We start from the raw sequence: 57,671 nt of genomic DNA, 5'->3' as shown, positions 1-57,671 counted from the left end.
GCATTTTATCCATGAACCTGGCGGAAATTCAAATTCGGTTTCATTCAGGAAGGAGAAACCCAGCTTCCGGCAGATGGCATTGGATGCTGGATTGTCGAAGGATGGAAAGGTATGTACGACTGCCTTGGGATCATCTGTACGGAGGATATCTAGCATCTCCGAAGTTGCAAGCGTTGCAATGCCTTGACCTTGAAAGTCAGGCAGCACACCCCAACCTGCTTCATAGACATCCTGTTCCTTCCATCGCCGTTGCCAATACCCCACGTTGCCCGCAGGCTCAGAACCGAATAGGATAACAAACATGCGAACCTTACCGGGAACAGCACGGAGGTATCTCTGGTGCCGAGCTATCACCGCTACATCTGATTCGGGACCACCCAAGTGCGCCCACATTTCTTCAGTGTTCATGCGCTGCAATAGCAACAGATCACCCTCGGTCCACGGACGAATGCTAACCTTAGGCGGCATCGGCTGAGCGGGTTGAATATCGTTATTCATGATATGTCCTCCTGTTTTTCGTACCTATTTTAATATAGATATTGTAGAACGAATGTTCCCTATTTTCAATCGAAAGGAGCTAGAGATCTTGAAACTGTCCGGTCATGAACAAGTAGTCGAGTATATGAACAATCTCGAACACCCCCTTAAGAACGAAATAGAGGAAGTTCGACAAATCATCTTAAGCGCGAATAATCAAATTACCGAACACATTAAATGGAATGCGCCGAGTTTCTGTTTTAATAATGAAGATAAGGTGACGTTTAATCTGCAAGGTGAAGGATTTATCCGACTTATCTTTCATCGCGGAGCCAAGGCTAAAGAGAACGTGGGGAAGGATCCTTTGTTTGTTGACAACACGGGGCTTTTGGATTGGGTTTCCGGTGACAGAGCTATAGTAAAGCTTACGGATATGAACGATGTGAAAGCAAAGAAAGATAAGCTTGCGGAATTGACAGCAAAGTGGATTGAAGCTACGAGTTAATAGAAACCGTTTAGATGATAGTTTTCCCTTATGACCTTTGCCATTGCGCATGGGTCTATTTATTTTATAAACATATCTTGCCGTTTGTTTTACAGACGTCAACCAACCGATAAAAAAACCTTTTCAAAATGCAAAGCTGGTGATAGTATAGGAACTAAATTCGAAACGTTTCGAATTTATGATGTTTTGGAAGCGCTTAATTACTTTCATAACATAATTTGAAACGTTTCGTATTATCAATGAGATAAGGAAGTGATCCTCATCACAGAAGAAGAGTTATTGGAGCTGGAAAGCCGGTTGTCATTTCAATTTTTCTGGGAAGAAGCGAACCAGGATCCGAACAGTCCCGGCTACGGACTGATTCGTGACCGTGCTCCCGGCCAGAAGGAGATGGCAAGCATCGCATCAATGGGATACGGTCTCACCGCCTATGCGATCGGAGTAGAACGCGGATGGGTCGGACGAAAGGAAGCCGAAGAACGTACCATCGGAATGCTTGGGACAATGCTGAACAACGTCGAACATAATCACGGATTCTTTCATCATTTTTTGGATATGCAGACGGCAAAGCAATACCGCGGATGCGAGATCTCGGTCATCGATACGGCGATTCTGATCTGTGGAGCGATCGCGTCGGGCGAGTATTTCGGCGGCGAAGTGAAAGCGCTTGCCGACCGGCTATATCGGCAGGTCGATTGGAACTGGTACCGTAATCCTGCAACCAACCAGTTTTACATGGGTTATCTCGAAAATAAGGGAGGCCATTTCGGTACTTGGGACCATTACGCCGAGCAGTTCATGATGTATTTCCTCGGAGCGGGTTCGCCGACCCATCCGGCAGATCCGGAAATGTTCTACGATTTCGACCGTTATGTCGGTTCCTATAATGGTATCGAACCGATCATACACAGTACGCAGGGCGCTTTGTTCGTCTATCAATTCTCGCATGCTTGGTTCGACTTGCGAGGCAAGATAGACCGCGATGGAAGAGATTGGTTCGAGAACTCGGTCCTTGCTTCGAAAGCTGCGCGTCAATTCTGTATCGATAGGGCCGGCCAGTACAGAACCTTCGGTCCGAATTCCTGGGGACTGACTGCTTGCGACGGACCCAAAGGATACAGCGGGGGCTACGGAGCAGACCCGAACACGACCGACCGCGATTTCGTCGACAGCACCATCCCGCCTTGCGGGGCCGCCGGTTCCATCGTGTTCACGCCTCGGGAGTCGATCGATGCTTTGATGCATTTCTACCACGAAGTGCCGCAGCTTTGGGGCAAGTACGGCTTCCGGGATGCTTATAACCTCGATGTTACGCCGACGTGGGTGGCGGAAGACGTGATCGGCATCGATAAAGGCATAACCTTGCTCATGATCGAGAACTACAGAAGCGAATTCGTATGGAATATTTTCATGAAGAACAAGCATGTTCAAGAAGGAATGAAGAAAACCGGTGTCGTTAGCCGGGAGGCCAATACACTCGCGTAATCGCGGCCAGGAGGAAGTAAATGAACATATCTATCGCGTCTTACTCGTTTCACGGACTGTTTAACGAGGGAAAAATCGACCTCTTCGGTTATCTCGAGAGCCTTAAGTACCGCTATCATGTCTCCGGGGCGGATATCTGGAACATCATGCTCACTTCCTACGAGGAAGACTATCTGCTGAAGATTCGCGCAGCGATGGATGAAAGAGAGCTGCATCTGGCCAACTTGTGCGTGGATGGCGCTCATGTTTGGGAAGCAGATGAGGTGCAGCGCAAGCAAAACTACGAGAATGCGCTGAAAAACTTACGCGCAGCGGAAATTCTGGGCGCGCAGACGGTCAGAATCGATATGGGCGGCCATGATCTAGCGATGAGCGACGAACAATTCGATTACACGGTGAAAACATACAAGGAATTTGCCCATCGCGCGGAAAACAACGGATACAAGGTCGGTCCCGAAAATCATTGGGGCACGTCGCGCGATCCGGCAAACATCAAGCGCCTGGTGGAAGCGGTGGACAGTCCGGCTTTCGGAATCCTGCTGCATTTGGAGAACTGGGATGCCGACAAGGAGAACGGGGACCGTCTCTGTTCTCAATACGCTTTCCACACTCATTTTGCCGCATGGGTACTGCCGCGTTACGAGGAAAAAATCAAGCATCTGATGGATGCGGGCTATACCGGACATTACAGCGTGGAGCACCATTCCAGCAAAAACGAGTATGTGGAAGTCGAGTGGCAGCTGGCCAACATCCGCAGGCAGCTCGCGCATTTAAAATCAAACTAATCCGAGGAGGCGGCAATTTTGGAAAAGATCAGAGTGGGCATTATCGGCGTCGGATTGATCGGCAAGATGCATTTGGATACCTATGCCGAAATCAACGGGGTTGAAGTGGTTGCGGCATCCGACATCAACGAAGCCGAACTGAAGAACGTTGCCGAGAAATACAAGATCCCGAACATCTACACCGACTACAAAGAAATGCTGAAACGGGACGACCTTGATGCGATCGACATCTGCTTGCATAACAATTTCCATGCGCCGGTCACGATCGAGGTCTTGAAATCCGGCAAGCATGCTTATTGCGAAAAGCCGATCGCAGGCTCCTACAAGGACGGCTTGTCCATGGTGGAAGCCGCCAAGCAGTACGGCAAACATTTGCATATACAGCTCAGCTTCCTGTACAGCAAGGAAACGAAAGCGGCGAAGACGCTGATCGACGCCGGGAAGCTAGGTAAAATCTTCCATGCCCGGTCCACCGGATACCGACGCCGCGGCCGTCCTTATGTCGACGGATACGGCACGCCGTACTTTACTAGGAAGGAGACAGCCGGAGGCGGGGCCTTGTTCGACATGGGCGTGTATCGGATCTCGCAGCTGCTCTATCTGATGGACCGCCCGGAAGTCCTCACCATTTCCGGCAAAACCTATCAGGAAATGGAAATCGACGAGCGCCGGAAAAACATTTCGCGGTTTGATGTCGAGGAATTGGGCGTAGGTTTCGTCCGCTTCAAGGATGGGTTGACGATGGATATCATCGAATCTTGGGCGATCCATATGAACGACTTCGAAGGAAGCAGCGTCGTCGGTTCCGAAGGCGGCATCCGGCTTCCGGGATATGCCGCGGGCAAATGGCAGCCTCTTAGCTATCACACCAACATGTGCGATATGGAGATGGACAGCACCTTCAATCTCGACGCCATGAATTACAGGTGGCATAATCTCAGGGACAATCCCGATGCCTATGATTCCTCCCAGCATCATTGGATCGCGGCGCTTCAAGGTCGGGTTGAGCTTGAACCGACGGCTAACCTCGCTCTCCAAACGATGCTGATCAGCGAAGGAATCTACATTTCGAACCGACTCGGCAGGGAAGTGACGGCAGAGGAAGTCTTATCGTTGTCCGAATCGCTTGCCGTATCGCCGTAGTAAAAATGGTTGTTGATTCCGTCTTGAGTCTATGGTAAATTCTTGGTGAAAAGCGAAACGTTTCGAATCAGATTCAAGCAGAAATGAAAAGGCTTACAAAAAGTGTAAGTGAATTAAAATAGGGCAAATCAAACATATTCAATCGATTATGTGGGTTTTGTCCTTGTTATATCGTAAATAAGAAAGCGCTTTATTTGTATGGATTGAAACGTTTCGTCTTGACCCGAGATTTGGGAGGTGGTGAGCCAGGCGAGAACGGCAAGGTAAAACCAAAGGCGGGGTTCTCTAAAACTGTTAACTGTTTTGAATGAGGTCAAAACGAAAAATAGAAGGAGCTTGATGGGGAAATGAAAAAAATTCTCGCATTGTCACTGACTTTGATTATGTGCCTCACGCTTGTTTTGGCAGGCTGCAGCAAGAAGAACAACGGTGCGGCCAGTGAAAGCCCATCGGCGAGCAGCGCATCGCCAAGCGAAACGACTCCTGCGGCAACCGAAACGGCAAGCCCTTCGGAATCCAGCGGGCCTGTTACGATCAAATGGGCCACTTGGATGGGGCAAGAAGATGTTGAACGCGTGATCAAAGCATTCGAAGCGACGCATCCGAACATCAAGGTCGAAAAGGATACTTCCGTTGATTGGCCGTGGAACGAGAAGCTGTCCGCGGTTGCTGCAGCAGGTCAGCTCCCTGACGTTATGTGGACCTTCGGCGTACCGTTCGCAGCAGCCAACGGTTGGCTCGAAGACCTGACTCCGTTCCTTGAGAAAGATATAGAATATCAGGAAGGCAAAACGTTCAAAAACCTGGACGCTACAGCCAACTATAACGGCAAGCAATACGCACTCGTGCATTCCCTTTTCATGTTCGCAATCAACCTGAATCTCGACTTGTTCGAGAAAGAGAACGTACCCGTGCCTCCGGTGACCTGGACGGTCGACGATATGCGCGACGCGGCCATCAAGCTGACGAAGTTCAACGAGCACCAGTTCGGGATGTCCGGAATCGGCGGACTCCGCGAGACTCTGCCAGCCCAATTCGACCCGAATCTGCAATGGAACACGTGGGACGGGGAGAAATTCAACTTTACCAGCCCGGCATTCAAAGAAGCAGTTGATTATGTTGACGGACTAATGTATTCAGACAAAGTTACTTACGACATCTACAAGCCGGAAGAAATCGAGCAATGGTTTGGCAAAGACCAATGGCCTTGGATGCTCGGTAAAGTCGCTATGCAGTATGACGGCACTTGGAGTATCGGCGGCAATTCCAAGAACGCTAAGTTCAAATGGGACATTCGTCCGATCCCATCGGCCGTAGGACAAAAAGTACCGCTGATCACCGATTATCTCGGCATGTCGAAGAGCTCCAAGAACAAGGAAGCGGCATTTGAGTTTATCAAATGGGTTACTTACTCCAAAGAAGGCTGGATGGAAAGATTGAAGCCGGAGTGGCCGCTTGGAAGCGTCCCGCTCATCAACGACCAGGAAGTGTGGGATCTCTACCTTAATCGCAAGGATATGCCGCCGGGAATGAAAGATCTCGTCAAAATGATTCCTGATGGTTTTGTCGACCTGATTAAATACCTGCCCGGCTACCAAGTCGGTCTGGATACGGTCTACGGCCCGACTTTCAAGGACATCAAGGAGAAGAAAGCGAAATTGGAAGACGTGGCGGCAGACCTGGAAAAACGCATGAACACCACTTATAAAGAAGCCAACGAACAACTGATGAACGCTGCCCAATAATTGCCCTGTTCTCTCCCTCTTCCAGAGGGAGAGAACACTTCTTTTACTCGCTGCCGACGACTCATGAATCTATCCCTGTAAGAGGAGTGAAAACCTTGAAATACAAAGCTCCCGTTATCATGCTTGTCCTTTTTTTAGTATTCTCACTCCTGACTCCAAACGCTTCGCACGCGGTCGATGACAAACCGAAAGACAACACCAAAAACCTGCTGGACGATTTGTTCGGCGGAGGCGGTTCCAAGGACGATAGCGAGAAGGATGGCAAAACGGAGCAAACCGATAACAAGCAAAGCGCGCTCGGTCAACAGGTTGTCGAGGACGACTACGCCAAAGTATTGGCCGAATGGGAAAAGAATAATTACCAAACCGATCGGTTCAAGGCGGTCATCCATCCGAATCTATTCCATCCCGGCACTGCCAAAGCTGCGTTGACACCCGCTTCCAAATCGAAGGGTTATGACGAAGACGTGTTCACCTGGAATGACCAGACACCTGAAATTAATTTCTCGGTAAACGTCCCTCAAGAAGGGCTGTACCGGATTCAAATAGACTATTTTGCGCTCCCGGGAAAAATTGCGCCTCCGGAACGGGGAATCAAGATCAACGGTAATTTTCCGTATTTCGAAGCGCGTAGGTTCGTTCTGCCAAGGCTTTGGCAAAACGAATCCGACCATTTCGAGAAAGACCAGTTGGGCAATGACGTTTATGCCAAACAAGTCGAACGATCCGCTTGGCAGACAGCTTACCTGACCGACGCCAGCTACCTTATCGACGAGCCGCTGCTCGTTCAGCTCAAGAAGGGCAGTAACACTATTTCTTTGACCTATCTTCGCGAAGCGATGCATGTTGGGCGAATTACGGTGGAGTCGCCTGAACAATTGGATACTTACGAACAATATTTGACAAAGAACGGAGCCGGCGGGAAGGAACCGGACATTCTTCTAGCTTATGAAGCGGAAATGCCTTATGTGAAGTCGGATTCCTACATTCAGGCAGTGGCCAGCGGCGACGTCAACGTAACGCCGCAAAGCAAATCCCTGATTGCCTTGAACACGATCGGGGCTGACAGCTGGAAACAGGGCGGACAAAGCGTCACTTGGAAAATCAAAGCTGAGCAAAGCGGATATTACCATATTGCCTTTAAATATACCCAGTATTTTAAGACGAACATGCCGGTTTTCCGGAAAGTCATGATCGACGGAAAGATTCCTTTCCGGGAACTTTCCCGATATCCGTTCCCCTATTCGGCGGATTGGAGCAACGAAGTTCTCGGAATATCGGAGGGAAATCCGTATAAATTTTATTTGTCCCAAGGAGAACATGAGTTAACCCTGATCGCCAACCCGTCTCCCTATCAGCGGGTTATCCAAACGGTCAGACGAGCGATGGACGAATTGGGCGTGCTCAACCTGGAGATCAAGATGGCGACAGGCAATACGCAGGACGTTAACCGGGATTGGGATATTATCGAGCAGATTCCGGATATTGTGGACAGGCTGAACGGCATCGCACGGCAGCTTCGCGAGGAGTATGAGTACCTGAGCACACTGAGCGAATCCAGTCCGGATGAAGCCAGAAACCTCCTCATTGGCGCGAAACAACTGGAAAGATTGGCCCGCGATCCGTCCACGATCCCCGTCCGGTTCGAAAGGATCTCGGAAGGCTCGGGATCGGTCAACCAGAAGCTGGGCGATCTGTTGCTCCTTCTGCCGCAGCAGCAGCTGCAGATAGATAAATTTTACGTATATGCCAACGAGAAGCTGCCTAAGGCCAAAGCCGGATGGTGGAAGAAGGTCATGTCCATGAACAAATCCTTCTTCGCATCGTTTACGACGGACTATTCGCAAATCAATCCTGCCGAAGAAGATTCGCTGCAAATCTGGGTAAATCGTCCAAGACAATACGTCATGCTAATGCAGCAGATCGCCAACCAAGAGTTCACTGCGAAGACCGGCATTAAAGTCTCGCTCTCTCTGATGCCGAATGAGCAGAAGCTGATTCTGGCGAACGCATCCGGGGATTCGCCTGACGTGGCGCTCGGAGTAACCGAGAAACTTCCCTATGAGCTTGCCTTGCGGGGGGCGTTGTCCGACGTTAGCCAGTTCCCGGATTATCAGGAGGTCTTGAGAAGGTTCGCTCCTGGCGCCATGCTTCCCTTTATCTTCGATAACGGCACTTACGCCATGCCGGAGACGCAAAACTTCTGGGTGATGTATTACCGAAAAGATATCCTTGACGCTTTGAAAATCAAGGTTCCAGATACGTGGAACGAAGTGCTCGGGATTCTGCCCGATCTGCAGCGTTACGGAATGAACTTCTACGCTCCGATCGCCGATTCGGCGGCGCTAAAAAACTTTAGCCTTACCGCTCCCTTCATCTATCAGCAAGGAGGGGAATTGTTTGAGGAAGGCGGAATGCGGACGGCCGTGGACAGCGAAGAGGCGCTCCAAGGCTTCAAGCTGATGACGAATATGTTTACGATCTATAACATGCCGCTTCAGGTAGCGAATTTCTATAACCATTTCCGGGATGGGAACCTTCCGATCGGTATTTCGAACTACAATACCTACGTGGAGCTGACGACTGCCGCGCCCGAGCTGGCCGGTTCATGGAAGATCGCTCCTTATCCGGGCGTTAAGAACGACAAAGGCGAAATTGTCCGTTGGGCTCCGGGGACAGGGACGGGAGCTATCGTGTTCAAAAACAGCGATAAGCAGCAGCAGGGATGGGAATTCGTGAAGTGGTGGACATCCGCCGAAGTCCAGACCGAGTTCGGCAACCTGATCGAAACCATTAATGGTCCTACCTACCGCTGGAACAGCGCGAACCTGGAAGCCTTCGGCCAACTGCCTTGGCCGGAAGAAGATCTTAAGGTCATAAACGAACAATGGAAATGGCTGAAGGACGTGGCGCACATTCCCGGCGATTATATGCTCGACAGGGAATTGAGCAACTCCTGGAACAAGGTCGTCATTGACGGGAAAAACCCAAGAAAAACCATTGAGGATGCCGTCACTCTGGCCAATCGGGAAATCACGAAAAAGATGGAAGAGTTCGGGTATATCAAAGACGGCAAAGTAGTCAAAAAACTTAAAGTACCGACTATAGAGGATGTCAAAGAGGCGCGGGGGGATACGCCGTGAAGGCAGCAACTAGAAAAAGCTGGAGGCAAGAACTCGAGGCCATGGTGTTCGTCGGGCCGTTCGTTGCTTTGTTCTCTGTATTTATCGTCGTACCGGTACTCGTGGCTATTTACCTTTCTTTCACGTATTTCAATACCGTTCAGGTTCCGGTATTTATCGGATTGAAGAACTACGTAAACCTTCTGACCCAGGATAACGTGTTCATGATGTACGTGCTACCGAATACGTTCAAGTTTTCCTTAATGGTTGGGCCAGGGGGCTACATTCTCTCTTTCTGGCTGGCATGGCTCTTATCGCAAATCTCGAGACGTTCACGCTCAGTCCTCACCCTCGCGATCTACTCCCCGTCCATGACGGCGGCGGTGGCCATGGCGGTAGTATGGCTCGTCATCTTCAGCGGGGACGGAGCCGGCTACCTGAATAATTTCTTGATAGAATCGGGTTTCATCGAGAAGCCGATCCAGTGGACGCAATCGCCCCATTACCTCATGTACATTATGATGATCGTGACGCTTTGGAACAGCATGGGCGTTGGATTCCTGGCCATGCTCGCAGGGATTCTGAACATTAATCCAGAGCTTTACGAAGCCGGATACATCGACGGAATCAAAAACAGGCTTCAAGAGGTTTGGTACATCACCATTCCTTCCATGAAACCGCAGATGCTGTTCGGAGCGGTCATGGCTGTCGTGGGAACTTTTCAGGCTGGCGATATCGGAGTCCAACTATCGGGCGCGAACCCGACGCCGCAGTACGCCGGGCAGGTCATTATCAACCATATTCAAGACTACGGCTTTATCCGCTACGATATGGGCTACGCTTCCGCAGTTTCCGTGGTGCTTCTCCTTATCGTGTATATCTTGTCCAAGGTGTGCTGGCGGTTGTTCGCGGAGAAAGAATAAAGTTACGATAGTTTCCGGTTGAAAGGAGAATGGAGATATGAGTGCCTTTCAAGGCAGCAAAATCAACCCGACAAGATTTCACAGAACCCAGATCAAATATTATCTGTTTTTGATTTTGCTTGCCGTGTTCATGATCCTTCCGATTATTTTCATGTTCTCGCAGGCCTTGAAACCGCTGAATGAGCTGTTTCTATACCCTCCGCGGTTTTTGGTGGAAAATCCGAGCTTCAAAAACTTTTACGACCTGATCAACGTCACCAGCGTGACCGTCATTCCGATGACTCGTTTTCTTTTCAATAGCATCGTGATGACAGCAAGCGTAGTCGTGCTCAGCATCTTGATCAGCGCCATGGCGGGCTTTGCGCTTTCCAAGATGCAATTCAAAAGCAAAAGGGCAATCTTCGAAGCGAACATAATCGCGCTTATGTTTGTTCCGGCATCCGTTGCCATTCCGCGTTACCTGATCGTGAACCAGCTAGGGTTGACGGACAACATGCTTGGCCATATCATACCGCTCTTAGCGTTGCCGGTCGGGCTGTTTCTGATCAAGCAGTTCGTCGACCAGACGCCGAACGATTTGATTGAAGCGGCGAAGATCGACGGAGCAGGCAACTTCGGCGTTTTCTGGAAGATTGTCATTCCCATCATCCGGCCGGCCATGGCTACCGTTGCCATTCTGGCTTTCCAATTGGCCTGGAACAACACGGAAACGTCCGAGATTTACATGAACAAGGAAACGCTCCGTACCTTTGCATTTTATATGACGACCCTTACGGGAACAGGTCTTGAAAACAGAGTGGCCGGTCAAGGCATCGCTGCCGCTGCCGCCCTCATCATGTTTGTGCCCAATCTTATCATTTTCATTTTCCTACAGAGCAGAGTGATAGATACCATGGCACATTCAGGGCTTAAATAGCCGAGGGAGGAATCATGGTGAAAATCAAATCCATTCTGTTCGTCGTCGTCGCCTGCATGCTGCTGCACCCTGCAGCGACTTTAGCCAATGCGCCGTATTTCACGTTCACCATCGATGACAGCGGGGAACCGATCTGGACGCAGGACGCCTATTTGCCTGCCGGAATCGTGGACGGATTCAATATTATCGAGAAAAACAAAGCCGGCGAAGACGAGAACGTTCCCTTGTCCCGACCGGAAGATCTATTCATTGACACTAATGACGAGATTTACGTAGCGGATACCGGAAATGCAAGAATCGTCGTATTCGACCAGCAAGGCAACTATTTGCGGACGATCGGGAAGGACGTGCTGTCCCGGCCAACCGGCGTGTTCGTAGACGAGGAAGGTATCGTATATGTCGCGGATTATCGCAAAGAGAAAATTTATCTGTTCGGCAAGGACGGCAAGGTTCTTAAGGAATTCGGCAAGCCGGACTCTACACTTTACGGAAAGAACAACCCGTTCAAGCCGAGAAAGGTAATCGCGGATAAGAGAAAGAACCTGTATGTCGTCGGCGAGGGTACGATCCAAGGGTTGATCCAAATCAGCCAGGAAGGCGAGTTTCTCGGTTATTACGGAGGAAATAAAGCAGGATTTAGCTTTATTCGCTACTTGCAGCGTATTTTCTATACGAAAACCCAGATGGACAAATTGAACAAACAGCTTCCGCCGTCCGCGACGAACGTCGCCATCGACAGGGAGGGGCTCGTGTTTACCAGCACCATCGCCACACGTACGAATGGCATTAAGAAATTGAACGTGGCAGGCAAAAACCTGCTCAAGGATGTCTGGACGACCTCTGCTTTGGAAGACATCACGATCGACGACTACGGAAACATCTACACCATCGATTCCTTCCGGGGCCGCATCACGGTATACGACCTGGAAGGCAACATTCTCTTTATTTTCGGAGGAAACGACGTAGGGAGCCAACGGCTCGGATTGTTCAAGTCACCCAGCGGCATTGCGGTTAGCTCGGACGGGCGGCTGTTCATCGCAGACAAACAAAGAAACAACGTCACCGTGCTTAAACCTACGGAATTCACCCGGATCGTCCAGGAAGCCATTTTCTATTATTCCGACGGCAAATACGTCAAGAGCGAAGCGCCATGGCTGAATGTACTGCGACTCAACAGCATGTTCGACCTTGCGCATAACGGGCTCGGAATGGCCGCGATGAAACAGGGGGATTTCAACAAGGGACTCGAGGAGTTCAGGGTTGCAAGAAACAAAACGGAATATTCGAACGCCTACTGGGAAATCAGGCGGGTATGGCTGATGGAGCATGTCTCCAAGTTCCTGATCGGTTTCGTCCTGGGCATTGCTGTTATCGCCATTCTGAGAAAACTGTACCGGAAATTCAACATCGGTAAGCCGGTGGTGGATGGCTGGAAATCGTTCCGAAACCTTAAACTCGTGATGCAGCTCCTGCATTCGTTCCGGATTATGAGGCATCCGGTTGACGGTTTTTACGAGTTGGAAGCAGAGAAAAAGGTATCCGTTTTCTCTGCCACAATTCTGTTAGTTCTGCTGTTCCTTGTCAGATTGTTCGAAATCTATCAGACGAATTTCCTTTTTGCCGATTGGGACGTTCAGAAGTTCAATATTTTCAACGAATTTTTGAGGGTTTACGTTCCTTTCTTTGCCTGGATCATCGCTAACTATCTCGTGAGCACCATCAATGACGGCGAAGGCAAATTCAAGGATATCTACAAAGGGTCGGTCTACGCGCTTAGTCCTTATATCCTCTTTGCCGGTCCGGTCGCCGTTATGTCGCAGGGATTGACGCAGCTCGAAGCCGTTATTTATAGCTTCCTATCGGGACTCATCGTCGCGTATTGCGCATTCCTCATGTTTATGATGGTGAAGGAAATCCATGGGTATGAAATCGGACAGAGCATCAAGAACATTATCCTCACGATCATCGGAATGCTGATCATGGTCATGTTGGCCTTCATCCTGTTCGGTCTTTCGAGCCAGGTGATGGACTTCGTGCATTCCATGTACCTGGAGGTGAAGTATCGTGTCCAAGGCATCTAAAACAATCGTTTACCTTTGCTTCGTTTCCTTGCTATTTTTCGGGATCGGACAATGGGTGCTCGGGGATGAGAAAAAGACGGTTGAACCATTTGCTCATCCTTCCCGGGCGGTAGACCAATCTATTCAATATAAGATCAACAGTTATACTTCTCCGGAACAGAAGACCGCCGCGCAAGTTGCGGCAAAGCCCATTCCGCCTGGCTATGAGCGGAAAGCGGAGAGCGCAGGACTAGCGCTATACGCCTCCAATGATATCCAAGGAATTCTGATCCAGAACAAACGGAGCGGCTATGTGTGGAGTTCCTCTCCGGATGAGAAGACGCTGGAGAAAGACCAGTTGAATACGGATTGGGGTTCCGCACTCCGGTCACCGTTCCTTGTTGAATTCTTTGACGAGAGCGCAATGTTGAGAAGGGGCAGCTACAAGTCTCTCGGCGGAAAGACGGCGGAGATCAAGCAGATACAAGGCGGGATTGCGGTCACCTACAATTTGGAAACCATCGGCGTTACATTCACCATGGAAGTCAGAATCGAAGATGATTCGCTCGTCGTCCGTTTTCCCGATGAATCCATCGTAGAGAAGGGCACGGGAAAGCTGGCTTTCATCCAGCCGTTTCCCTTCCTAGGGGCAGTAAGGAAAAACGAGATTCCCGGTTATATCTTCATACCGGATGGCACGGGCGCCTTAATCCGCTTCCAGAACATGCATTCCCAGTACGACCAAGCCTTTGACGGTCGGGTTTACGGTATGGACGAAGCGGTGGAATCGCCTGAGGACTCGTTCACCCGCGAGGAAGAGCGGATCAGTATTCCAGTGTTCGGCATGGTGCATGGGGTGAAGCAGAACGGCTTCCTCGGCATTATCGAGGACGGGAAATACAATTCCCGCATCACGGCCTATCCCAGCGGGCTTAACACGGAATATTACTGGGCGTCGCCCAAATTCATGCTGCGCAATGCGTACTTCCAGCCGACGAGCAAAAACATGGGAGGCTTCAATACCTTTCAGAAAGACCGAAATAAAGAAGACCTTCAAGTGCGCTACGTATTCATGAACGCGCTGGACGCCGATTATGTCGGCATGGCTAAGACATACCGAAACTATCTGGAAGGCCAGGGCGTTCTCTCGAAAAAAATCGAAGGGCAAGTGAACATCCCGCTGAGAGTCGAAGTGCTCGGCGCAGACAAAGAGCCCGGCCTCCTCGGGACCGATCTGGTTAAGATGACCTCCTTCAAGGAAGCGGAAGGCATCATCGATACGTTGCTGAAAGACGGCATTCCGAACATTACAACCGTATTCAGGGGCTGGGGAAGCGGAGGCGTCAACGGCAATAACCCGGACAAGTTCCCGGTTCCGGATCTGCTCGGAGGAGCGAAAGGACTAAAGGAGCTTCAGAAAAACCTAAATGACAAAGGCGTTCCGCTGTTCCTGCACAACGATTACGTAAACGCCCACGGCAGCAACGGCAACTTCAGCTCCAAGACGGACGGGATTCGTACCATTGGCAATCAGGTCCTTCGGAATTTTTACCGCGTTTGGTTCGACACCGAGAGCAGCGGGGACATGGACGTTTACTTCATGAATCCGAAGGTTGCGGCCGGGATTGCAGCTGACGACGCTGAACGGTTTGAGGAAATGGGCATCGAGGCGGTCGCGGTGGACAAAGCAGGCTGGCTCCTGTTTTCGGATTGGCGTCCGAAAAACAAAATGTCGAGAGGAAAGTCCGCCGGCGAATACGAGAAGCTGAGCCAGACCTTGAAGAGCAAAGTGGCTAAGGTTGGTTTCTACCAGCCGTTCGAATACCTATGGAAATATTCGGACCAAATGTTTGATCTCCCGGTATATTCGTCGCAATACATGTTTTCTACCGACACCGTGCCTTTCCTTCAGATCGTATTGCACGGCTACCGGGAATATTTCGCGCCGCATTTCAACTACAACGCGAGCCCGCGGGAATACTTGCTGAGAATGGTGGAATACGGCGCTTATCCTTCCTATTACGTGACGCACGACTCTTCCTGGAAATTGAAAAACACGTTGTCGAGCCATTTGTTCACCTCGTATTTCCCGGATTGGAGAAGCGATATCAAGGTCACGTACGACAGGATGAATACTGCGCTGAAGCAGGTCCAGGACGCCACGATCGAACAAAGAAACTTACTCGACTGGGGTGTCGTGGAAACCGTATATTCGAACGGTGTCAAAATCATCGTCAATTATAGGACGGAAAGCATTCAGCAGGAAGGCAAGATGATACCGCAAATGGATTTCGCCGTGATAGGAGGTGAGTGAAGACGATGCGTAATTTCTTCGCGAAAAGAAGAGAAATGATGACGGGTTACATGTTCGTTTCCCCATGGCTCATCGGGTTTCTGCTGTTCATGGCTTGGCCGATCTACTTCTCCCTGAATTTGAGCTTTCATAAAGTCATCATTTCATCCGAAGGCATCAAGAAAACCTGGCTCGGGTGGGACAACTTCAAGTACGCGTTTCTGTCCGATCCCAAGTATCTGGAAGAACTGCTGACCTTCATTAAATCGGTTATCTTTATGATTCCTATTATCATCGTGTTTGCCATGCTGGTCGCCTTGCTCATCAACCAGCCGATCCGCATGAAAGGCTTTTTCCGGGCGATCTTCTTCCTTCCGGTCGTCATCACGAGCGGTCAGGTCGTTAAGGAATTGTTCGCGCAAGGCGCCGCTGCGGCTCCGATCGTGGAGCGGTACGGCATCGTTCAGTATATTCAGACGAACATGGATCCCTCTTGGGGGGAACCGTTGCTCAACATTATCAATCAGCTAATCGTCATTCTTTGGTATTCTGGCGTCCAAATCCTAATCTTCCTGGCAGGCCTGCAGAAAGTAAACACGCAGATTTACGAGGCGGCATCCATTGACGGCGCGTCTCCATGGGAGATCTTCTGGAAAATCACGCTGCCAAGCATCAAGCCGTTCATTCTCGTCAATATCATTTACACGACTGTCGACCTGTTCACGAACTCGCTTAACGATGTCATCGAGCTCATTAAAGTGCACATGTTCCAAATCGATACCGGCTTCGGCTACGCTACATCGCTTGCATGGATTTACTTTACGGTAATCTTTGTACTGTTGCTGATCGTGGTGGCTATCTTTGGGCGCAATGACGATTACAACCCCAGACAAGCAGGGAGGTGAAGGCAATGAAGCTGGAAGCGACAACTTTCAGGAAAGCGGTACGGGAAATGGATAAATCCATGCTGATCCGAATCGGTTACAAGATCAAAAAGTTTCTTCTCGGTAAGCAGGGCAACGACGGCATCATATTCAAGCTGGTCGTATACGGACTGTTGATCAGTATCGGATTCGTTTATGTGTATCCGATCCTGTTCATGATTTCTCAGAGTTTCAAAAGCCTCGACGATTTGCTGGATCCCACCGTCCAATGGCTGCCTAAATCGCTGCACATGGATAATTTCTTCAAAGCGTGGGTGGTCCTTGATTTCATGAAATCGTTCGGTGCCTCGCTGCTCAATTCGGTATTGCCGGCCCTCGCCCAAACGATTTCCTGCGCATTGGTCGGATACGGATTTGCGAAGTTCGCGTTTCCGGGTAAGAACGTGATGTTTGCGCTGATCCTGATGACATTCATCATTCCGGTACAGGTGGTCATGATCCCTCTGTTCCTGCTGTTCCAGCAGTACGGCATGCTTGGATCGCCGCTGCCGTTCGTCATTCCGGCCTTGTTCGCCGGAGGAATCAAGAGCGCGCTGTTCATTCTTATCTACACGCAGTTTTTCAGAACCATACCGAAATCCCTGGAGGAATCGGCGCAGCTCGATGGCGCGGGGGCATTGAAAACATTCTTCCGCATCATTCTCCCGATTTCCGTCCCGGCGATCGTCGTCGTGTTCTTGTTCTCGCTTGTCTGGCACTGGAATGAGACCTATACGACATCGTTGTACCTGGGGGACAGCATGAGCACGCTTCCGGTCATGCTTCAGCAATTCGATCTGTCCTTTTCCCAAAATTACTCTTCCAGCCAAGTGAGCGGTCAGAAGGTGAACATCAACGAGTCGATCAAGCTGGCGGGCACGGTGCTGATCATTCTTCCGCTTCTTATTCTGTATCTGTTTGCGCAAAAATGGTTCGTAGAGGTCGTCGATAAGACTGGGATTACCGGTGAATGAGCATGAAAATAACGAAATCATTTGCGGCGGTCAGTTTGGTGGTTGCCTTACTGCTGAGCGGCTGCACGAATGCGGATCCTTCATCGGGGATGAAGTCGGTCGAAGAACCGCTGCTCGAGAAGGAAAGCCGGAGCAGCTTCGATTTCTTTTGGAAGGAAGCGAACACGGATCCAGCCAGTCCCGGTTACGGTTTGATCCGTGACCGGGCGCCGGGCAATCCGAGCTTGAGCAGCGTCGCATCCGTCGGCTTCGGACTGACCTCGATCGCCATCGGGGCCGAAAGGGGCTGGGTTTCCAGAAAAGAAGCCGAAGAGCGGGTGATCGGAACGTTGAAAACGCTGGAGCAGAACGCCTCGCACCGGAATGGATTTTTCTATCACTTTCTGCAAATGAGCGATGCGGCTAAAGCCGACGGCAGCGAGGTGTCGATTATCGACACGGCAATTGCTCTGAATGGAGCCATAACCGTTGGGGAGTATTTCGGAGGGGAAGCCAAAGAGCTGGCGGAGAATATTTATGCGAGGGTGGATTGGGAATGGTTCCGGGACCCGGCGTGCGACATGTTCTACATGTCCTACCGCGATAACGAAGGTTTCTCCGGTCATTGGGATTTTTACGCGGAGCAGCTCATGCTTTATTTTCTGGCCGCCGGTTCTCCCACCCATCCGGTTGACCCGGGCATGTTTTATAAATTCACCCGGCATAGCACTTCGTATGGCGATGGGGAGAAGTTCATCCATTCCTGGTTCGGTTCGATTTTCACTTACCAATACTCCCATGCTTGGTTCGATCTGAGGGGGCGGGCCGACAAAACGGGGGTCGACTGGTGGCACAATTCCCGTATCGCTTCCTTGGCCAACCGGCAATTTTCCATCGACCAATCCAAGTCTTTCAAAACTTACGGTCCCGACGCTTGGGGGCTTACCGCCTCGGATGCCCCGCGCGGCTATGAAGGCAGGTACGGGGCGGCTCCCTCCGGTATATCGAACGACCAGCATCTGGCGGACGGCACACTGGCCCCGGCGGGAGCGCTCGGTTCGATCGCGTTTATGCCGGAGGAGTCGATCACGGCGCTTAAGCATTATTACGGGATTCCGGAGTTGGTCGGTAACTATGGGTTGAAGGACGCCTATAATACTTCCATTACCCCGGCTTGGTTCGCGCCCGATGTTATCGGCATCGATAAAGGCATCACGCTGTTGATGATCGAGAATTATCGTACCGGATTCGTTTGGAAATGGTTCATGAAAAACGCTCGCGTACGGAAAGGCTTGGAGGCCGTCGGAATGTCGGAAGGGCATAAATGAAATGTTTTCATGTTATAATGGGTGAAATAAAAATCGGATTTCCTAAAAAATGGGGATAAAAAATGGCTACCATCAAAGACATTGCCAGGCTGGCCGGCGTATCGATATCGACGGTTTCCTATGCGCTGAATAACGATACCAAGGTCAGCAAGAAAACGAGAGAAAGAATACTGGCCACCGCTCGCGAATTGAACTATCAAAAGAACGGCATCGCGTCCGATCTGAAGAGAAGCAGCACCCGTACGATTGCCTTGATCGTCACGGATTTGTCGGGGCCTTATTATTCCGAGTTGGTTAAAGGCATACAAGAGGTCACATTGTCCAAGGGTTACGATCTGCTGGCATGCAGCTCGGTCGGCGGGGAAACCTCGACCGCCGTCAAGTTCCTGACGGAGAAAAGGGTCGACGGCGCCATCGTCCTGGCTCATAACATCAGCGAGGAAATCATCCTGCAATCCGCGAGGGCGAAGTTCCCGGTGATACTGCTCGACCGCAAGGTGGAAAGCGAATATGTGGTGAGCATCGAAGTCGATAATGAAGCGGGTTCCCATATGGCCGCGGAATATCTGATCAAACAGGGACACCGCGATATTGCTTACATCAGCGGCATGGCCATCAGCGAGCTTCATTTCATGAGAATTCGCGGTTATGAAAGAGCGCTGCAGGAGCATGGATTGAATTCCAAGAACCGGCTTCACCAGTTCGGCTTGTTCAACCGGGAAAACGGGTACAGCATGACCAAAATGCTGATCGCCCAAGGAAAGCTGTCCAGCGCGTTCATGTATGCCAACGACGAAATGGCGATCGGCGGCCTCATGGCGTTCAAGGAGCACTCGATCAAAGTTCCGCAAGACGTATCGGTAACCGGTTTCGACGATATCGAGCTGGCGAAATATGTCCGTCCCGCGCTCACCACGGTGCTGCAGCCGAAGTACGAACGCGGAGCGTTGGCCGCCCATTTGATCTTCCAGATTCTTGAGGGCCAGGACACCGAGCCATACTATATCCTCCCTACGCAGCTGGTCATGAGGGATTCCGTATCCTCGAAGGCGTAAATCCGGCATAAGCCGGAACGTATTACCCTTAATTCGAAACGTTTCGCCTTAGGAGGGAGTTCCATGGTTGAAATCAAGAACAAGCAAATTTGGTTGGACGGACGGCCGCAGATCATCATGTGCGGAGAAATCCACTATTTTCGTTTGGCGAAAGAAGATTGGCAGGATCGGATCGACAAGCTGAAATCCGCGGGGTTCAACGCGGTAGCCTCCTATATTCCCTGGTTGTGCCACGAGCCGGTCGAAGGGCAATTCGACTTGACAGGTCAAACGCGTCCCGAGCTCGACCTCGCCGGATTTATCGATCTTTGCGCCGCCAACGGCCTTTATTTTATTGCCCGTCCCGGCCCGTTCATCATGGCGGAGATGAAAAACGAGGGGCTTCCGTTCTGGGTGTACGAGAAACATCCAGAGATTGTGCCGGTCACTTGGGGTGGGCAGCCAATCAAGACGAAGACCGTCGATTATCTAGCCCCCGGTTTTCTGCAGGAAGCGCGAAGCTGGTTTGCGGCCGTTATGCCCTTGCTCGCTATGAGGCTTCACGGCAACGGCAAAGGCGGCAATATCATCGGGGTGCAGCTCGACAACGAGATCGGCATGCTTTCGTGGGTGAGCAATTCGCCCGACTTGACGGACTACGTACTGGCCGACTTTGCAGCTTGGCTCAAGAGCCGCTACGGCGAAGAGACTTTAAGCGGACGATATCCGTTTTCTCTTGAGGCAGAGCATGAACGCAAGAAGGCGATACAATCTCCTGCCGAAGAATATACGGAGGTTCTGCATCAGGATTTAGGTTCCTACATGCGGAACCGGTTTGCCAGATATGTGGCCGAACTTCGCCGGTACTCGGAAGAGTTCGGGGTAACGAGCGTTCCGTTCCTGATCAACATTCACGGAACCGGCGGCGGCAGAGGATTCACGTATCCGATCGGGATCAGCCAGTTGTATGAGGCGTATACGCAAGAGCCGGGTTATCTTTCGGGGTCGGACATTTACTTCGGAGACCTCGACATGAATACGTTCCAGGACTTGTATTTGATCAACGGGTTTATGGACGCGGTTCATCTGCCGGATCAGCCCTTGACGTCTCACGAATTCAATTGCGGGGACGGTAATTTCGGAGAAACGTACGGAGGTCGATACGATCCGTCCGCGGTCGATTTCAAGACGCGGATGTGCATCGCCCAAGGCAATCGGCTGATCAACTTTTACCTGTTCTGCGGTGGCAATAACTACCGGATGGATCAAAGTCTTAGCGACGGCAACGACCGCGTCGCCTTTACCGGAGAGCGGCACGGGTTTGCGGCACCGGTCGGACCGGAAGGCCAGCTCAATTACTCGTATCCGAGAATGTCCCGCGTCAACCGGACCATCATGGCCGTAGCTGACAAACTGGCCGTGATGGATGAGGAACGCGACGATGTCGCTTTCACCTTCATTCCAGACTACTTCATGACGGAGTACCGCTATCCCGGCAGCTCGAAGATGAAAGAAATCATAAGCAATCTCGAGGCCAACCGCTCCCATGGCGCTTGGGAAATCATGGCCCGGGCGATGCTGCTTGCCGGATACCGGTTCGGTTCCGTCGACGTGCAGAACAAGGGAATCGACCCTGCACGGACGCCCGTCATCGCGGTCCCTTCCGCCAGGTACATGCACGGGCATATCCAGCGGAAGCTCGCGAAGTTCATGGCATCCGGGGGAGGCATTCTCCTCTATGGGGAAGTTCCCATGTATGACATGGAAGGAAGTGAATGCACGATTCTGGCAGATGCACTCGGCGTTCGACCGGCGGGCAGGCGCACGGGTGACGGACATTATTATCTTTCCTTGTATGCGGAAGGCTGGGCGGCCCCGCGTCCGGAGGTCAGAAGCCATTTTGCCCAAACCTTCGATCATGGAGAAGCCGAAGCGATCCTGCGTGTATATGGCACGGATGAAGTATGCGCCTTCGAAGCGAAGTCCGGGAAGGGCAAGGCCGTTGTAATCGCTGCGGCTTACCGATGCGATATCCCGCTTTTCCGAACCGCGCTGGAACGGCTGGGAGCGAAGGCCTCCCTGACGCATGATCATTCCCATCATGGGATCTTCATGACTTCCACGGCTACGAAAGAGGGCGAGCGTTTTCTGCACCTGCTCAACCTGGACGGACTGGATAAGGAACTGCACCTTTACGACAATGGTGCACGGTTATTCGAAGGTCGGCCAATAGTTCTCTCAAGTAAAGACGGGATTATGCTGCCGCTGGGCGTGAATTACCACGGTGTCCAAATCGTTTATTCTACGGCAGAGATCACCGGCGTGTCGGAGGAGTTATTGACTTTCCGGCTCACCCAGCCGGAAGATGTCATCGTGCTCGAAACGGAGCGGGAAATTTTGCCGGACAACAGCTACGCCGTCGAAATGGAAGGAAGAACACAGCGGATCATTTCGAAGAAACACGCCAAGGTTGATGATTTTCTTATGGTTCGTTTCAAAAAATAAATCGACAAGGAGAGGAAACAGTCATGAAGATGATATTGAGCGAGTCGGAAAGAGCGTCGGGAAAGTTGAATGAGGACAATCTCATCATTGCGGCGGAACAAGTCCGGAAAAACGGTTATATCCTTCTGGAGGAAGTGTTAACCGAAGAGCAAGTGCTGGAGCTTCGTGATGCTTTTGCCCCGATCTTTAAGGAATACACAGAGAAGAAAGGCTTCAATACGGGCACGAACCGTGCGCAAATGTTCCTTCCTTTCGTGGAGCCGTTCTGCTCGGAAGCCGTAATCGTGAATCCGATCGCCTTGTCGATCATCGACCAGATTCTTGGCGCCGATTGCCGGCTCACTTATTTCGCGTCGGATACGGCGGGACCGGGCTCGGATTATCAGAATGTTCATTCCGATCTGCCGCCTCTGTTTCCGGAGCTCGGAGTGGCCTTGCCGGCCTACAGCCTCGTGTTGAACATTCCGCTGGTGGATGTGAACGAAGAGAACGGACCGCTGGAGATTTGGCCGGGCGGCTCCCATCTCGACCATGATAGCACGCGCTATACGGATATCTGGGGAGATCCGGTGCGTGCCGCGAAATATATGTACTCTGAAAAAGTGTTAATGAATGTAGGTTCCATGGTCATCCGCGACATCCGGATGTGGCATCGCGGGACGCCGAACCGCACTGATAAGATGCGAACGAATTTGGCCTTCATTTACAATCGTGAATGGTATACGGCAGGCGCAACGATTCCGGTTCCGAAAGAAGCCTTTGACAAGTTGTCCGAGCGGGGCAAGATGCTTCTGCGGACAGAGAAGATCGGCGATCCTGTCAAAATGCCTTGGGAATATTAAGAGATATGAAAATCAAGGGTTATTCGACCGGTTTGTACGGATGGCAAGTGAAATATTGGGCGGAAGGCAAGGAGCCGTCAATGGAAGAAATCTTTCGCGAGTGCGCCGAGGCAGGGCTGGATGCGGTGGAGATCGATCCGGTTCCGGAAACGGCAGCATTGGCCCGGTCGTTCGGGTTGTCCGTTTCCGGCTCTTATGCGGGGCTTCCGCTGCATGAACCTATTGAAAATTTGAGGATCGAGGAGACCCTGCTGCCGATTGCTCGAAGGTTGGCGGAGAACGGCGGCCGGGATCTGGTCATCAACGCGGATCCGAAGGGCGGATGGGACTACCCTCTCGACAAAACAGAAGATGAGTTTAAACGGCAAGGCGACAACCTTACCCGCATCGCGTTGGCTGTTAATTCGCTTGGGCTTGCCGTTAGCATGCACAACCATGCCGCTTCTCTGCACAATGCGGAAGGGGATCTCCGCTCGGTGATCGAATACGGGGCAAGGGAAATTGGCTTGTGTATCGATACCGGCTGGGCCCATATAGCCGGCTGCGATCCGATCGGATGGATCCGAAAATATCCGGAGCGGGTGACGGCCTTCCATTTGCGAAATCAGACCGGGCTGGTACCTGCGGAAGATTTGGCCGAAGGTGACATCGATATGCGAAAGCTGCTTGGAGTACTCGACGTTATCGGCTTCCAAGGGTGGCTGACATTGGAGCTGTTTCATCCGTTAGAGACGCAAGCGAAACGTACTTTGATGGAAGACGTGAGGAGATCGGTTGAATTTTTAAAGGAGTCAGCGGAATGAGAAAAATCGTCTGTATTCCCGATTTGCAGCCGGAACAACTGAAGCGGATTCAGGAGACGGTTCCGGATTGGACGGTGATTAACGGGGATGAAGCGCGGGATATAGCCCACTTCCGGGAAGCCGAGATTGTGGTAGGCTGGAATGATCTGGCGGCCGATAGCATGGTGCCGGATTCGCGTCTGCGCTGGGTGCAAGCCTGGGGGGCGGGAGTCGAGCAAATGCCTTTTGACGCTTTTCGGCGAAGGGGAATCCTGCTAACGAACGCCAGCGGCGTACATGCGTATCCGATTTCCGAAACCGTGTTCGCCATGATGTTGTCTTTTGCGCGGAAGCTTCATCTTAGTATCTACAACAAGGCAGATAAGAAGTGGTCTTGGACGGGAGAATTGGATGAGATTCACGGCAAAGCGCTCGGATTGGTCGGCGTCGGAGCAATCGGAGAAGAAATCGCGAGGCTCGCCCGTGCATTCGGCATGAGGGTTCTGGGCGTCAGAAAATCCGGGCGGGACTCTCCTTATGTGGATGCGATGTATGATGTTCAAGGATTGGACGAAGTGCTTGGAGCAAGCGATTATGTTGTCGTGACGCTCCCGATTACGCCGGAAACGGAGTATATGATCGACCGCTCCAGGTTCGGAAAGATGAAACCGACAGCGTTTTTTATAAATATCGGGCGGGGCCGGACGACGGATACAGAAGCTCTAATCGAAGCGTTGCGGAACGGGACGATCGCCGGAGCGGGTTTGGACGTGTTCGAGCAGGAGCCGCTGCCGGAAACAAGTCCGCTATGGGAACTGCCGAATGTGATCGTCACTCCCCATAATTCCGGGAGCTCCGTCCATTACGGCGAGCGGGCGGTCAAAATTTTCATGGAGAATTTGAGTGCCTATATAGAAGGAAATGAGCCTGCTCGCAACAGGGTCGATCTGGATCTTCAATATTAAGGAAAAGTTCTGATTAAAAGTCGCGTATTTCGCGGCTTTTTTTCTATTGTTATTGGTAAATTCATGATTCTACTTGAAATTTGATAGTTTTAGAGACAAAATGGTGAGAAGTTGTAGACTTTCTAGCGACCTCCCGATGGTATAACAAGGAGGTGACTATTAAGCTCATCCGAAAGGAGGACAACATGAACCCATACATGAACCAGAACGAAAAAAAGAGGAGACTTGCTAGATTTGTCGCTCTTCCGATTTTCTTTTTTCTACTAGCCGGATCCTTATTCATTCTTGTTGGCAATCAGAGCGAGGGATCACCAGCATTGTCGGCAGGTCCAAACTTATCTAAAGGTCCAACTGCACAGGTTGCCGATAGCTCATCACAGCCGGATAGGGTGTACAAAATTATGATCGATCCCGGCCATGGCGGCAAAGATCCGGGCGCGACGGGAGATAGCGGCAACGAAGAGAAGGATCTAAATCTTTCCCTAGCACTTAAAGTGCTAGATCTGTTCAAGAATGATCCAAGATTCGAAATCCGATTGACTCGAACCGATGATACTTTCGTTGAATTGGAAGACCGGGCGAAGTTAGCCAACGAGTGGGGGGCGGACGTTTTTATCTCCATTCATGGCAACTCCTTCGAGGATAAGAACACTTCCGGGATAGAAACCTATTATTCCTTTGAAACTAGCACTCCGCTAGCTCAAGCGCTTCATCAAAAAATGATTGAGGCGATGGGCTTCGCTGACCGGGGCGTAAGGGAGGATCCACTAAGGGTACTTTCCTTAAGCGAAATGTCAGCGGTGCTCATTGAAGTCGGCTATCTTTCTAATTCCGCTGAAGAAGCGATTCTGCTCAGCGACGAAGGTCAAGCGCTTGCGGTGCAAGCGATCGTGGAGAGTCTAAAGGAATACTTTATGGCGAGTTAAGAGGTAAAGAGGCAGCTTTTCCGATAAGGTCAAGCCGGAACTAGATATACATGAAGCACGAAGGCAAAAAAAGTGCCTTCGCGGCACGCGCGTTGGTGCCCTGGCACCAACGAAGGCAAGAAAAGTGCCTTCACGAAAATCCATGATCGAAACAGGAAAGTCATGGCATGGACGATCCGCAAAGAACGGGATGACGAGCGAATGAAACGATTGGGGGTAGACGGGATTATTACGGATTATCCAGATTGGGGCATAGATTAAAAATAAGTTTTGGCGACCCTTGTATAAGAACGTTAGTTCCCGCTATAATAAGAACATACGTTCCTGTGTAGAGGGGTTTTCGAATGAGTAATATAACAATCGATAAGTGTGTCGGACGCGTAATCGACCTTATTTACATTGACACCAGCGGCAAGTTTTCGCAGCGTCGCGTTAATCTGTTCGCTATCCGAAACGGCAAGGCGCGCGTGTACGATGTAAAGAAGCGTGGTTACCGCACGCTAATTGTTGACCGGATATTGGCGGTGCAAGCGGAATGACCAAGAAACCGGAGGGTAACGCGTACAGCCAAGAACGTCAGGTACTTGATCCGCGGGAATGGGAAGCGATTATGCGCGTGTTAATGGAATCGCTTGGCATGCAGACTGCCGCAAAATTTCATCTCAATGATCCGTTCGAAGATTGCGCGGTCATTGGTGTAGTAGAACGCGTTGACCCTTACAATCGGACATTCACCGTGGATGGAGAGCGGTTTAAGATTGAAGACATTATCGGTGCCAGCGAACTGTAAGTTGATTGGATGATAATTATTCAAATTGAATAATATTAACCCATTATCCCATATTATTTCTGTTATACTATTCGATAAGCGAACTATTGAATAGGGGAGGATCTAATATGGGATTTAACACCGTTCTTTACAAACTTAAAGGGCTTTATAAATTCGGGAAAACAGCTCCAAAGCTACGTGGAAAAGTATTCGTTAATAAATTTGGAACCATCAAAGCCGGAAAAAACCTTTCCATAGTGGGACATCCATGGGCTGTTCAAATTACCAGTATCAAAGGTGCCAACTTGACATTCGGGGATAATGTATATGTTAATGCGGGCGTTGGAATTGCTGCTAATAAAGAAATCGTCATTGGAAATAACGTAAAGATCGGTCCGAGGACGAGTATTTTCGATAGCAATTACCATCGAATGGATTCTACTGATAAAGGTGAACTCAGTAAAAGAATTCAAATCGGTAATAATGTTTGGATCGGAGCGGACTGTACCATTCTTCCGGGCGTCACAATAGGAGATAATTCCGTTATAGCCGCGAAGAGTACAGTAAATAGGGATGTTCCTAACAATGTATTGGTTGGAGGAAGTCCCGCAAAGGTGATTCGCGAGCTAGAAATAGAGGATGGCTGGATTAGAGATTAAACATCCAAGCGATGGCCTTATTCAAATCGAGCGGTCGCCGTACGATAATGCTGAACCAGAGTATGCCGCCTAGCGTGGTTATTCCAATATAGATCGCTTTCTCTTTCCCGCTGAATTTCTTGGCTTTCATCACCATCAAACCGCCGCTCAGAAACAGTACGTACAAGATCGCCAGAAGGATTATCATGCCGCCGGTCCTTCCTTATAGAGCGGTTTTTTTCGCTGCAGCTTCAGCCAGGTGAGTGCAATTAGTACAACGGGAATAACAATGGCGTACAAGGTATAGTAGATAAATAAATACTTATCGACCCATTCGACATTCTCAATGATGTTCGCGAAAAAGAGCGAATAAGCGGAAATGACCCATATTAGCGGATAGGCGACAACGGCTCGGTTTTTCAATTCGAATAGTTGGCATATGGCCAGTACGGCGCAATAAAACAACATACTTAATTTAAGAAATACAATGAAAAGTATATTGACGGAAATTATAGCTTCAAGATGCTCCACGAATCCGGTAAACTGCATTTCACGAAAAATAATGTATATCGGGTATATAAGATGCGAACTGCGATTCACGCCCAGAATGCCAATGATAAAAAACACGCTAATGGTAAGGGCGATCCCCGTTGTGATGATTCCTAAAATAAATGCAGTCTTTAATCTGCGTTGAACGAAAGGAAACAGCATCATGAAAGATACCGTCTCCATATAGGGAAACGCGAGAGTATAGTTCGTATTTGCGATTGTCGTCCATAACTGGAAGTGATAAGGAATGTCGAAATTTCTCCAATCCCACTCGGTGAGCATGACCGTCATGGGAATCCAATAAGCTATGAAAATATACGGCGTCAAAAGCTCGCTAGCCATAGCGATCGATTCGATCCCTTTCACCACGGCATAGGCACACACGAGCAACACCATGATATTGAAGATAGAGAGGGGTGTGCGGGGCATTAGATTAATATGCATAAAATCGCTCGCGTTACGCGTCACCCAAGATGCGATTTGGATGAAGTAGAGGATGTAGAGAAAAGCGACCAAGCCCCCGGCCCATTTCCCCAGTACTTGAACCGCAATCTGTACGAGACTCCGTCCCGGATAATGCTTGGCCAAATATAGCCAGAATGCCGCCAGTATTACGCCGTACAAGAAGGCCCAAATCGTAACGAGCCAGCCGTACTGCTTCGCATCCGCTATAAGTTTCCCGGGCAACAAAATAAACGTAGTCCCGACGGTAAAGATAAAGGTTAAAGTAAACATCTGCCAACCGCTTAACTTGGCGTTTTCCATTTGAATTCTCCTTATTTTCTAATTATAAGGCGTACTTGTGTTCCCGGTCGTTGTCACCTTAGAGCTCACTTGAAAAGTGATTTTGACTTGACGCCACGAATCAATATCATGGCGTTCATCCTGAATGCCTAGAAAATCCCAATCTTTCTTCAAGCCCAACTGAATCAAGGACTCTGCCCGTTGCGTTAACCTTCGATTGAATGCCTTCTCCACATCATGAAGATTATGCACGGTCATTCTGCTCTTCTGTTGATTGTTCGTAATACGCAGATCGGCATAAATCTTCAGAGTAAGACGGGATGCAGACCGATCCCATTCCCGCTTGATTCGAGCATTACTCGCTCCAACGTCGACATATGCTCCGTTAACCTTCATGGTTTCCGCAAAAGCCTTCAAATCATTCCTTAAGATGGCAAAAACCTGTTTCATTTTCATCTCGATGCGCCCTGCCATACGACCATGGATAAACACGGCCCCATCCGTAAAACTTAAGCCGTTTTTTATTGCATCAATCTCCTCCACTTCTTTTGTATTGGAAGCGGGCTGCTGCCCGTTATAGTGCACAATAGGAATGACGGTCGGTTGATTAAGCGGAAGTCCCTCAATTAGATCTTTAAGCCTAATAGGAGCAACTTGTGTCTGTGCACTGCGTACATGCAGGTCCAGCAAAGAGCGAACAAACCGGCCTGGCGATCTTTCCAAAGGCGTAAAAGTGTGCATAACCGTTGAAAGCGGAGAATCGGAAACGAGGAAAAGCAAATTCGTTCGCCTCTCAGGATTTAGTTCCAGAAAATTAATCAGATCCAGTACTCCATCCCTGGCATACCGCTCCGAAATAATGTAGCACTGCATATGTGCGGTAAAAAGCAGCCTCGGCATCGCCGTGCTTGTCCTCACGGTGAATCGACCAAAGCTATATTCCTTGAAGTGAAACGTGTAAACCGATGCTTGCGAAGCGCCGCCTTGCCTATTTGAAATACCCGTAGGATTAACCACCTGATAATAGCCGGTATACGTTCCGGTTTCGGGATCCTTGTCGGTTCCGACAACGTTAACAATCGCCAATTGATTAATTTCCTTCAAGTCCCAGCACCCGGTACAGAGCAGGAGCAAGATGAAGATAATACAACACTTCTTCAATTTGTTTTCACCTTCTCTTTCTCTTGGCAAGGGATTCGCGCGGCAAACGTTTCATCATATTTCGGGGGACTCGAACCATGGTGTCCTTCCAGTCGGCTAAGACAACGGGTGCAAAAGGAGTGAAATATTTAACCCCGAACGAGCGTATGGATACGAGATGAATCAACAGAAAAAAAACGCCGCACATTAAACCGAACAAGCCCATTAACCCGCTCAGGAGCATAAAAGAAAACTGAATGATTCTTTGTGCTATTCCGAAGCTATAGTTGGGGGAGACGAAGTTAGAAATCGCCGTGAGGGACACAACGATAACCATTGCCGCCGAAACGAGTCCGGCTTCAACTGCTGCCTGTCCTAATACAAGCGCGCCTACGATAGATATCGATTGACCTGCAATGCGCGGCATGCGAAGCCCTGCTTCACGCAAGATCTCGAACGTTACCGTCATGATGAACGCTTCGATAAAGGCAGGGAACGGCACTTCTTCACGTTGTGCGGCTAGGCTGATTAAGAGGTTCGTAGGCAGTAATTCCTGGTGATAGCTTACCACCGCAATATAAAGAGCCGGCGTGAATATGGATAACAGAAATGCAAACATGCGCAGCCAACGCGACAGCGTGGCAATATCCGCTCGCTGGTAATAGTCCTCCGGAGATGAAAACAGTTGAAAAAAAGTAATCGGTCCGACAAGGACCATCGGGGTGCCGTCCGTCATAACCGCGATCTGTCCCTCGAGCAATTTGGCGACGATTGAATCCGGACGTTCCGTGCTTATTAATTGCGGGAAAGGCGAAAGGGTCGTATCTTGAATCCATTCTTCGATATAAGCGCTCTCCAGAATGCTATCGGTTTGAATGGATAGAAGACGGCGGCGGAATTCATCGACAACTTGTACCGAGGCAACGTTGTTGAGATAAGTTAGGTACACTCTAGTCCTTGTTTTCGATCCGATTACAAGAGATTCGAAAACCAAGTGTTCGTCTTTCAATCGTTTCCGGATCAGAGCGGAATTCCAAGTAATAGCCTCGACGAATCCCTCCCTTGGTCCGCGTATAGAAGCTTCCGTATCGGGTTCCGCGATATTCCGATATTCCCCTTTGGAGACGTCATAGCTAAGATAAATCTCTCCTGAGGTAGGGATGAGAAGGCAATGGCCTTCAAGAAGATCGTTAATCCCTTCAGCGAATCCGGAAAGCTTCTTCTGTTGCGCGCGAGGGATTATTTTTATTAACCAGTCAATTGGATTTTTTAAGGATGCCTCCGCCAACTGATAGTCCTCGACAATGGGCCTTAATAACATTTCGTCCACCTGATTAGTGGTTACGATCGATGAAATATAGATGCAGTAAACGCCGAATTCCGCATTGATTTCTAGCTGCTGGCAAATGAAATCGGGGGATTGTCCTAACCTTTCCGCGATTTGATCGACGATAAGTTTGCCGGTGCCTTTGCGAACCAGGATTGAACCCTCCCCTCTAGTTGTTGCCTTATCGTTATCCATTTGAGGAAAAATTATGCGAATTTGGGGTTGATCCAGGGAGCAGGTACAGATTAACGTGCGAAGTCATACATTATTTCAATAGGCGGGCTAATGTCTAAGACGCACGACGCATGAGGGAGGAAATGACAATCTCATGGCCAAGTTACTGGATGATACTATCTTTAGACAGGCCAAAGTATTAGCTGTAGGAGCCGGTTCTTTTTTGGTCTCGTTAGTCGCGGCATTGTTCGAATCCGGATTGACTGAAGTCCATGCGACTTTACCCAAAAGGACAGTAACTGCTTGGAGAGAGAAGGTTCGGCCGTTTGATTGGATTTTGTATGTCAGTCAGCAGGAGAGGATAGAAGAAATCCAAGCTATTCATGCGGCCTGCAAAGCAGAGAAGAAAACGCTGCTCACCGCGACGTGCATTGGGCAAATGGGTATTGCAGGGCCGCTAGTGAATCCGGACTCCGAGGGATGTTGGGAATCCGCGAGGCGGCGCATCCATCGATCCGCGATTCGTAATGATCCATTGACTCCTATATTCAACCCTGCGGTAGGGTCAATGCTTGCCAATATCATCGTATTTGACATGTTTAGAACAATTGCGCGAGTGACGGAGTCGGAGTTGAAGAATAGATTCTTTATGCTGGATTTGCACACGCTGGAAGGAAGCTACCATTCTTTCTTGCCCCATCCGTTGGTAACCAATCGAATCGAAACCGAACAGGTTCATCATTGGGAGCAGCTGCTCGGACAAGGTAGGGGCAGCAGTGGTGATCCAAACGAATTCCTGTCGTTTGTTAGTCGGTTAACATCGCCGCAAGCAGGGATTTTGCATCTGTGGGACGAGGGGGACCTGAACCAGCTTCCGCTCTCGCAATGCCGTGTTCAGGCGGTCGACCCGCTTTCGGAAGGGCCGGCTGAGTTGCTTCCGGTTATGATACGTGCGGGTCTGACGCACTTGGAGGCCCGTAAGGAAGCCGGGTTAGCAGGAATAGAAGCCTATGTAACGAGATTAATAAATAAGAAGACGGAGCTCTCGGAATTCGTTGAGATTGGAGCGGGGGAAACGGTCGAGGAATCCGTTTTTCGCGGGTTGCAGAAGTGTTTAACGCAACAATTGAGAAAGCAAACAGCTGACCGGAAGCCTGCTGTCTTAATGGCACGGCTTAATCATGTCGAGGATACTCGTTGCCGCTATTACTTACAAGCATTGACCATCATGCAAGGAGCACCGACGATCGGAATAGGCGAAGACTTGCTCGGCTTTCCTGTCGTATGGGTCGGTGCTTGCGATTGTTGGTACGGCTGCGTGGGCTTGAATAGGACATTGGCGCTTAGAATGGCGCTTCAGCAGGCACTTCTGAAGGCACTAAATCGAACGGAAGTATTCACGTTGCAAGGCGTAGAGATTCCAACCCTCATTCCGGAAGAAGCCATTGTAACAAACCTGGAAATTAAAGCAGTTGAAGATAGGGCACAAGCGGAGTTGATACTATACGCCTCGTCGATTTTGAAGCGTAATCAAACGCCGCTATTTGTCTTTGAAATAAAAGTGGAACCCTTCTTGAAAGATAATCTAGGAGGGCTGTTCGGTGTCTTGCTTAGAAAGGAGGAAGCATCCGGGTGAATGATATCGTTGCGATTGTTGGCAAAGGCCTGTTAGCGCAACTTGTCAGCGATCAATTATCCGAACAATACAAAGTCAATCGACAGGTTGATTTCAAGCTCGGCGTCCCGGAATCGGCTAAATTGGTCGTGGTCTTACACGATGATTGGCGCCCCTCCGATTATGAGACCGCTGAAAAAGCGATGCAGCTAGCCAGCATCCCCTGGTTGAGAGGCTCTATATTGCATGACGAGGGCATTATCGGGCCATTGGTTCAACCGGGAAAGTCAGGCTGTTCCCAGTGCGCGGATCTAAGGAGCTTTATGGCGGGACATGACCGAGAGAATAGTCTGGAATTGCAATTGAATTTATTGTTGCACGGAGCAATTCCGAGTGATCGTTCGACCTCACGGATTGGAGTACTACAGACTAGCTGCTTGGTCGCTGCGGAAGCGCGGAAATTTATACAGGGCGAACCTGCTCAAACGGAAGGAAGAGTGTACTTCGTCGATTTAAATACGTTAAAGAGTTCACTTCACCCGTTTTTGCCAGACCCCTCGTGCCCGGTTTGCGGAAATCTGCCCAATGATTGCCCGGATAATGCAAGAATTTCATTGCAGCCAAGCCATAAAATCAATATGGAGACTTATCGTTGCAAACCGTTGGACGACCTTGCGGAAATCGTGATCAAAGACTATTTAGATGAACGGACAGGCTTATTCAATAAATCAACGATTGATTTGTTATCGCCATTCTCCAATGTTGCCGTAAATTTGCCATTGGCGATTGGGAATGAAACTTCGGCAGGCCGCTCTCATTCTTATGCGCAAAGTGAACTAACTGCCATTCTGGAAGGCTTGGAGCGCTATTGCGGAATCTTTCCGCGCAGCAAAAGAACAGTTATTCATGACGCTTACCGTAACTTGACTGACCGGGCACTCAACCCTGTGGAGGTGGGAGTGTACTCGGCAGAACAGTATGAGCAAGCTGAATTCCCGTTCAAACCCTTTGACCCTGATCTCCCGATGAACTGGGTATGGGGATATACATTTAAGCAAGAGCGTCCGATTCTGGTTCCTGAGCAGCTTGCTTATTATAGCTCGGGATTCGGAGACGGTTTTGTCATGGAAGGATCGAATGGATGCGCATTGGGGGGGAGCTTGGAAGAAGCGATTTTCTACGGCATTATGGAAGTGGTCGAGCGCGATTCGTTTCTGTTGACCTGGTATGCGCAGCTTCCCGTCCCGCGTCTTGATCCTTATTCATCCGGGGACAAGGAATTGCTGCTCATGATAAACCGTTTGCAGGACATTGCCGGCTATGATATCTATCTGTTCAACGCTACGATGGAGAGCGGCATTCCAAGCGTTTGGGCGATAGCGAAAAACAAGGAGAAAACGGGAGCGAATCTCATTTGTGCGGGAGGAGCCCACTTGGATCCGATACGGGCCGCGAAAAGCGCGATATTAGAAGTAGCGGGCAATGTGATATATCTTGGAGAAATGTTGAACGAGAACAGTGGCGAGTATTACGGTATGTTGGATGATCCTTACCTGGTAAGGCGGATGGAGGACCACTCCTTATTGTACAGCCTTCCCGAAACGGAGGAACGACTTCATTTTCTGTTAAAACAAAATGGTCGGATGAGAACATTCGATGAGGAGTTTCAACCAAGAGCGCTGCATGCCGATCTGACGAATGAACTAAAGGACGTCCTTCAGAAAATCCGCCTATTAAATCTTGACGTCATCGTGATAGACCAGACCGCTCCCGAAGCTTTACGAAACGGCCTATATTGCGTAAAAGTTCTGATCCCGGGAATGTTGCCTATGTCTTTCGGACATCACCTGGTCCGTTTAACGGGATTGGAGAGGTTGTTGAAAGTTCCGGTAACGTTAGGTTATGCGAAGAACTTGCTTAGACTGCAAGAGCTAAATCCATATCCGCACCCCTTTCTTTAAAAAACCCGCGATTCGTTTAGCATATCGCGGGTTGAATCTTATTTTATTAGTAACCGGCTCTTAAGATTATTACCAAGAGAATGAAGAGAACAAGTGCAAATGCAGCTGCTTGCATGCCGTATCCGGCGCAGCTTCCGCCACCATACCCGCCAACAACTCCGCTCAAAAAAATCACCACCGAATGGTTTATTTGTGATAGTTCATCACCCAGTTAACTTATGTAAAGATCAGTATACGGTACAGTACAAACACCTATAGCAAACAAATCTCCGCGAAAGCACAGCATATCCGGCTGGATAAGGAATTATTGGGTATGCGCGGATTAATGATGGATCTGTGCGAATGTACAGTCATTATGTTTAACCATTCATAAGCTAACAGGGTGATAAACATCACAATAAAAAACTGGTGGTGATACTATGGGTTATCCAGTTGGCGGTGTTAATGTCTCTTGTGCAGGTTATGGCGGTGGAATGGGAGCAGCTGCTTTCGCTCTAGTTCTCTTCATTCTGTTGGTCATCATTCTGCGAGCCGGATACTAAGAAGGATTAATCGCATTTTTCTCCTGTATTCCTCCGCCTTTAATTCGTTAATAAGATGGCGAATCTTGTACACACTTAAAACCCCGATCAGCCACTAGGCTAAGCGGGGTTTTGGTTTTTCGCGACCGACGCAGCGTCAAACGTGTCTCAGCGGATTCACTGCGGATTACTATATCTTGAGTTAAGGGAGGGTATGATTTGCCTCAGTATGTGGTCAGTAAATGGAGAAAAACGGAGGCCTTGTTATACAGTCAATCATTTCGAAGCATCGTTCCCAAAACGGTTCGATTTAATCGAAATCAGCTAATAAACATGTTAGAGAAATTCGCAATGGTCTACGTCAAGCCGGACAACGGGTCTCTTGGGAGAGGCGTTATGCGGATCGAAAGAAAGCAGGGACAATACAGCTTCCAGATTGGTGAACGTCTACGGACGTTTGCATCCTTTGATCTCCTGTTTGCAGCTCTTCGGAAGGAAACCAAAAGCAGAAGCTATTTGATCCAAAGAGGTATTCATCTCTTGAAATACAAGGACAGGCGATTCGATTTGCGCGTCATGGCGCAATTAAATCCGAGTAAAGCCTGGGAAACAACCGGAATCATCGGACGAATTGCAGCACCGCGTAAAATCATCACCAACTATTATAACGGCGGCAATGCAATGTCCGTAACGGGCTTATTAGGTAATCTCATGAGTAAACAAGCCGTAAACAATAAGATCAAGTCGCTCGAGAAGCTGGGCGTGAGGGTGGGAAAGGCGACACGCAGCAAATTTCCGGGAGTTTGCGAAGTCGGTGTCGACGTGGGAATGGATCGTACATTAACGCCATGGATACTTGAGGTCAATACGAAGCCGGGTTATCTTATTTTTCGCAAACTGCCGGATCCAACCATTTTCCGTAAAATCAAACGTTACGCGAGAGCATATGGAAGATGATAAAGAGTCAAGTAAGAGAGACCCGGAATTCGGGTCTTTTTTTCGGAAAATTTATACGTGGGCGTCAGGAGCCTTATCCGATACGAGATTCAAGACGATATTGTACTCAAGAAGAGCCTTAAGCCCGCAGAGTACAATCGTGAAGCCTTCCGTTGAATCTATGGCTTGCTTTACGATGTCATCCCCATCTCCCGTAAACCCTGAGTTTGTAATCGTAACGAAGGTTTCGTTCTCTGCTCTAGGAGTAAAAATCCACTCGACCGTGGATCCCCATTCGATAAGGATTCGCTTATTTTCCTCGATTTCTATGACATCAACGTCTGTAGAAGCCCCATACATCTCCCATTCCCATTGGACGCGTCTTCCCGTTTCTAATTTTCCGCTGCTTTTGGTGAACCAGAATTTTGTGGTAACTGCAGGGTCGATAAAAGCCTCGAATACCTCGTTAACAGGTTTTCTAATAAGCATTTCTGCCTTTGCAATCGGTACATGATTCAAGGTTGCCATCATCATTTCTCCTTTTATCGTGCAAGGTTTCTTCTATATTAGCATAAAATTGCTTGAGTACCGGCAACGAGATCGAAGGAGGCAATCGCATGTTCTTCGATTTATCAGACCAACAGAAGATGATTCGTTCAAAGGCGCGGGATTTCGCGGAACGTGAAGTAGGGCCTTCCGCCGAGCAGCGCGATGAGGAGGAACGGTTCGATCGCGGTCTGTTCGACAGAATGGGGGAGCTTGGACTGACCGGAATACCATGGCCCGAACGATACGGCGGGATTGGAGCCGATTACGTCTCTTATGTCATGGCGGTCGAAGAGTTGTCGCGGGTTTGCGCTTCCACCGGCGTTATGCTTTCCGTTCATACCTCTCTCGTAGGATGGTGTCTCTATACGTATGGCACGGAGGAGCAAAAACAAAAGTATTTGGAGCCAATCGCGCAAGGGAAGAAGCTTGGCGCCTACAGCTTAACCGAAAGCAGCTCGGGCTCAGATGCCAAGGCGATGAGAACGACGGCTACTAGAGATGGCAGTGGCTGGTATATTTTGAACGGCAACAAAATATTCGTTACGAATGGGGGAGAAGCGGAAATCTACCTGGTTTTCGCTATAACCGACACCCAGCAAAGGGGCAAAGGATACAGCGCGTTTATTATCGAGAAAGGAACGGAGGGCTTTGCATTCGGCAAAAAGGAAAAGAAGCTTGGCATTCGCGCATCGCCTACCCTGGAGCTTATATTCGACAACTGCCGCGTCTCGGAGGAAAACCTGCTCGGGGAAGAGGGGGAAGGCTTCAAAATCGCGATGTCGGCTCTTGATGGGGGACGCAGCGGGATTGCCGCTCAAGCACTCGGCATTGCGCAGGGCACTCTGGATGCTACGATTGCCTTTGCCAAAGAGCGCAAAGAGTTCGGCAATCTAATCGGACTTCGGCAAGCGATTGCATTCAAGATCGCCGATATGGCCAACAAGATCGAAGCTGCCAGGTTATTGACTTATCAAGCGGCCTGGAGGGAAAGCATCGGGGTGCCCTATGGCAAGGAAGCCGCTTTTGCCAAGCTTTTCTCCAGCGATACAGCCGTGCAAGTTACGATAGAAGCTTTGCAAATTTTCGGAGAATGCGGGTATACGAAAGCTTATTCGGTTGAGCGCTGCATGCGCGATGCGAAAGTGACGCAAATCTACGAGGGCACGAACGAAATCCAGCGTCTTGTGATTTCCCGAATGGTTTTGACAGATTGATAGTATGGCGTGGAAACGGAGGAAGGGAGAGGAACGGGATGAGCGTACCTGGACTTGAGAACGTGATTGCGAACGAGACGGCCATTTCATACCTGGATGTCGAGAAGGAAGAAATCGTACTGCGCGGTTATGACTTGATCGAGCTAGCAAACAATGCGACTTACTTGGACATCGCGGGGCTGCTTCTGGATGGCGCGCTGCCGACTCCGGAAGAACGACGATTATTAGAAGTAAAAATCAAATCGGAATACGGATTGCCTCGGAATATTCAATCGATATTGCAGTTGCTTCCCGAGCAAGCGAATATGATGGATGTTCTCCGAACGGGTATATCGGCCATAGCGAGTTACGATGAAGAATTGGACGATCGTTCCAATGATGCCAATACTCATAAAGCGATTCGCCTTCTGGCGAAAGTGCCGCAAATCGTGGCGAACGGGTTTCAGGCCACCAACAACCAACCCTTAATTGAACCGCGCAAGGATCTCTCCTACGTATCTAATTTTCTTTATATGATTACCGGGAACGTGCCGACACTCATGGAAGAAGAAGTATTCGATCAATCCCTGATCGCTTACAGCGAGCATGAATTACCGAACTCTACGTTCGCCGCCAGGGTGATCGCCTCCACGCAGTCCGATCTCTACGGAGCTTTGACCGGCGCCGTTGCTTCGCTGAAAGGTACCTTGCACGGCGGTGCGAACGAGGCGGTCATGTACATGTTACTGGAGGCGCAAACGGAAGCTGATCTTGAAAGGTTAATGCTTAAGAAGCTATCGCAAAAGGAACGCATTATGGGCTTTGGACACCGGGTATACATGAGAAAGGCAGATCCGCGCGCTCTGCTCATGAAAGAGGCATTGGCTGAATTGGCGGCGGAGAAAAACGCGCAGGAGCTCTACGATCGATGCGTGGCCGGAGAACAAGTGATGAAACGGGAGAAAAACCTCTATCCGAACTTGGATTATTACGCCGCTCCCGTCTTTCATTTGCTGGGCATCCCGATCGATTTATTTACGCCCGTCTTTCTAGCGGCACGTACGATCGGAATAAGCGCGCACGTGATGGAACAGCACGGGAATAACCGGCTTTTCAGGCCTCGCGTTCACTATACTGGTCCGCGGAATTTGCATCCTCCCATTAAATGAACCCGCGACGGAAGGTCGGCAAAGGTTAAGAAGGGAGATATACAATGGACTTCTTTTTATCGGATGATCAGGCCATGATTCGTTCGGTCGTGCGCGATTTCGCTCGGCACGAAATCGAGCCGAGCGCCGCAATCCGGGATGAGGAGGAACGCTTTGACCGGATCTTGTTCGATAAAATGGGCGAGCTCGGATTGACCGGCATACCGTGGCCCGAATTCTACGGCGGGCTTGGGGCCGACTATGTGACCTATGTGTTGGCCGTTGAAGAATTGTCGCGCGTATGCGCTTCCACGGGCGTTACGTTATCGGCGCACATCTCGCTCGCGGGGTGGCCGATATATAATTTCGGCACGGAGGAGCAGAAGCAACGGTTTTTGCGTCCGATGGCAGAAGGGAAGAAGCTTGGGGCTTACGGCTTGACCGAAAGCCAGTCCGGCTCCGATGCCGCCTCGATGAGAACGACGGCGAGACGGGACGGGGATCACTATATTTTGAACGGCTCCAAGGTCTTTATTACGAATGCGGGCGATGCGGAGATTTATGTCGTGTTCGCATTGACGGATCCGCAGCAAAAACAAAAGGGCTGCAGTGCTTTTATTGTTGAAAAAGGGACTCCGGGATTTTCCTTCGGCAAAAAGGAAAGAAAAATGGGCATTCGCTCGTCTCCGACGATGGAGATTATTTTCGAAGAATGCCGCATCCCTGCGGACAATTTGCTCGGGAAGGAAGGAGAAGGCTTCAAAATCGCCATGATGACGCTGGATGGAGGTAGAAACGGCATTGCGGCCCAAGCCGTCGGGATTGCCCAAGGGGCGCTTGATGCCTCGATCGCTTATGCGAAAGCGCGCAAGCAGTTCGGCAAGCCGATCGCTCAGCAGCAGGCGATTGCCTTCAAGATTGCCGATATGGCCACCAAGATCGAAGCGGCAAGACTGCTGACCTATCAAGCAGCCTGGAGAGAAAGCCAAGGATTGAGTTATGGCAAGGAATCGGCTTTTGCCAAGCTTTATGCCGGGGATACCGCGATGGAGGTGACGGTGGAAGCCGTGCAAATTTTCGGAGGATACGGCTATACGAAGGATTTCCCGGTTGAACGTTATATGCGGGATGCCAAAATCACGCAGATCTACGAAGGGACGAACGAAATCCAGCGTCTTATCATTTCTCGAATGCTGCTGGCAGACTGAGAAAGGCGGGGGCTTCCGTGGGAACGGATACGAAGGCGCGTTCGAAGCACAAAGTGAGGTTCATCACCGCATCCGCCTTGTTCGACGGACACGACGTCTCGATCAACATTATGCGGCGGATCCTTCAGGCAAGCGGGGCGGAAGTCGTTCATCTCGGACATAACCGTTCGGTGGATGAAGTCGTTCAAGCCGCCATCCAAGAAGACGTGCAGGGCATCGCCGTTTCTTCCTATCAAGGCGGACATGTCGAATATTTCAAATATATGATCGATTTATTAAGGGAGAGAGGTGCATCCGATATCCGCGTTTACGGCGGAGGAGGCGGAGTGATTCTCCCTTCGGAGATCGCCTTGCTTCAGAATTACGGCGTTGCCCGCATCTTCTCGCCGGAAGACGGAAGGGAGCTCGGCTTGCAGGGCATGATCGACGCCATGATGCAAGAGTGCGATTTCTCTACGGTTTCCGGCTTTGTACCGGACTCCAATACTGCCATTCGCAAGGAACAGCGGTATATTGCCCAATGTATTACGGTTGCCGAAAATACAGGTCAGAACTTATTCGCCGAATCCGATACCGCAGACTGTCCGGTCATTGGACTTACCGGTACCGGAGGAGCCGGCAAAAGCACTCTAGCCGACGAATGGGTTCGGCGCTTTCTTCGGCACTATCCGAATAAGACGATGGCTATCCTATCGGTTGATCCGACCAAAAAGCGGACCGGAGGCGCCCTGCTAGGGGATCGAATGCGAATGAACGCCGTTCACTCCGGCCGGGTGTATATGCGAAGCCTGGCCACGAGAGGCTCGGGCCATGAGCTGTCGAACGCGATCAGTCACGCGATCGCCGTGTTGAAGGCGGCAGGTTTCGATCTGATCTTGGTGGAAACGAGCGGGATCGGGCAAGGGGATCACCGGATTACGGAAATCGCAGACTTATCCGTCTATGTGATGACGAGCGAATTCGGCGCGCCTACCCAGCTCGAGAAGATCGATATGATCGATTATGCCGATCTGATCGCGATCAATAAGTTCGAGCGCAGAGGTTCGGAGGATGCCCTTCGCGACGTGAAAAAACAAGTTCAAAGAAATCGCGGCTTATTAGATGTTCCGTTTGAAACGATGCCCGTATATGGAACGATGGCCAGCCAGTTCAACGATGCCGGAGTTAACGCGTTGTTCGCGGCGCTTATCGAAATCATGAATCGCAAGCTCTCGCTGCAGTGGCCGCTCCCCGACTATTCATCCGTCCTTAGCTCTAACATTCATGTCATTATTCCGATTGACCGAACCCGCTATTTGGGTGAAATCGCGCATACGGCAAGGAGCTATCGATCTTTCGTTGAAAGCGAAGCCGAGCTGGCCAGCTCTTGCTACCGAATAGAAGGAACAATCCAAGCGTTGCGACGGGAGCAAGGAGCGGTTGAGAGCCTTTCGGCGCTGGAACGGCTTAAGGAAATGTACGAGAACCATATGCAGAAGACAACTCGGGACCTGCTCGCAAGATGGCCGGAGCTGCTGCGCAGTTATACCGGAAACACCTTTGTTTCCCGGGTTCGGGACAAAGAAGTCGTAACGGAGCTTACGACTCGAAGCTTGTCAGGCTTGGACATCCCCAAAGTAAGCCTGCCGAAATTCCGCGATTGGGGCGATCTTGTACGCTGGATGTACCGCGAAAATGTTCCTGGAGAGTTCCCGTATACGGCGGGCGTCTTTCCCTTCAAGCGCAAGGAGGAAGACCCGAAGCGCCAGTTTGCGGGGGAAGGAACGCCGGAGCGAACCAACCTTCGTTTTCACTATTTGTCGCAGAACGATCAGGCCAAACGATTGAGCACCGCGTTCGATTCCGTAACCTTGTACGGAGAAAACCCCGACGAACGGCCCGACATCTATGGAAAAATCGGCGAAAGCGGCGTCAGCATCTGTACTTTGGACGATATGAAAAAGCTGTACGCGGGATTCGATCTCTGCCATTCGATGACGTCGGTATCCATGACCATCAACGGTCCCGCTCCGGTACTGCTCGCGATGTATATGAATACCGCAATCGAATTTCAGATGAAACGGTTCAGTCAGGAACAAAAAAGAACGCCTGCGCCGGAGGAAGCGGAACGCGTTCGCAGAGAAACCCTTGGAACGGTAAGGGGAACCGTTCAGGCCGACATATTGAAGGAAGACCAGGGGCAGAACACCTGCATTTTTTCCACGGAGTTTGCGCTACGCATGATGGGCGATATTCAGCAATATTTTATCGATCATGACGTTCGCAATTACTACTCGGTGTCCATCTCGGGATACCATATCGCCGAGGCCGGCGCGAATCCGATCTCGCAGTTGGCGTTTACGCTGGCCAACGGGTTCACCTACGTCGAGTATTACTTGTCGCGGGGCATGAACATCGACGAGTTCGCCCCTAACCTATCGTTCTTCTTCAGCAACGGGCTGGATCCGGAATATACCGTCATCGGGCGCGTGGCTCGGAGAATATGGGCAACGGTCATGAAGCTCAAATACAAGGCCAATGAGCGCAGCCAAAAGCTGAAGTATCATATCCAAACCTCCGGACGTTCGCTGCACGCGCAGGAAATCGATTTTAACGATATCCGAACGACGCTTCAGGCGCTTATGGCGATACTGGATAATTGCAACTCGCTTCATACGAATTCTTACGACGAAGCGATCACGACTCCGACGGAGGAATCGGTGCGCAGGGCGATGGCCATTCAACTGATCATCACGAAGGAGCTTGGTCTGGCGACGAGCGAGAACATGCTTCAGGGTTCTTTCGCGATTGACGAGCTGACCGATTTGGTAGAAGAGGCGGTACTGCAAGAGCTGGAGCGTATAAGCGACAGGGGCGGAGTGTTAGGCGCGATGGAATCTCAGTATCAAAGGGGTAAAATCCAGGACGAATCCATGCTGTACGAAACGAAAAAGCATAGCGGAGAGCTGCCGATTATCGGCGTGAATACGTTTCGCAATCCGAATCGGCCGACCGGAGACGAGCTGAATATCCCTCTGGCGCGGTCAACGCTCCAAGAGAAGGAGCAGCAGCTGACGAATCTGAGAGATTTCCATAGGCGGAACCAGACGGTGGCACCTGCCGCCTTGGCCAGATTACAGCAGATCGCCTTGGAAGGCGGCAACATCTTTGCCGAGCTGATGGAGACGGTTAAAGTGGCAAGCTTAGGTCAAATCACGCACGCCCTCTATGAGGTAGGCGGACAATATCGCAGGAACATGTAGCCTGGAAGAGGAGGGTTTCCTTTGTCGACTCCGCATCTTGCCAAGCACCAGCAGCTAGGGTTAACGGACGCGCAGGTATTGAGCATGTACACCCTCATGTTGACAGCGAGAAAATTCGACGAGCGCGCCACGCTTATTCAACGCTCGGGAAAAACCGCTTTTCATATCTCCAGCATAGGCCAAGAAACCGCGCAGGTGGCCGCGGCGTTCGCCTTGGAAAAGCAGCACGACTATTTTCTCCCCTATTATCGCGACTACGCCTTGGTTCTTTCCGTTGGAATGACGGTTCGGGAGCTGATGCTCGCCACGTTCCTAAAAGGGGAGGACATCAACGGGGGCAGGCAGATGCCCGGGCATTTCGGATACCGCAAGCATCATATCGTAACGGGCTCGAGTCCCGTCTCCACCCAGGTTCCGCATGCCGTAGGTATTGCCTTGGCCGCGGTAATGAAACAAGAAGATCGCGTCGCGTTCGTCACCTTCGGGGAAGGATCCAGCAATCAAGGCGACGTGCATGAAGGCTTTAATTTTGCCGGTATATTCAAGCTGCCCGTCATCTTCATGTGCGAAAATAATCAATATGCGATTTCCATTCCGGCCCATCGGCAAGTGGCGGGGCGGATCGTCGACCGCGCGGCCGGATACGGGTTTCCCGGCGTTCGAGTGGACGGCAACGATGCGCTCGAGGTTTACGGCGCAGTCAAAGAGGCGAGAAATAGAGCCCTTCGCGGGGCTGGACCGACGTTAATCGAAGCGATGATGTACCGCATACCGCCGCATTCCACCGCGGACGACGATATGCAGTACCGGACGAGGGACGAGGTGGAATACCATAAGGAGCAGGACGGCATCGAGAGCTTCCGCCGTTATTTGTTCGAATGCGGCGTTCTGAACGAAGAGCTCGACCGATCGGTGAACGAAGACGTCATGAGAGAAGTGAACGAGGCGGCCAAATACGCCGACAAAGCCCCCTACCCGGAGCCCGAGAGCGCGCTGCGGCATGTTTACGCTAAGGATGGTGGTGCATGATGGCTATCCTAACCTATTTGGAAGCGATACGCGCCGGGATGAGCGAGGAAATGCAGCGCGATGAAGGTGTTTTCGTGCTTGGGGAGGATGTCGGCAAAGGCGGCGTATTGAATGCGACCAAAGGAATGCGGGATCGCTTCGGTGAACGGAGGGTACTCGACACGCCGCTCTCCGAATCCGCGATCGTCGGAGTTGCCATTGGTGCGGCCATGGTGGGCATGAGGCCGATCGCCGAAATCCAGTTTGCCGATTTCATCTTCCCGGCTACCAATCAAATTATAAGCGAAGCGGCGAAAATCAGGTACCGATCGAACAACGATTGGTTTTGTCCGATCGTGATCCGCGTTCCTTACGGGGCGACGGGCGGAGGCGGACTCTACCATTCTCAGTGCCCCGAATCGGTATTCTTCGGAACGCCGGGTCTTAAGATCGTTGCACCGTCTACGGCTTATGACGCCAAGGGACTATTGAAGGCGTCGGTGCGGGACGACGATCCCGTTCTCTATTTCGAGCACAAAAAATGCTATCTGTATATATCCGACGATGTACCCGATGAGGACTATACGGTCCCTATCGGCAAAGCAGCAGTCAAGCGAGAAGGGGACGATATCACCGTAATTGCCTATGGAATGGCGGTTCATCTAGCGCTTAAAGCAGCAGAGCAGCTGGAGAAGGAGGGGATCAGCGTACATGTGCTGGATTTGCGTACCCTGCATCCGCTTGATCAATCCGCGATTTTCGAAGCAACGGCGAAAACGGGCAGAATCTTGATCGTTCACGAGGATAACAAAACAGGGGGAATCGGAGCTGAAATCGCCGCCATTATTGCCGAACATTTGCTGTATCAGTTGGATGCTCCCATCCTGCGTTTTTGTCCGCCCGATGTTCCAGCGGTAGGAATGGCGCCTACTCTCGAGAAGTTTTTCCTGCCCAACGTAGATACCTTGAAAGAAGCGATGCGCCGCCTTGCGGAAATGTAGGATGGAGATTTGCTAGCTTCGATTTCGGTTAGGGGGATTGCAAAGATGCATAACGAGGAGGAGCGGCTTAGCGAGGTTACGATACCGCATTTGGCCGAAAGCCTGGTTTCGGCTACCCTTGGCAGATGGTTGAAGGAGCCGGGGGATTACGTGAAGGAATACGAGGTCCTATGCGAGCTGAATACGGATAAAGTAAACGTGGAAATGCCTTCGCCCATGGAAGGAACGCTGATCCGCATCTTGGTGCAGGAAGGGGAAACCGCCGATGTCGGCGCTCCCATCTGTCTGATTAGGGAGCCGGAAGCACAGACGCCGATTGTCTCGGATCCCTCCAAGTCCATTGTTACCGAGGGAAGGTACAGAGATGAGCCCGATCTGAGCACCCGTTATTCTCCAGCCGTTATGCGTCTTGCGGAAGAGCATCGGATCGATTTGCGTAAGGTCAAAGGCACCTCGCTGGGCGGTAGAATTAATCGGAAGGACGTCCTCGCTTATGTTCGGGACGGCATGAACATACAACCCGCGACTCCTCCGGAATACAGCGCCGGCAAGAACGAGGTTATCGCCGCAGGCTTCACAAAGGCTACCAGTGTCCCCGCTGCTCAAGAGCGCAAAGAGCCGGCAAGCAGCCGGGGTCCAGACGATCAACTCCTGCCGGTCACACCTGTAAGAAAGCTGATCGCTACGCGCATGCATCAGAGCGTGTCGGAAATACCTCATGCTTGGTTAACGATCGAGGCGGATGTAAGTCATCTTGTTGATTTGCAACAAAAGTGGAAAGACCGTTTCGCGGAGAAGGAAGGGATACGGCTGACGGTTACCCCTTTCGTGTTGAAAGCAGTTGTTAATGCCATTAAGGATTATCCGATTCTCAATTCTACATGGTCTACGGACAATATCATTATCAAGAAAGAGATTCATGTTTCCATTGCGATAGGCTCCGAGGAATCCGTAGTCACTCCCGTCATACGCAACGCGGACCGAAAGACGATTGCCGGTCTGGCTATCGAACTAGACGACTTGGTCAAACGGGCTAGAAGCGGCAAATTAACGATTTCCGATATGCAAGGAGGTACCTTTACTTTTAACAACACCGGGGCTTTCGGTTCCTTGCAATCCTTTCCTCTTATCAACTATCCGCAGGCGGCAATCATCACCTTCGAAACGATTGTCCGTAAACCCGTCGTGATTCAGAGGGATATGATTGCGATCCGATCCATGGCCAATCTTTGCCTATCTCTTGACCATCGTATATTGGATGGCGTGGTTTGCGGGCATTTTATGCGCCGCGTGAAACAATATTTGGAGCGATACGATCAAGAAACCGTTATTTACTAAAAAGGTAAGACAACTTGTAAATGGTGATAGTTCTTAGTACGGATTTAATCCAAACTAGAGCGGCGGATTATTTCCTCTTATCAATATAAGTTAACAATGTGAGTATAAACAACCCAAAAGCAAACATAATCGATAGAGTTTGAAATACATCCATAACAGCTTCCTCCTTTTTATGAAAAGCAGGATTCACCACTTACAAGTTGTACTCTTAATAGTAAACCATATGGGTAATAATGGAAGTGCGTACGGCACTATTTTCTATTCGCTATAATTCAACATTTTTTGGCTGGGAACTACGCTTGTCCCTTTCAGTGACAGCTTTCGCTTCATATGATTAGTCGATCCTCGAATTAAACCTGCACTTAGGACATATGTCCAAGCACCCACTCATACGGTATTGATAAGAGAGGATACCAGAGGAGGAGTGCTGATGTCAGACGAGTTTGTAGCACGTTCATTAGAAGAAGTAAGGTTTTGGTCACGGATTATGAAGGAACATTCCTTATTTCTAAAACTTGGGTTCCGATGTGAAGATACGCAATTAATTAATGAGGCTAATCAGTTTTTTGCCGTCTTTGAAGCAATCGAAAATAGAGCAAATGCCTATCCGTTTGAATCAGATCCCGCCGTGATCAGAAGGTTTAATGAAGAAGTCCATAATGCAGTTTCTTATATATGGGCTTTCAAGAGAAAAGTACTTGGGTTGATACTGACGTGCCAGCTTCCCGGTGGCAACAACTTCCCGTTATTGGTTGATCACGTGAGCAGGGAAGCAAATTACTTCAGAAATCGCTTAATGGAGTTAAATTTAGGGAGATTGGAACCGCTGCCTGACGCCATAATCGATGAGAACGTATTTTTCCTGAGAATCATGGCTGATCATGCCAAGTTCATCAGTCATCTGCTGGACCCTTCCGAAAGGAAGCTAGTAGAGCAAGCGAATAACTTCAGCCATGAATTCGATCAATTGTTATTCCAAGCGAAGGACTTGGATTCCATGCGCCCTCAGTCACAAACGGTTCCGCTCCTCGACCAATTCCTTGATCAGAACAGGGTTTCCGTTAAATCGCTTCGCGACTTTAAGCAAACAGCTCGAGATTTAATTGAAGCCTGTCGAATAAAGAGCATCATTCATCCATTATTGGCGGATCATGTGTTCCGAGAAGCAGAACATTTCTTGTTCATCATCGACATGTTCGATAACAGTCTTTCCGGTAAAAGCCGAGAGTAAAAATCACCCTGCAAATTGCCGATTTGGCAGCATGCAGGGTGATTTTGCTTATGCTTGCTGTCCCTGGTACATCATTTGCTGAACTTGCTCTTCGGGAACCGCCATCTCCGAATAAGTCTTCTGGCAAATCATGTTAGATATTCGAGGTACGTACACGATTTCCCCGGGATTTAATTGGTTCGGATTCGCGATGTGCGGGTTGGCCTCCTCTAGAATGGTATGTGGAATGTTATATTTGTAGCCTACCGCGGCCAACGTGTCTCCATGTTGGGCTTGATGCTGCGCGAATAACATGTCGTCCGATTTTCCGTCTCTGAAGAAGGGAAAGAAGAACGGGGAAAAGAAGAAGAACGGAAACAAGAAACGTCTAGGGAAGAAGGGATGGCGAAAAGGACGAAAGAAAGGGCGACCGAAACCTCCTCCAAAACCTCCACCAAATCCACCACCAGGAAAAAATCCACGATCCATAAGATAACCTCCATATAAAATAGTCATTTGACTATATAAGGTATTGCTTTGGCGATAATTGGTTCCAACTGAATCAGAAAAATGGGCGATTCAGTTCACCAGGAAACAATAGCTTTCAATCATAAAATTTAGTATTTTTGAATGAGGTAGGAATAATGACCATATAAGGGGTTCGCAAGAGGTTATGTTACTTGAGAAATTATTTCTTAACGTCCTGATCGCGTTAGCTCCGGTTTTAGTCTACACCTTGTTTGGCGATCGTTGGCCGCACTCCAAATCTCCCTATGCGATAGGGCTTTTGTATGGGATTTCGTCTGCGCTGTGTTTGATTTTTTCCTACTACGCTCTAGATTTGTACTGGGAGCTCAGATATGTCCCGCTTGTGATTTCTACGGTGTACGGTGGACCGCTTGCCGGTTTCATTAATTACTTAATGATTTTGGCTACCCGGACTTATCTTGGCGGAGATGCCCTTTTGTTTGGATATATAAGCATTACGTTGGCTTTTTTGGGGCCTTTATTATTTGCCAAGAAAATCGGCCGCTTAACCGGATACCGGCGAATAAGAGCAGTGATCCTCATCTCCGTAATCCCCTCTATTGTGATGCTGCTTATTCTAATTTCATTCACATACCTTAATCAAGTCGAAAAACCTTTGGATTTTGAACCCATCCGGGCCGTTTTGTTTTTTGGATTGATTCAAACATTAGGGACTTGGTTATCTTGCACCCTTCAGGAATTTAACTATGAACGAGCTATAATGAAAGAGGAAATTCAACGTGCGGAAAAGCTAAAGACTTTAGGTGAAGTCGCCGCATCCATTGCACATGAAATCCGCAACCCGTTGACCGTTGTTCAAGGTTTTTTACAACTCATGAGTGCGACGATCGTCGAGGGGAAAAATCGAAGTTACTTACAATTTGCGTTAGATGAGATTGCAAGAGCAGAGGCAATCATTAATGATTATTTGAACTTTTCAAAGCCCAAATTGACCAAATACGAAAAGTTTTCTTTATCCGATTTAATCGAGAGTATTACTACACTGTTAATGCCATTGGCAAGTTATAAAGGAATACATTTCGATAGCAGAGTGGAAGAGCAAATTTATATGCATACCGATCGAGCTCAACTGCAGCAAGCATTAGTCAATGTAATTAAAAACGCAGTAGAAGCTTCAATGGAAAAGTCACTGGTACAAATAAAACTGGAATTAAAAGGTAACCATGCGCAACTCAAAATCATTGACAAAGGCAAAGGGATGACGCGAGAAGAGATCAAACGAATCGGGACACTGTTCTATACAACGAAAGAAAGCGGTACAGGCCTAGGCACTTCCGTTGCCGTACGGATCATTGAGGCAATGAAGGGAAGCATCATTTACGAAAGCGAGAAAGGTAAAGGTACGGTTTGCACCATCTCTTTGCCTTTAGTCTCAGATGAAAGCAATCGAAAAGATAACCATTCGTACAAGCAATTGGAGGAGTTATGATGAAACCGATACAAACGACGAAACGAGCTCTCCGGCGGTTTTTGCTGGAGACGCAGCTTTTACTTCATCCGCCGGAGAAGCGCGCAAACTCTGCGGACGCGATGCGCCAGCGCGTGCTGGACGTAATCCGGCAATTGGAATGCGTTCAAATCGACCCGGTATCCGCTGTGCGTCCGAATCAGCATCTGGCCCTTTCGGCAAGAATTGCCGGTTACGAGCCGGAGATTCTGAATGATCTGCTGCGCCAAAACGAAATTTTCGAATATATGGCGAACGCGGCATGTATCATTCCGATGGAAGATTTCCCCATTTTCGAACCGACCCGCCAGAGACTGAAGCAGCATGTTCAGCCCCATATCGACAATATTCGGCCGATCGTCGAGCAAGTGCTGCAAAAGCTGGAAAGCGAAGGCCCGCTGACGGCAAAGTCGTTCGAATCCGATCAACGGGTACACGGGTATTGGGATAACGTGAACGCCAAGACGAAAGCTACGTCTCATGCGCTGAATTTATTGACGGACGCCGCGCAAATTAGAATAGTCGGCAGAGAAGGAAACCAGCGTCTTTTTGATGTCATTAGGCGCAGCGTCCCCGCCGAACTACTTCTGCAAGCAGAAAAGATAGACTCTGTTGAAGCGCTTGAAGCGATAATGCAAAAATATTTTCGGGCGTACCGGGTATTTGAACCGAGCGACCCCCGTCTTGGCTGGCAGCGATTAAGCGCAAATGGACGACGGGAAGCAATTGATCTGCACGTAAAATCGGGAGAAATTACGCCGGTCGAAGTCTCAGGATTGAACAAGCCTTATTACATATTAGCTTCGGATAGGGATCGGCTTTCCGTACACGATGACGAGGACAGGACTCGCGCAATCGAGAGGGAAGAGGAGTTATTGATTCGCTTCCTCTCGCCACTGGACAACTTATTATGGAGCCGTAAACGGTTGACGGACTTGTTCGATTTTGAGTATAGATGGGAAATCTATACACCCGCCGTCAAGCGTACGTATGGTTACTATGCGATGCCGATTCTGGCAGGCGACCGTTTGATCGGTCGAATGGACCCTCGTCTGGATAAAAAACAAGGCCACTTGACGGTACAATTACTGCAAATCGATCCTGAAATCGACTTCACGGAAGGTCTTCGCGATAACGTGCATAGAGCGCTTGAATCGTTTGCTCACGTACACGGGGCAGAAACGGTATCGATCGAGCAAAGTTCGTTCGGATAGCATCAGGAACCAACTTCCGACCTCGCGGCCGAAGGTATCAGGGTCGGTTTAGAACCATCTAATCTTCGCACGACTTTCTTCCCCAAATTTATAAACGGCTTTTCTACTGCAACGTACCCTACATAAGAAATAAGTATAGACAATACGATAAACGTTACAAAAGATAGACTAAGCGTTTGGTACTTAGAAAGTCCTAGATTGATATAAAATTTGATCACAAACGGCATCAAAATCATATGAAATAAATAAAGAGAGTAAGATATATCCGCGCCTAATTTAGCCGCTTTACCAGATAAAACGCTTCTGAAGAACGATATAACCCTAAAGACTGCCGGGTTCAAATTGCCTTTTAACTTATCCAAAAACAAAAACATCATAATCGCCAAGGCTGCAACAATCGTCATTTTGCTCTCAAACGGTAAAATCAATAGAGCTGCCACATAAAAATAACTCCACTTCATTTTGTTCAAACAAGCAGCGGCCATAAGCATGCCGAGCAGAAAAAGGGGGAACTTAAAAATCAAAAGTGCCGGCATGTCATACCAATGAGTGTAAAACTTTAACGTTACAAAGGACATTATTACTGCTAACACAGTAACTGAGAAAATCATGATTTTACTTTTGTTATAGAAAAGCAAAGCGAACAAAATTGGAAAAAGCACATAAAATTGCATTTCTAAAGATAAGCTCCAAGCAACCGATAAAATGGTACTATCCTGACCTGGGATGATGCCGTGGGCGAATAGAAGATGAGATACAAACCCGATCGGCGTCGGAGTTTCATGTTTGCTTTCCCCACCCCAGATCGTCAATGAATCACCAGTGAAATAGATCAATATTTCCTCTCTGTTGATGTACATTTGGCTCACTAATAACGTGGCACAAATAATAGCAATGAGATAGACAGGATAAAGTCTAAACAATCTTCTAATAACAAATTTCATTCCCGTCGCAAATTCATTGACAGGTTCTTTGGCCTCTCGAAGAAAGTAATGATAAGCCATCAAAAAACCGGTTATCATCATAAACCCGTCAACCGCGATTATTGGATTAGCCAAGATTTTCGAGAGAATAGGGATATCAATCGTATTACTTCCTCCTACAATGATAAAGAAATGACCGCACGAGACCCACATGGCTAGTAAAAATCTAATGCCGTCTAAACTTCTAGTATCGTGCAATAAAATTACCCCTTCCCTAGCCGCTTGCGATTTTTGAGTATTATAGCAAATGAAGGGTTGATCGGCAATTATTTATTATTCAATTTGAATAATTTTGTCATATCGATAATATCATACTATTCATTATGAATAATTATTTATTTGCGAAATACAAACAATTAACATTGCCATAATTTGAATGCGCTTTTCGAATGTTATATTCATGATGACAGAGAATCGAGACAGGGTGGGGAACTAAAAAAAGAGGAGGAATCAATAGTGAAATCATTATTAGGCAAAAGGTTGTTGCTGGTAAGTTTGGCCATGTCTCTCGTAATGTGGTGTTTGGCGGTTTTGCCTCCGGCAGTAATGGTAGAGAAAGCTTCGGCTGCACCTACTGATTTACAGCTAGCTTCTCGTTGGGCGCCGATACACTATCAGGACACGGACAGCTCGGACTACGACGCGGACTACATCACCGCAGTGAATTACGACGGCGATTGGAACGCCAAGAACAACTGGGAACATCAAGACGATAATGTGAACAACTTAAAAGCAAAAGTATACTTTTCGGTTGTAGAGACTTCTACCCACTGGCATATCGTATACAGCTTTTTTCATCCACGGGATTGGGTCGATTATCAGGACTTCGGGTTGGACTCGCATGAGAACGATATGGAAGGCGTTTTGACGGTAGTCCGAAAAGACGGGACAACCTACGGAAAATTAGAAGCGATGGTAACCGTGTTCCATACCAATTTCTATTCGTACACACCGTCTGGAAGTACATACCAAAACGGGCAGGAGAACATTGACGGTTCTATTCGAAGGGCAAGCTATGGAGGATACTCGCGTCCAACGACGTTCCAGGAAGCGAAAGGCCATGGACTGAAAGCCTGGGACGGCAGCAGCTTTCCTGGAGGGGACGGGATCATTTATTATCCGAGTACAACTACGGCGGAAGTTCCGTCTGGAGGTAACGACAGATCCGTACAATATCAACTGATCGATACATTTGCTAGCGGCGGCCTGTGGGCACAACGGAACAATAGCTTAACGTTTGCAAGCTGGGGATCGTTCAGCGGCGACAACGGTAAAGACAATGCGGCCAATGCAGCTTGGGGCTGGGATGACGGCGATGACGGCAACGTGTTCCGTGGAGAGATGGCAACGGATCCGGCGAAGTTGATAGCTACGTATTTCAGTAATATCGGAAGCTTCAGCCGCACGTATTTGCGTAACTCTTATTTGTAATATTGCAACACACTACCGAATGTTAAATTGGTAGGCGGTATATTTATTTGTGATCCCCGCATTGTTACTTGGCATTATCGGTATGATAATGATCAGGACGGTACGACTGATGAAATCATTGAATAAATTCTGATATTAAATAAAGCTATTTATAAAATTATCCAATCTAATAAGGCCGGTTCATGCCACTTGTATTGGCAATGAGTCAGTCTGTTTTTTTTAATAAGTAACCAATATATCATGAGAGGAGATTGGAGATTGAATGGCCTCAAATAAAGGAAACTCTCTTGTATTTGGTGAACATTAAGTATTGAGGTCGAGGAGTGGAGGTAGATCCCAAGAATGAAAAAGCGATATTGCTTCAGTCAAAATGAAATCGAAAATATAATTAATCGTTTTGGTAAAGATTTTTATGAAAAAGTTTTGAGGGATATTGAAGAATATGCTGTTAAGTGGACTTTAACCTCTTTTCAATTTGTTCCTTCCTATTCTGCAAACTTAGTTTTTATATGCTATTCAGAAAATTTTGGAAGAGTAGTACTGAAAATAGGTAATCCTTCTTTCGGAGAAATAGTTACAGAGTTTAATACTTTGAGTCAATATAACGGCAGACGATTTTGCAGAGTCTTTAACGCTGATATTGAAAAGGGCGTCATACTTGAAGAGTGTGTACGGCCGGGGAATCCTTTAAGGGATGAGAGTTCTCTTGATAGAAGACTATCTGTATTTTGTTCCCTATATAAAGGCTTGCATATAACTCCCGCTAAAGCAGAAATATATCCGACTTACACAGAGTGGGTCGGTAGGATAACAGAATATATGAGCAAGCGACAAGATTGTAAAGAATTATATTTGTATATGAAAAAAGCAAAAGATATATGTTTATCTGTTTCTACTTTATATTCACAAAAGATGCTGCTTCATGGAGACTTTCATCACGATAATATTTTACTTGGTAATGATGGGGAGTATATAATTATCGACCCTAAAGGTGTAATAGGCGATCCTGTATTTGACATTCCACGTTTTATTTTAAATGAATTTGGCGATGAAACAATTCCGGACTTATATAAGAAAATAAACGATATAATATGCACCTTAGAAAAGAACCTTAACATTCCAAACGACATAATAAAGCAATGCCTTTATGTGGAAACTGCAATGGGAGTATGCTGGAGCGTACAAGACGGCGCAACACCTGAAGAATATCCGAGTCTTTTAAAAAATGTTGCTTTCGCAGAAACAATTTTGAAAACTTGATGTAAAAGTAAATCCATGGGAGAGATGATTATGTTGAATAATCAAGTGGAGATTGTTGAATTAGAAGAGAAGCATTTTGTCGGTGTACCCGTAACGGTTGCGTTTCAAAAACATGATCCAGAACGAATAAATGAGGCAAATCGGATTTTTACAGCTAGGAAAAATGAAATTAAAGGAATCATAAATGAGCATGAATATGTGTGTCCACATTTTGCTAACGATGTGCTGTTTACATACATCTATTGGTAAGCGTCAAATCCTCCCCACCTTCTTTCCTCGCAACGTCGATGAGATAATCCTCCCAGAACACCAATCAGGGAGGGTTTTTCATGTCTAGAGAAGACGTTCAAAAGAAATGGGAAGCGCGCGTAGCTGCTTGCCATGCTAGTGGAGAGAAAGTATCAAGATGGTGTCAGGCCAATCACGTGGATCGTCGTCAGTTTTACAGTTGGAAGAAAAGATTAAGTGGTTCTTCCGAGGTTTCTAAAGCACGTAAACCAACAACTTTCATTCCTCTTCCAGTTGCTATGGAGGAAATGGATCAGTCTTCTTGTCTTCGAATCAAGCTCGGAGCAGCCGTAATTGAGGTCGACGCTGGATTTAATCCCGTTCTGCTCCGAGAAGTGTTGAAAGCGCTGGAGGCCGTATGCTAAGCGAATTAACGAGTCGTCAGGTTTACTTGGCTTGCGGTAGCACCGATTTACGAAAATCCATCGACGGTCTCGCCGCTCTCGTTCAGGAAGGGCTCGGCCTGAATCCATTTTCTCCCTGCGTGTTCGTTTTTTGCAACCGGGAACGCAACAAGTTAAAGATGCTTTACTGGGAACATAACGGCTTCTGGCTGTTTTACCGCAGGCTTGAGCGCAGCACGTTCCAGTGGCCTAAAGACGACGGAGATCCGGTCACCGTTACAACCCGCGAGCTCCGGTGGCTACTGGACGGACTTTCCCTCAGCCAGCGTCAAGCCCACCCGAAAGTCAGCGCCGCTACGGTCATTTAACAATATCATCCTTCGCCAAATCGCCATCTATTTCGGCAGGTTTTGCTCCCTTCACGCCGAAATTATAACGTATGGAAAATAGAACGGAATCCCTCACCTTAGAACAACTACAACAACATAACGCCAAGCAAGAGCAGCAGATTGCTGAGCTCTCCGCTAAGATAAAATGGTACGAGGAGCAGTTTCGTCTGGCCCAGCACAAGCGCTTTGGCGCTTCTAGCGAGCAAACGAATCCAGATCAGATCGAGCTTAATCTCTTCAACGAAGCCGAAGTGCTGGCAACACCTGCCGGACAAGAAGTGCCAACGGAGCAGATTACGTACGCGCGGCGCAAATCCACTGGCAAACGCGAAGAGGATCTCTCCAAACTGCCAATTGAAACGGTGACGTATTCGTTAACGGAGAGCGAGCAGATCTGTGCATGTTGCGGCGGTACCCTCCATGAGATGAGCACCGAGACGCGCAGTGAAATCGCCATTGTACCGGCTCAAGTGAAAGTCATTCGTCATGAGCGGCAGGTCTATGGTTGCAGGCACTGCGAACGCAATGAAATTCACACGCCAATTGTAACGGCGCCAATGCCCAAGCCGGTTTACCCTGGCAGTCTAGCATCAGCCTCAAGTATGGCCTATGTCATGAGCCAGAAGTACGTGGATGGCATGCCGCTTTATCGGCAAGAGCAGCAGTTTACGCGTCTTGGCTACACGCTGTCTCGTCAGACCATGGCAAACTGGATGATCTACGGTGCACAGCAATGGCTCGAGCCCATCGTGGCTGCCATGAAAGCCTACTTGCTCCAGCAGGAAGTGCTTCATGCAGACGAAACAACGTTGCAGGTGCTACGTGAACCGGGGAAAGCGGCAGAGTCTACCTCCTATTTGTGGCTATACCGCACCGGACACGGCGTATCACCAGCAGTGCTTTATGAATACCAGAAGACGCGAGGTGGCGAGCATCCTCGCAACTTCTTGTCTGGATTTAAGGGTTATCTTCATGTGGACGGCTACGCGGGCTACCATAAAGTTGCCGCTGTCACGCTCGTCGGATGCTGGGCGCATGCAAGACGCAAATACGATGAGGCGCTCAAAGCAGCACCACAGACAAAGGGGCTTGCGGAAACGGTGGCTGGTCAAGGACTGGCTTACTGCAACGCGCTATTTGCCATTGAGCAAGATCTCAAGGACGCTACGCCAGAAGTACGACATGCAGAGCGCCAGAAGCGAAGTCTTCCAATCGTGGAGGCTTATTCGACATGGCTTCGCCAGCAAAAAGCGCGGACGCTACCTAAAAGCCTGGTTGGACAAGCGATAACATACAGCTCGAACCAATGGGAGAAACTAACCGCGTTCCTGAAGGATGGACGACTCGAAATCGACAATAACAGAAGCGAACGGTCGATTAAACCGTTTGTCATCGGGAGAAAGAACTGGCTGTTTGCAAACACGCCGCGAGGTGCTAAGGCGAGTGCAGCGATCTATAGTCTCATTGAGACGGCGAAGGAGAACAAGCTAAATCCGTTTCAGTACTTAAAGTATCTGTTCGAGCAACTGCCTCAATTGTCAGATCCTCATGATCTCGAAGCATTAATGCCGTTCTTACCATGGTCACCGTCGATTCCATTGAATTGCCGCGTATTTAAGTAGAATAAGCATAAGCTAGCTCTCACTTGATTTGTAGGTGGGGGCTATTTTACGCTTACGATGTGTTCGCGTAAGGATTTTACGCTCATTCCATCTACGCCATGGCTTCCTTTATTTGCTTCCACACGCTTCATAGCGCCGAGAAGATTTTCTCGTGACAGCAT

Annotated in this window: 53 protein-coding genes (1 of these 53 running past the window's edge); 43 read left to right on the top strand and 10 right to left on the bottom strand. The window is 49.2% G+C overall.

What is annotated here, in order from left to right; all coding sequences use genetic code 11:
• A protein-coding gene (locus tag E2980_RS11860; protein ID WP_240703002.1) for a GNAT family N-acetyltransferase crosses the window boundary here: on the bottom strand, positions 1-498 show its 5' portion. The gene continues 24 nt to the left of window position 1, outside the view; 498 of the gene's 522 nt are visible here — the first part of the coding sequence; its start codon is at positions 496-498; its stop codon lies off the left edge, out of view.
• Positions 499-586: 88 nt separating this feature from the next.
• On the opposite strand from E2980_RS11860, the gene E2980_RS11855 reads away from it, so the two are divergent.
• From E2980_RS11855 to E2980_RS24915, 23 genes are all read left to right on the top strand, one after another.
• Positions 587-982, top strand: a complete 396-nt coding sequence (locus E2980_RS11855) for a DUF1801 domain-containing protein (RefSeq protein ID WP_240703001.1) — start codon at positions 587-589, stop codon at positions 980-982.
• Between the two features lie 252 nt (positions 983-1,234).
• The gene (locus tag E2980_RS11850) at positions 1,235-2,467 is read left to right on the top strand and encodes a glucoamylase family protein (protein WP_205699963.1); all 1,233 of its coding nucleotides are present in this window, start codon (positions 1,235-1,237) and stop codon (positions 2,465-2,467) included.
• 20 nt (positions 2,468-2,487) lie between these two features.
• Positions 2,488-3,252 (top strand): sugar phosphate isomerase/epimerase family protein, encoded by a 765-nt coding sequence (locus E2980_RS11845; RefSeq protein ID WP_135152384.1) that lies wholly within the window; start codon positions 2,488-2,490, stop codon positions 3,250-3,252.
• A gap of 18 nt (positions 3,253-3,270) precedes the next feature.
• Positions 3,271-4,395, top strand: coding sequence for a Gfo/Idh/MocA family protein (locus E2980_RS11840; protein WP_135152383.1), 1,125 nt, complete (start codon positions 3,271-3,273; stop codon positions 4,393-4,395).
• Between the two features lie 347 nt (positions 4,396-4,742).
• The gene (locus E2980_RS11835; RefSeq protein WP_135152382.1) at positions 4,743-6,140 is read left to right on the top strand and encodes an ABC transporter substrate-binding protein; all 1,398 of its coding nucleotides are present in this window, start codon (positions 4,743-4,745) and stop codon (positions 6,138-6,140) included.
• Between the two features lie 95 nt (positions 6,141-6,235).
• Entirely contained in the window at positions 6,236-9,283 is a 3,048-nt protein-coding gene (locus tag E2980_RS11830) for an extracellular solute-binding protein (RefSeq protein ID WP_135152381.1), read from the top strand.
• 41 nt (positions 9,284-9,324) lie between these two features.
• Entirely contained in the window at positions 9,325-10,185 is an 861-nt protein-coding gene (locus E2980_RS11825; RefSeq protein WP_135152436.1) for a carbohydrate ABC transporter permease, read from the top strand.
• 37 nt (positions 10,186-10,222) lie between these two features.
• On the top strand, positions 10,223-11,101 hold the full coding sequence (locus tag E2980_RS11820; RefSeq protein ID WP_135152380.1) for a carbohydrate ABC transporter permease: 879 nt from the start codon (positions 10,223-10,225) through the stop codon (positions 11,099-11,101).
• A gap of 17 nt (positions 11,102-11,118) precedes the next feature.
• The gene (locus E2980_RS11815; RefSeq protein ID WP_167747093.1) at positions 11,119-13,182 is read left to right on the top strand and encodes a YIP1 family protein; all 2,064 of its coding nucleotides are present in this window, start codon (positions 11,119-11,121) and stop codon (positions 13,180-13,182) included.
• On the top strand, positions 13,166-15,475 hold the full coding sequence (locus E2980_RS11810) for a DUF5696 domain-containing protein (RefSeq protein ID WP_135152378.1): 2,310 nt from the start codon (positions 13,166-13,168) through the stop codon (positions 15,473-15,475). Before E2980_RS11815 ends, E2980_RS11810 begins: the two co-directional genes overlap by 17 nt.
• A 5-nt stretch (positions 15,476-15,480) precedes the next feature.
• The gene (locus tag E2980_RS11805) at positions 15,481-16,359 is read left to right on the top strand and encodes a carbohydrate ABC transporter permease (RefSeq protein WP_135152377.1); all 879 of its coding nucleotides are present in this window, start codon (positions 15,481-15,483) and stop codon (positions 16,357-16,359) included.
• 5 nt (positions 16,360-16,364) lie between these two features.
• Positions 16,365-17,351 (top strand): carbohydrate ABC transporter permease, encoded by a 987-nt coding sequence (locus tag E2980_RS11800; RefSeq protein ID WP_240702999.1) that lies wholly within the window; start codon positions 16,365-16,367, stop codon positions 17,349-17,351.
• Positions 17,348-18,658, top strand: coding sequence for a glucoamylase family protein (locus tag E2980_RS11795; RefSeq protein ID WP_240702998.1), 1,311 nt, complete (start codon positions 17,348-17,350; stop codon positions 18,656-18,658). The genes E2980_RS11800 and E2980_RS11795 overlap by 4 nt, the downstream gene beginning before the upstream one ends.
• Before the next feature lie 62 nt (positions 18,659-18,720).
• Positions 18,721-19,713, top strand: a complete 993-nt coding sequence (locus tag E2980_RS11790; protein WP_135152375.1) for a LacI family DNA-binding transcriptional regulator — start codon at positions 18,721-18,723, stop codon at positions 19,711-19,713.
• 63 nt (positions 19,714-19,776) lie between these two features.
• Positions 19,777-22,197, top strand: coding sequence for a beta-galactosidase (locus E2980_RS11785; protein ID WP_135152374.1), 2,421 nt, complete (start codon positions 19,777-19,779; stop codon positions 22,195-22,197).
• 23 nt (positions 22,198-22,220) lie between these two features.
• Entirely contained in the window at positions 22,221-23,039 is an 819-nt protein-coding gene (locus tag E2980_RS11780) for a phytanoyl-CoA dioxygenase family protein (protein WP_135152373.1), read from the top strand.
• Between the two features lie 5 nt (positions 23,040-23,044).
• Positions 23,045-23,842 carry a sugar phosphate isomerase/epimerase family protein gene (locus E2980_RS11775; RefSeq protein ID WP_167747092.1) on the top strand — a complete coding sequence of 266 codons (798 nt, stop codon included), beginning with the start codon at positions 23,045-23,047 and terminating at the stop codon, positions 23,840-23,842.
• Positions 23,839-24,786, top strand: a complete 948-nt coding sequence (locus E2980_RS11770) for a D-2-hydroxyacid dehydrogenase (protein WP_135152371.1) — start codon at positions 23,839-23,841, stop codon at positions 24,784-24,786. Before E2980_RS11775 ends, E2980_RS11770 begins: the two co-directional genes overlap by 4 nt.
• A gap of 185 nt (positions 24,787-24,971) precedes the next feature.
• Positions 24,972-25,712 (top strand): N-acetylmuramoyl-L-alanine amidase family protein, encoded by a 741-nt coding sequence (locus E2980_RS11765; protein WP_135152370.1) that lies wholly within the window; start codon positions 24,972-24,974, stop codon positions 25,710-25,712.
• Positions 25,713-25,784: 72 nt separating this feature from the next.
• On the top strand, positions 25,785-25,973 hold the full coding sequence (locus E2980_RS11760) for a glycerophosphodiester phosphodiesterase family protein (protein WP_135152369.1): 189 nt from the start codon (positions 25,785-25,787) through the stop codon (positions 25,971-25,973).
• An 83-nt stretch (positions 25,974-26,056) separates the two neighbouring features.
• Positions 26,057-26,251, top strand: a complete 195-nt coding sequence (locus tag E2980_RS11755) for a hypothetical protein (RefSeq protein WP_135152368.1) — start codon at positions 26,057-26,059, stop codon at positions 26,249-26,251.
• Positions 26,248-26,502, top strand: coding sequence for a YolD-like family protein (locus E2980_RS11750; protein ID WP_135152367.1), 255 nt, complete (start codon positions 26,248-26,250; stop codon positions 26,500-26,502). The genes E2980_RS11755 and E2980_RS11750 overlap by 4 nt, the downstream gene beginning before the upstream one ends.
• Positions 26,503-26,609: 107 nt before the next feature.
• Positions 26,610-27,140, top strand: a complete 531-nt coding sequence (locus tag E2980_RS24915; RefSeq protein WP_135152366.1) for an acyltransferase — start codon at positions 26,610-26,612, stop codon at positions 27,138-27,140.
• On the opposite strand, the gene E2980_RS11740 is transcribed toward E2980_RS24915, so the two are convergent.
• The 4 genes from E2980_RS11740 to E2980_RS11725 are packed head-to-tail and all read right to left on the bottom strand — an operon-like array spanning position 27,130 to position 31,074.
• Positions 27,130-27,327 (bottom strand): hypothetical protein, encoded by a 198-nt coding sequence (locus E2980_RS11740; protein WP_135152365.1) that lies wholly within the window; start codon positions 27,325-27,327, stop codon positions 27,130-27,132. The genes E2980_RS24915 and E2980_RS11740 overlap by 11 nt on opposite strands.
• A complete protein-coding gene (locus E2980_RS11735) occupies positions 27,324-28,433 on the bottom strand; it encodes a GerAB/ArcD/ProY family transporter (RefSeq protein ID WP_135152364.1) in 1,110 nt (369 codons plus the stop codon). Before E2980_RS11735 ends, E2980_RS11740 begins: the two co-directional genes overlap by 4 nt.
• Before the next feature lie 18 nt (positions 28,434-28,451).
• Complete coding sequence (locus tag E2980_RS11730) at positions 28,452-29,573, bottom strand: Ger(x)C family spore germination protein (protein ID WP_167747091.1); 1,122 nt, start codon at positions 29,571-29,573, stop codon at positions 28,452-28,454.
• 7 nt (positions 29,574-29,580) lie between these two features.
• On the bottom strand, positions 29,581-31,074 hold the full coding sequence (locus E2980_RS11725; RefSeq protein ID WP_135152362.1) for a spore germination protein: 1,494 nt from the start codon (positions 31,072-31,074) through the stop codon (positions 29,581-29,583).
• 133 nt (positions 31,075-31,207) lie between these two features.
• On the opposite strand from E2980_RS11725, the gene E2980_RS11720 reads away from it, so the two are divergent.
• Both E2980_RS11720 and E2980_RS11715 read left to right on the top strand, forming a co-directional pair.
• Complete coding sequence (locus E2980_RS11720) at positions 31,208-32,689, top strand: bacteriocin maturation protein (protein ID WP_135152361.1); 1,482 nt, start codon at positions 31,208-31,210, stop codon at positions 32,687-32,689.
• Complete coding sequence (locus tag E2980_RS11715; protein ID WP_135152360.1) at positions 32,686-34,629, top strand: TOMM precursor leader peptide-binding protein; 1,944 nt, start codon at positions 32,686-32,688, stop codon at positions 34,627-34,629. The genes E2980_RS11720 and E2980_RS11715 overlap by 4 nt, the downstream gene beginning before the upstream one ends.
• A gap of 46 nt (positions 34,630-34,675) precedes the next feature.
• Here E2980_RS11715 and E2980_RS24690 read toward each other — a convergent pair whose 3' ends face one another.
• Positions 34,676-34,795, bottom strand: a complete 120-nt coding sequence (locus tag E2980_RS24690; RefSeq protein WP_135152359.1) for a sporulation protein YjcZ — start codon at positions 34,793-34,795, stop codon at positions 34,676-34,678.
• A 253-nt stretch (positions 34,796-35,048) separates the two neighbouring features.
• Here E2980_RS24690 and E2980_RS24685 point away from each other — a divergent pair, with 253 nt between their 5' ends.
• Together E2980_RS24685 and E2980_RS11700 are read left to right on the top strand one after the other, a co-directional pair.
• Positions 35,049-35,171, top strand: a complete 123-nt coding sequence (locus tag E2980_RS24685; protein ID WP_135152358.1) for a sporulation protein YjcZ — start codon at positions 35,049-35,051, stop codon at positions 35,169-35,171.
• A gap of 210 nt (positions 35,172-35,381) precedes the next feature.
• Complete coding sequence (locus tag E2980_RS11700; protein ID WP_240703007.1) at positions 35,382-36,107, top strand: YheC/YheD family protein; 726 nt, start codon at positions 35,382-35,384, stop codon at positions 36,105-36,107.
• 51 nt (positions 36,108-36,158) lie between these two features.
• Here the strand turns inward: E2980_RS11700 and E2980_RS11695 are convergent, their stop codons facing one another.
• Positions 36,159-36,614, bottom strand: a complete 456-nt coding sequence (locus tag E2980_RS11695) for an SRPBCC family protein (RefSeq protein WP_135152356.1) — start codon at positions 36,612-36,614, stop codon at positions 36,159-36,161.
• Positions 36,615-36,703: 89 nt separating this feature from the next.
• On the opposite strand from E2980_RS11695, the gene E2980_RS11690 reads away from it, so the two are divergent.
• From E2980_RS11690 to E2980_RS11660, 7 genes are read left to right on the top strand one after another with little or no spacing between them, the layout of a single operon-like run.
• Entirely contained in the window at positions 36,704-37,849 is a 1,146-nt protein-coding gene (locus tag E2980_RS11690) for an acyl-CoA dehydrogenase family protein (RefSeq protein ID WP_135152355.1), read from the top strand.
• A 38-nt stretch (positions 37,850-37,887) separates the two neighbouring features.
• Entirely contained in the window at positions 37,888-38,997 is a 1,110-nt protein-coding gene (mmgD, locus tag E2980_RS11685) for a citrate synthase (RefSeq protein ID WP_135152354.1), read from the top strand.
• A 44-nt stretch (positions 38,998-39,041) separates the two neighbouring features.
• Positions 39,042-40,184, top strand: coding sequence for an acyl-CoA dehydrogenase (locus tag E2980_RS11680; protein WP_135152353.1), 1,143 nt, complete (start codon positions 39,042-39,044; stop codon positions 40,182-40,184).
• 17 nt (positions 40,185-40,201) lie between these two features.
• Complete coding sequence (gene icmF, locus E2980_RS11675; RefSeq protein WP_135152352.1) at positions 40,202-43,426, top strand: fused isobutyryl-CoA mutase/GTPase IcmF; 3,225 nt, start codon at positions 40,202-40,204, stop codon at positions 43,424-43,426.
• 21 nt (positions 43,427-43,447) lie between these two features.
• The gene (locus E2980_RS11670; protein ID WP_276322267.1) at positions 43,448-44,455 is read left to right on the top strand and encodes a thiamine pyrophosphate-dependent dehydrogenase E1 component subunit alpha; all 1,008 of its coding nucleotides are present in this window, start codon (positions 43,448-43,450) and stop codon (positions 44,453-44,455) included.
• On the top strand, positions 44,455-45,435 hold the full coding sequence (locus E2980_RS11665; RefSeq protein WP_135152433.1) for an alpha-ketoacid dehydrogenase subunit beta: 981 nt from the start codon (positions 44,455-44,457) through the stop codon (positions 45,433-45,435). Before E2980_RS11670 ends, E2980_RS11665 begins: the two co-directional genes overlap by 1 nt.
• Positions 45,436-45,480: 45 nt before the next feature.
• Positions 45,481-46,773, top strand: coding sequence for a dihydrolipoamide acetyltransferase family protein (locus tag E2980_RS11660; RefSeq protein WP_135152351.1), 1,293 nt, complete (start codon positions 45,481-45,483; stop codon positions 46,771-46,773).
• Between the two features lie 67 nt (positions 46,774-46,840).
• On the opposite strand, the gene E2980_RS11655 is transcribed toward E2980_RS11660, so the two are convergent.
• Entirely contained in the window at positions 46,841-46,927 is an 87-nt protein-coding gene (locus tag E2980_RS11655) for a putative holin-like toxin (RefSeq protein ID WP_135152432.1), read from the bottom strand.
• Positions 46,928-47,203: 276 nt separating this feature from the next.
• Between E2980_RS11655 and E2980_RS11650 the strand changes: the two genes are divergently transcribed.
• Positions 47,204-48,004, top strand: a complete 801-nt coding sequence (locus tag E2980_RS11650; protein WP_205699962.1) for a DUF2935 domain-containing protein — start codon at positions 47,204-47,206, stop codon at positions 48,002-48,004.
• Between the two features lie 48 nt (positions 48,005-48,052).
• Here the strand turns inward: E2980_RS11650 and E2980_RS11645 are convergent, their stop codons facing one another.
• Positions 48,053-48,472, bottom strand: coding sequence for a LysM peptidoglycan-binding domain-containing protein (locus E2980_RS11645; protein ID WP_135152350.1), 420 nt, complete (start codon positions 48,470-48,472; stop codon positions 48,053-48,055).
• Positions 48,473-48,656: 184 nt separating this feature from the next.
• Between E2980_RS11645 and E2980_RS11640 the strand changes: the two genes are divergently transcribed.
• Positions 48,657-49,961: a sensor histidine kinase gene (locus tag E2980_RS11640; RefSeq protein WP_135152349.1), complete on the top strand. Its 1,305-nt coding sequence runs from the start codon at positions 48,657-48,659 to the stop codon at positions 49,959-49,961.
• Positions 49,961-51,193 (top strand): winged helix-turn-helix domain-containing protein, encoded by a 1,233-nt coding sequence (locus tag E2980_RS11635; protein WP_135152348.1) that lies wholly within the window; start codon positions 49,961-49,963, stop codon positions 51,191-51,193. Before E2980_RS11640 ends, E2980_RS11635 begins: the two co-directional genes overlap by 1 nt.
• Before the next feature lie 2 nt (positions 51,194-51,195).
• Here the strand turns inward: E2980_RS11635 and E2980_RS11630 are convergent, their stop codons facing one another.
• Entirely contained in the window at positions 51,196-52,374 is a 1,179-nt protein-coding gene (locus E2980_RS11630) for an acyltransferase family protein (protein ID WP_135152347.1), read from the bottom strand.
• Between the two features lie 258 nt (positions 52,375-52,632).
• Here E2980_RS11630 and E2980_RS11625 point away from each other — a divergent pair, with 258 nt between their 5' ends.
• From E2980_RS11625 to tnpC, 6 genes are all read left to right on the top strand, one after another.
• Positions 52,633-53,607: a hypothetical protein gene (locus tag E2980_RS11625; RefSeq protein WP_240702997.1), complete on the top strand. Its 975-nt coding sequence runs from the start codon at positions 52,633-52,635 to the stop codon at positions 53,605-53,607.
• A 342-nt stretch (positions 53,608-53,949) separates the two neighbouring features.
• A complete protein-coding gene (locus E2980_RS11620) occupies positions 53,950-54,867 on the top strand; it encodes an aminoglycoside phosphotransferase family protein (protein ID WP_135152346.1) in 918 nt (305 codons plus the stop codon).
• Between the two features lie 30 nt (positions 54,868-54,897).
• The gene (locus E2980_RS11615; protein WP_135152345.1) at positions 54,898-55,116 is read left to right on the top strand and encodes a hypothetical protein; all 219 of its coding nucleotides are present in this window, start codon (positions 54,898-54,900) and stop codon (positions 55,114-55,116) included.
• Between the two features lie 80 nt (positions 55,117-55,196).
• Positions 55,197-55,520: an IS66 family insertion sequence element accessory protein TnpA gene (gene tnpA, locus E2980_RS11610; protein ID WP_135152344.1), complete on the top strand. Its 324-nt coding sequence runs from the start codon at positions 55,197-55,199 to the stop codon at positions 55,518-55,520.
• Positions 55,514-55,867: an IS66 family insertion sequence element accessory protein TnpB gene (gene tnpB, locus E2980_RS11605; protein ID WP_135152343.1), complete on the top strand. Its 354-nt coding sequence runs from the start codon at positions 55,514-55,516 to the stop codon at positions 55,865-55,867. Before tnpA ends, tnpB begins: the two co-directional genes overlap by 7 nt.
• 71 nt (positions 55,868-55,938) lie before the next feature.
• Entirely contained in the window at positions 55,939-57,510 is a 1,572-nt protein-coding gene (gene tnpC, locus E2980_RS11600) for an IS66 family transposase (RefSeq protein WP_135152342.1), read from the top strand.
• The last annotated feature ends 161 nt before the right edge of the window (positions 57,511-57,671 follow it).

It is taken from the genome of Cohnella luojiensis (assembly GCF_004564235.1).
Classification (GTDB): domain Bacteria; phylum Bacillota; class Bacilli; order Paenibacillales; family Paenibacillaceae; genus Cohnella; species Cohnella luojiensis.
The sequence above is the reverse complement of the archived record's forward strand: the minus strand, read 5'-3'. Positions and strand labels throughout refer to the sequence as shown.

Coding starts and splice junctions, on each gene's coding strand:
- tnpC (WP_135152342.1), top strand. CDS start 55,939: ATGGAAAATAGAACGGAATCCCTCACCTTAGAACAACTACAACAACAT.
- E2980_RS11785 (WP_135152374.1), top strand. CDS start 19,777: ATGGTTGAAATCAAGAACAAGCAAATTTGGTTGGACGGACGGCCGCAG.
- E2980_RS11780 (WP_135152373.1), top strand. CDS start 22,221: ATGAAGATGATATTGAGCGAGTCGGAAAGAGCGTCGGGAAAGTTGAAT.
- E2980_RS11635 (WP_135152348.1), top strand. CDS start 49,961: ATGAAACCGATACAAACGACGAAACGAGCTCTCCGGCGGTTTTTGCTG.
- E2980_RS11770 (WP_135152371.1), top strand. CDS start 23,839: ATGAGAAAAATCGTCTGTATTCCCGATTTGCAGCCGGAACAACTGAAG.
- E2980_RS11795 (WP_240702998.1), top strand. CDS start 17,348: ATGAGCATGAAAATAACGAAATCATTTGCGGCGGTCAGTTTGGTGGTT.
- E2980_RS11765 (WP_135152370.1), top strand. CDS start 24,972: ATGAACCCATACATGAACCAGAACGAAAAAAAGAGGAGACTTGCTAGA.
- E2980_RS11740 (WP_135152365.1), bottom strand. CDS start 27,327: ATGATAATCCTTCTGGCGATCTTGTACGTACTGTTTCTGAGCGGCGGT.
- E2980_RS11825 (WP_135152436.1), top strand. CDS start 9,325: ATGGTGTTCGTCGGGCCGTTCGTTGCTTTGTTCTCTGTATTTATCGTC.
- E2980_RS11845 (WP_135152384.1), top strand. CDS start 2,488: ATGAACATATCTATCGCGTCTTACTCGTTTCACGGACTGTTTAACGAG.
- E2980_RS11735 (WP_135152364.1), bottom strand. CDS start 28,433: ATGGAAAACGCCAAGTTAAGCGGTTGGCAGATGTTTACTTTAACCTTT.
- E2980_RS11655 (WP_135152432.1), bottom strand. CDS start 46,927: ATGGATGTATTTCAAACTCTATCGATTATGTTTGCTTTTGGGTTGTTT.
- E2980_RS11805 (WP_135152377.1), top strand. CDS start 15,481: ATGCGTAATTTCTTCGCGAAAAGAAGAGAAATGATGACGGGTTACATG.
- tnpB (WP_135152343.1), top strand. CDS start 55,514: ATGCTAAGCGAATTAACGAGTCGTCAGGTTTACTTGGCTTGCGGTAGC.
- E2980_RS11755 (WP_135152368.1), top strand. CDS start 26,057: ATGAGTAATATAACAATCGATAAGTGTGTCGGACGCGTAATCGACCTT.
- E2980_RS11790 (WP_135152375.1), top strand. CDS start 18,721: ATGGCTACCATCAAAGACATTGCCAGGCTGGCCGGCGTATCGATATCG.
- mmgD (WP_135152354.1), top strand. CDS start 37,888: ATGAGCGTACCTGGACTTGAGAACGTGATTGCGAACGAGACGGCCATT.
- E2980_RS11665 (WP_135152433.1), top strand. CDS start 44,455: ATGGCTATCCTAACCTATTTGGAAGCGATACGCGCCGGGATGAGCGAG.
- E2980_RS11835 (WP_135152382.1), top strand. CDS start 4,743: ATGAAAAAAATTCTCGCATTGTCACTGACTTTGATTATGTGCCTCACG.
- E2980_RS11775 (WP_167747092.1), top strand. CDS start 23,045: ATGAAAATCAAGGGTTATTCGACCGGTTTGTACGGATGGCAAGTGAAA.
- E2980_RS11650 (WP_205699962.1), top strand. CDS start 47,204: ATGTCAGACGAGTTTGTAGCACGTTCATTAGAAGAAGTAAGGTTTTGG.
- E2980_RS11720 (WP_135152361.1), top strand. CDS start 31,208: ATGGCCAAGTTACTGGATGATACTATCTTTAGACAGGCCAAAGTATTA.
- E2980_RS24685 (WP_135152358.1), top strand. CDS start 35,049: ATGGGTTATCCAGTTGGCGGTGTTAATGTCTCTTGTGCAGGTTATGGC.
- E2980_RS11820 (WP_135152380.1), top strand. CDS start 10,223: ATGAGTGCCTTTCAAGGCAGCAAAATCAACCCGACAAGATTTCACAGA.
- E2980_RS11750 (WP_135152367.1), top strand. CDS start 26,248: ATGACCAAGAAACCGGAGGGTAACGCGTACAGCCAAGAACGTCAGGTA.
- E2980_RS11615 (WP_135152345.1), top strand. CDS start 54,898: ATGTTGAATAATCAAGTGGAGATTGTTGAATTAGAAGAGAAGCATTTT.
- E2980_RS11690 (WP_135152355.1), top strand. CDS start 36,704: ATGTTCTTCGATTTATCAGACCAACAGAAGATGATTCGTTCAAAGGCG.
- E2980_RS11800 (WP_240702999.1), top strand. CDS start 16,365: ATGAAGCTGGAAGCGACAACTTTCAGGAAAGCGGTACGGGAAATGGAT.
- E2980_RS11660 (WP_135152351.1), top strand. CDS start 45,481: ATGCATAACGAGGAGGAGCGGCTTAGCGAGGTTACGATACCGCATTTG.
- E2980_RS11725 (WP_135152362.1), bottom strand. CDS start 31,074: ATGGATAACGATAAGGCAACAACTAGAGGGGAGGGTTCAATCCTGGTT.
- E2980_RS11680 (WP_135152353.1), top strand. CDS start 39,042: ATGGACTTCTTTTTATCGGATGATCAGGCCATGATTCGTTCGGTCGTG.
- E2980_RS11640 (WP_135152349.1), top strand. CDS start 48,657: ATGTTACTTGAGAAATTATTTCTTAACGTCCTGATCGCGTTAGCTCCG.
- E2980_RS11695 (WP_135152356.1), bottom strand. CDS start 36,614: ATGGCAACCTTGAATCATGTACCGATTGCAAAGGCAGAAATGCTTATT.
- E2980_RS11620 (WP_135152346.1), top strand. CDS start 53,950: ATGAAAAAGCGATATTGCTTCAGTCAAAATGAAATCGAAAATATAATT.
- tnpA (WP_135152344.1), top strand. CDS start 55,197: ATGTCTAGAGAAGACGTTCAAAAGAAATGGGAAGCGCGCGTAGCTGCT.
- E2980_RS24915 (WP_135152366.1), top strand. CDS start 26,610: ATGGGATTTAACACCGTTCTTTACAAACTTAAAGGGCTTTATAAATTC.
- E2980_RS11645 (WP_135152350.1), bottom strand. CDS start 48,472: ATGGATCGTGGATTTTTTCCTGGTGGTGGATTTGGTGGAGGTTTTGGA.